We start from the raw sequence: 41579 nt of genomic DNA, 5'->3' as shown, positions 1-41579 counted from the left end.
GTCCGGCAGAAAGCGCCCGGTGATATAGCGATCCGACAGTTCGGCGGCGGAGACGAGCGCGTCGTCGCGAATCGTCACGTGATGGTGGACTTCGAGTTTGTCGCGCAGCCCGCGCAGGATATTGATGGTCTGATCGACGCTCGGCTCGGCCACGAACACGGGCTGGAAGCGGCGTTCGAGCGCCGCGTCCTTTTCGATGTACTTCTGGTATTCGGATAGCGTAGTGGCGCCAATCAGGTTCAATTCGCCGCGCGCCATCGCGGGCTTGAAGACGTTGGCGATATCGAGTCCGCCTTCATTGCCGCCCTGACCCGCGCCGACGATCATATGCACTTCGTCGATAAAGAGCACGAGATTCTCGCGCTGGGCTGAGATCTCTTCCATCACGCCCTTCACGCGTTCCTCGAATTCGCCGCGATACTTCGCGCCCGCAATCAGGCCGTTCACGTTGAGTTCGACAAGGCGCCGCCCGCGCAACGATTCGGGCACATCGCCGTTGAGCATGCGCTGCGCGAGTCCCTCGGCGATGGCGGTCTTGCCCACGCCAGGCTCGCCGATCAGCACCGGATTGTTCTTGCGGCGCCGCGCCAGCACTTCCACGACGGTTTCGATTTCGCTCGAACGCCCGATCACGGGATCGAGCTTGCCTTCACTCGCAAGCGCGGTGAGATCGCGGCTGTACTGGTCGAGTTGTGGCGTGGGGCTGGGCGCTTTCGCGGCAGGCCGCTCTTTCGGGTCGCCCTGGGCTTCCACGAGCCGCTGGAGCACCTTCTGCGGCGTCACGCCGTAACGGGCTAGCAGATGGCCCGCGAAGCTGTCCGGCACCTGTGTGAGGCCCAGCAGCAAATGCTCGGGCGCCACGTAGCTATGACCCAGTTCGCGCGAGATGAGAAACGCGCGATCGAGCGCGCCCTTCAGGCGCGGCGACACGGCCACGCGGCCCTCGTCGCCCGTCGCGATCGGATCGCGTTTCTGCGCGTTGGCGTCGATGAAGGCGCGCACGTCGGCGGGCTCGATACCCAGGCGCGTGAGCATGGCGGCGCCCGCTTCGTTGCCGGCCAGTTCGTAAAGCAGGTGTTCGGTATCCACTTCGCGGCGGCCGAATTGCAGGGCGCGTTCGGCGGCCCGTTGCAGCAATTCGCGCGCGACATCGCTGAAATGACGCTCGACAATGGCGCCGTCGCCGGCTTCCATCGTATGCGTGGGATTCTGCCCCGGCGCCGCTTCGGCCTGCTGCGCGGCGCGGAACAGCGATTCGAGCGGGCTCAGCGTGCGCTGATGCCGCGTGAGCTGGGCGTAGTGATAGTCGCAGACGTCGAGAAAGCGCCGCCTGCCGTCCTGCAACACGGCCACCCGCACGCTCGCGGGCCGCACGCCGCATATGTCGCAGTTGATCTGAGCCATTTTCCCTCCCGAAAAGCGCGGCGCCGCGCGTGCCCACGCGAGCGCTCCGAGCAAACGGGACGACGTGTGCAGCGAGTCCGGCGCAGATATGCGCAAGTGAACGCGATGAACGCAAGAACCAGGCGAAGTCCAGCCGTCATCCTAACGTCGAATGAAGCGGCGTGTCGTTAAGCTGCCTTGGTTGCTGGAGGGATAAGGCGGGTGAGAGGAAACAGTCTGATGAATCGCCCATCGAGACGTTTTTCGTCTCGATGGGTCGCCGGTGAGGCGTCAGGCTTTCAAACGTCAGCGGCAGGCGCCCCAGGCGTTTCGATCCACGCCTTGAGCAGCGTGGAAGACACCGCGAGGATCACCGGACCGATAAACAGCCCGACGATGCCAAACGCGAACATGCCGCCCAGCACGCCCGAAAGAATCAGCAGCATCGAAAGATTCACGCCGCGCCGGATCAGCACCGGCCGCACGAAGTTGTCGAGCATGACGACCATCACGGACCACACCGCGAGCAGGATCGCCGCCACGTGAGCATCGTGCATGAACAGCCAGATCGCGCCGCCGAACAGCGGCAGACCCGGGCCGATCTGTGCGAGGCAAAGCATGAGCATGAGCGCGGTGAGCACCCCCGCGCCGGGCACGCCGGCGATCGCCAGACCAATGCCGCCCAGCGCCGATTGCAGCACCGCCGTCACGACAATGCCGAGCGCAACCGCGCGGATCGCCGCTCCTGCGAGGCGCACCGCCTCCTCGCCATAGCGCGGGCCGACACGTTGCGCGAAGCGCACCACGAACGCCGCCGCTTTTTCGCCCTGCATATACAGAATGCCGGTGATGATGATGGTGACGACCATATGCAGCACGAACACGCCCACCGAAGCCGCGTGACCGATGAGCCAGTGCGCCGCGATCGACACGTAGGGTTCGAGACGCGCGAGCAGTCCGCCCGGGCCGGCATCGGAAAGCGTCTGCCATTCGCCGGCGATGCGCGCGCCCACCATCGGCAGGTCGTGAATCCACATCGGCGGAGGCGGCAGCGTATAGCTGGGCAGGCTGCGGATCAGGCCCATGATTTCGCCGCCGTGTTCCGCGAGCGTGGAAATCGCTTCGTAGAGAGGCAGGACGATTACCACCAGCAGGATCAGCAGCATGACGAGTGTGGCGATGCCGCGCCGCCCGCCGCAACGGTGCTGGACCGCGAGCATCGCGGGCCAGGTGGCGACGACGATCATGGTCGCCCAGATCAGGCCCGGAATGAATGGACGCATGACGTAGAGGGAACCGACCGTCAATGCGCAGAGGATCGCGATGATGAACAGCGCGCGAGCGATATCTGGCAGGTCTTGCGGCTTCACGGAGTCTCCTCGCGGCGGGCGCCGCAACAACGCAATGGATACGTAAAACAAGGGGCCGCGGCCCGCGCCCGAACGCTGGGAGCGCCAACCGCTGCGCGCTAGTCTATATCCAATACGTCTTGATCCGTCGCGAAATAGGCCGCCTTCTTCCATAATGGCCGTTGCTGCTGCACCTGTCTGCCTTCAACCCTGAACGAGACTTGCCATGTCCGCACCCGACTCGAAACTCCCCTGCGTGCTCCTTACCAACGATGACGGCATCGATGCGCCCGGCCTCGCCGTCCTGGAAGCGGTGGCCGCCGAACTCGCCCACGAAGTGTGGGTCGTCGCGCCAGAGCACGATCAGAGCGGCACCTCCCATTCGATCAGCCTGCACTCGCCGCTGCGCGTGAGCCGCCGTGGCGAGCGCCGTTTCGGCGTGATGGGCACGCCCGGCGACTGCGTGGTGATGGCCGTGCGCCATCTGATGGGCGATGTCACGCCGTCGCTGGTGCTCTCAGGCATCAATCGCGGCGCGAATCTCGGTGTGGAGACGATGTTCTCGGGCACGGTGGGCGCTGCCATGACGGGCCTGCTGCTCGGCTTGCCGTCGATCGCGTTGAGCCAGGCCTTCCGCGACCGCGACCACGTGCGCTGGGACACGGCCCGCGCGCTGGCGCCCGACGTGATTCGCCGTCTCGCGGCCATTTCGCATGACGCGCCGGTCTGCCTGAACGTGAATTTCCCCGATGTCGATGCAAGCGCCGCCGGGCCGCTGACCGTCACGCGCCAGGGCGTCGGTCTCGTGCAAGGCATCGATGTCGTGCCGCAGATCGATCCACGCGGCATCGACTATCACTGGCTGCGCTTTCATCGCGGGCCGCGCGAGAACGGGCCGGATTCGGAGACGGCCGTGGTGCATTCGGGCCGTGTTTCGGTCACGCCGCTGCAGTTCGACCGCACCGACGAGCGCACTTTCGCGACGTTGGAAAGCGCGCTGGGCGCAGCGCGCTGAGATTCGGGCGTGCCCCGGCTCAAACGCCTGGGCGTGCCGCCGAAGCGACGAGCGCCTCACGCAGATCGTCGGGGATGGCGATGGCCTTGTGCGTGTCGAGCGACGTCGTGACGATCGTCTGCGTCGCGCTCATGCGCACCACGCCGTCCGCGCCCGTGCAGGCCCAGGCGAGCGTCAGCGACGCCTGCCCGACGCGTTGCACGTCGAGCGACAGCGTCACGTCATCGCCCATCCTGCTGACCGCCGTGAAATCCACTTCGAGCCGAACGGTGGGCATGCCCACCCGCCGCGCACCGATGATGCCGTGATAGCCCTCGTCGGGCATCAGTTCGTCGATCCACGACTCGATCAGATCGTTGAACAGCACGAAATACTGCGGATAAAACACGATTCCGGCCGGGTCGCATTCGGAAAAATGAATCTTGTGGCGGCGGCTGAAAGTGGGCTTGCCGCCGGTTTTAGCCGTCTCGCTCATGGTGGTCAGATCACCAGACGCGAGACCTTGACGCCTTCGAGCGAGACGCCCGCCATCAGGCCGGCGTTGGTCAGCACGAAGGCTTCGACGGGGCTGGTCGCGGTCGAGGTATCGACATTGCCGTTGGCGCCCACGGTCACGACCGCGACCGTCGCATCGGCGCCGGCCGCCCAGCCCTGGCTCTTGAGGAAGTCTTCGAGCGCGCCCTGGTTCATGAACGCGAAGATGATGGCCTTGGATTGCGCACCGATCTGCAGGCCAAACGAGCCCGCCACCGTGCTGTAGTAACCGTCCGTGCGGCCGTTGATGCGCAGCGCGCCGGTGCCGTACTGGCCGCCGATCCAGAATCCCGCCGAGATCACGCTCGGGAACACCAGCACGCCGCTTGCCTTCGAGATGAGTTCCTGCGAGCCGCTCACGGTGTTGAACAGGCGCGTGAGCGTGGCGTCCACGCTGGCGTCGATCGAATTGCGCTTGGCCGCGTTCTGGGCAGCGCTGTTGCCGGACCCCAGCGGAGTCGTCGTGCAGCCGGCGAGAGCGAGACCACTCGCGGCGACCGCGACGCTGGAGCTGAGAAGAAATTGACGTCGGCGCATTGAATTGTTCCTGTAAAAGCGGTTCTTCGATGATCCCCGCGCGCGGGGCGCAACAGGATAGCGCGTGTGGTCGCCGGCCGCACCGCGCGGCCCATCGATCGCGCGGGCGGCAGCGGCGGCCACGCCCGCTTCCCTGGCCGGTTAAGACGTTATGTGGCGCCTGGAGTTCGCGGCCTTGAGGGTAATCCCGATCTGTCAGCAAACATTCCGGCGCTCGGCAACCTCCTGACGCTTTAGATCAGAATTCTCGTCGTATGCACGGTAAATTCTTACATAACATCTCCATTATTTCTCAGAATCATCCGATTTAGTCTGTCAGCGCTCATCGCTAAAGTCGAAGTGTGGCCGGCAAGCCGTACTGCGCCACCGCCCTTTCCCATCCGAATGAGCCTCTGCCATGTCCGTCGCTTCGCCTGTCCGTCCGACTCTTTCACCGCTGACGTCGTGGGTTCTGAGGGCCTGCGAACGGGCGAGCCGCTTCGGCATTTATCTGTTGCCCCTGTTCTACGTGGCCTTTTTTGCCGCGCTCTTTCTGCTGTGGCGCGAGCCGCAAGCCACCTTCTGGCCAATCGCGACGGCCAGCGCGCTGGGATGGGCGATGATGATCTGGGCGCTGGTCTTCGGCCTCGCCGGGCGACAGCACGCCCCGGCGTCCGGCCACGCCATCGGGCACGGCGCTCAGGCGGCAGCGCGTTCCGCCCCGCTGCGCTTCGCTTCGGTGCCCACGCGGGCCTGCCGCGAGACCTGTGCCATGCCGGGCGCCGATATGGGCCGCTTCTCCGCCGCCTGTTTCCACATGCACTGCACTGACGTACCCAGCATGGCGCGCAGCTGCGCCGACGCGAGCGGCCTGCACCGCTGCGGCAATCACTGACCCACTGGCGCAACGCAACGGCAGCGCACGTTCCGCGCCACCTTGTCCGACAGACAAGTCTTCCGTTCCCACGCGACATAATGAGATAACCTTCAGGGATGCAGAACGATATACGGCCCGGCGCATCGCGCCGCCCTTCCGACTGCTCTTGCCAGGCGACACGCTCACGCCCATGACGAATGCCACGCACACCCTGCGGATCGTAGTCGCCGACGATCACCCAGTCGTCCTGACGGCCATCCGCGACTACCTCGACCAGTTGCCGGGCCATCGGGTCGTAGCGACCACGGATTCCGGCGCCGGGCTGCTCGACACGCTGCGCACGATACCCTGCGATCTGCTCGTAACCGACTTTTCGATGCAGGGCGAGCTTGAGGACGAAGACGGCCTGCGCCTCATCGCCCGCGTGCGGCGTCTCTATCCCGACCTGCCCGTCGTAGTGTTCACGATGCTCACCAACGGCGGCATCCTGCACGAGCTATCCGCGCTAGGCGTGGCCGGGCTGGTCGGCAAGGACGAGCCGATTCCGACGCTCGCCCAGGTCTGCCAGCGCGCGCTCGTCGAACCGGGCACGACGCTTTCCGCGCGCATCGCCGAGCGGCTGGCGAAGGAAGGCTCGACCGCCGACGATTTTCGCCGCAGCAATCCGCTATCGCCGCGCGAACTGGAGGTCGTGCGCCTGTTTGCACTAGGCCTGAGTGTGACGGAGATCGCGAAGCGCCTGAGCCGCTCCGTCACAACCGTCGCCACGCAAAAGCGCGCCGCCATGCGCAAGCTGCACCTCGAATCGAATGCCGATCTGATCCGCTACGCGAGCGAACACGGATTCGCATAATGGAACGGCGCATCGCATCGCTCGCTTCGCCGCTCGGCGCGCTCAAGGCGCTTGAACACAACTTGCAGCGCGAGCGGCGCGTATTCGGCATGCTGCTCGTGCTGCTGTCGTTCGCGGGACTTTGCGCGGCGATTGTGGCTGCCTTCAGCATCGGTGCGGCGTCGCTTTCGAATCAGGCCACGCAGATACGCGTTGTCACGGAGCAGACCAATAAGATCCTGCTGCGGCGCTTCGCTCTGCTTTCGAACCTGCATCTGCTGCTCGCGCTACACGAGCTAGGGGCGCTAGCCAGCCCTCTCACGGCCGTACCCGGCCCGCCCCAACGCTGCACGCCCGCCTTCGACGGTCTCACCGGCGCGCCGGACCTGCGCACGTTCTGCGATCGGGTAGCGCAGATGGCCTCGGTGATCGATCCAGACGAGCCCATGATGTTCGTACTGCTCGACGGCAGCGCCGCCTGGAGCCATCAACTCAAACCCAACCCGCGCGCTTCGACCACCACTGCATCGCTGCAAGGCGGCGTCGAGCAGGCGCGCCTGCTGGTGGACGCGGTGCTGCTGCGCATGAGTACACGCGGAATCGACCCGCTCGGCGAGGGCCGTTGGCGCCAGGTCACATGGTTTCATCCGTCAGTAGGACTCGGTTTCGCGCCGTCCATCATGCTGGGCGCCGTCCCAGTGATCAAGGACGGCAAGCCCTTTGCGATCGTGCTGACCGCGATCGATCTCAGCCGTTTGCCGCGCGTGCCCAACCTCGGCGACGCCGATGCGGCAGCCCCCACCTTGTTCGACCGTGACGGTGCGATGCTCGCCGGCCCGCTGCCGGCAGCCGGCGCGCAATATGTCGATCGCGCAGTCGCCGGCCTCGCGCCAGCGCACTTTCATCTGCTGCCGCGTTTCGGCTGGGCCATGCGCGAGCAGCCACTCGAATACGATTTCGGCCACTACACGCTGACGATTTCGTGGGCCGAGCAATTCGCCCTGATCCGTATGCCGCTCACCGCCATCGCGCTGATGACGCTGGCGCTTTTTGTTCTCCTTGCCGCACTCGCGCGCTACTGGAACCGCCACGTGCTCGAACGCACCTATGCGGAAGCCACGCGCGCGCTTGAGGGCGAACTGCTCAACCATCTGCTCGTGCATGCGACGCCGGTCGGCTTGTGCATCGTGCGGCAGCGCAACTTCGAGATCATCATCGCGAACCAGATAGTGCGTAACGTGCTCGGCCTCGACGTCCAGGCAACGCGGCTGCCGGGCGCGCTATGCGCCGAGTTCGAACAGCGCATGCCCTATGCGACGCCCAGCGACGGCGAATTGCCGATCTACGATCTGCCCTTCTCGCTCACACGCGAAGATGGCGAAAGCGTGCATCTGGAAATCACCTTCGCACCGGCCACCATGCGGCGCGAGGACGTGATGTTCTGCGCTTTCGCCGATATGTCGAAGCACTATGAAGCCGAGCGCCTGCTGCGCGAAGCGAAGCGCACGAGCGACGAGGCCGCGCGCAGCAAAGTGAGTTTCTTCGCGGCGATGAGCCACGAGATCCGCACGCCGCTGGCCTCGCTCACCGGCAACATCGAACTGGTGGCGCGCGGGCCGCTCGCGCCCGAGCAGGAGGCGCGCGTGCAGGCAATGCAGATTTCCTCCTCCGAATTGCTGCAGATCGTGAGCGACGTGCTCGACTTCTCGAAGATCGACGTGGGCGCGATGACGCTTTCAGAGGAATCCGAATCGATTGCCGTGCTGCTGGTGCGCATCGCGCTAGCACATGCGCCACTCGCGGCGCGTCAGCAACTGCCGTTCTACCTCGTGATCGATCGCGCGATTCCCGCGCGCCTCTTTTTCGACTCCGTGCGCGTCGCGCAGATCGTCAATAACCTGCTGAGCAATGCGTTCAAATTTACGCACTCGGGCAAGGTCGTGCTGCGCGCGAACTGGCGCGACGACACGCTCGAAATCAGCGTGGCGGATTCCGGCGTGGGTATGCCGGAATCGCTCAAGGCGCGGCTTTTTCAGCCCTTCACGCAAGGCGACGCGCATCGGCTCACCGAAGCGCGCGGCACGGGTCTTGGGCTATCGATCTGCGGGCGTCTCGCCAAATTGATGCATGGACGTTGCGAGGTGGACAGCACGCTGGGCGTAGGCACGCGCGTGATCGTCACTCTGCCGCTGCGCGCGGACGGCGAAGCCAGCGCCGGCAGCGAGTGGACACTCCCCGACGCGCATCCGGCCATTCTGTGCCGCGCGCCCGAAAATCGCGAGTGGCTCACGAATCTGTTCGACACGAAAGTCAGTCTGCCGATCGATCTTGCTTCGCTGCACGATTCGTCGCGCGAGAGCGCGATGGACTATCTGCTGGTGACCGGCGAATACACCGCCGAAGAGGTGCAGCGCCTGTGGGGTGGCACGGCCAATGTCGTCTGGCTGTGCCAGGATGGGCCGCTCGTGCCGCGCGCACGCGCAGACGGTAGCCTCGAAGTGAGTCTATACAGCCTCGCGGGTATTCGCACCGCCACGCAGATGCTGCGTGCGCAGCCTGGCGCGCCGACGCCGGTCATCACGCCAGCCGTTATGGCCAGTAGCGCGCCGCAGCCTTCGCAAGTTAGCGAGTTCCAGCGCCTGAATGTCCTGATCGCCGAAGATAATTTGCTCAACCGCAGCCTGCTGCGCGACCAGTTGCGCACCCTCGGCGCGAACGTGATCGAAGCTAAGGATGGCGAAGAAGCCCTTGCGCGACTCGACGAAGCAAACGTCGATGTTGTGCTCACCGACCTCAACATGCCGCGTATGAACGGCCTCGAACTGTTGAAGCTCGCGCGGGCGAAGCATGCAGCGCTGCCCATCTACGCGGTGAGCGGCAATGCACTGCCCGAACAGATCGCGCAAGGCCGCCAGTCGGGCTTTACCGATTATCTGAGCAAACCGGTGCCGCTTGCGGCGCTCGCGCGCGTGCTTGCGGATATCGCCGCGCAGGTGCATCAGGTCACGCAGCCCGCGCAAGACGTCGAAGAAGGCGCCGGTGAAGATGACGACGAAGATGCCGATGTCCCGCGTTTTCCTGCGCTAACGCCCGAGATCGCGCCGCTCTTCATCGAGCAGGCCGATCACGATATCGCCGACTATGCGCGGCTCGCTCCGGAGCGCGACTTCAAGCGGCTGCGCGAGTGGGCGCACCGCGTCTCGGGTGGCCTAGCCGTGCTCGGTCCTTCGATGCTCTACGAAGCGTGCCTCGAGTTGCGCGCGACGCTGCGTGAAGCCGGCGAATGGACTGACGAGGTAGAAGAGTTGTCGACGGCAATCGTGCAGGAACTGGAGGCGCTGCGCGAGCAGGCCGCAAGCCAGTACCCCGCGTAAGCGCGATGTTTCAGCGGGGCGATGGCTGTGTTTCGTCTTCGGCCTGCTTCAGACATTCCGGGCAATTGCCGCTTTGCCGACGCACGCACCACTGACGTAACGCGCTCTCCTCGAGCGGACAGGCCACCGGATTGCGTGGCGTGGCATGCGTGCGCGCGCCGAGTTTCAGCGCAAAACTATCAGGCAGCGCCAGACCGCAAAGCGTCGCGCGGATTCCGCTGCCGCGCGAAAGCAGCGCCTGCCCCTGCGGCGTACGGTCACATGCCCGATGCTCCAGGCGTTGCCCGACGGGTTCGGCGGTACGTGCCAGCCAGCGCAGGCTCGATGAAGGGCGTAGAGGAAAGACGGACATGATCGCGCGCCGCGACGCAGGCGGCCCTTAAAGTTAATCAGTGATAGAAGTCACTAATGATCGCGCACGCCCATCCGACGAACCATCGGAATTGTTCGAAAGCCCCTGTTTTACGGCAGTCTCCCTGAGTGTCGACGATAAACCGGCGATAAATACGGGACTGCTTATGACGACTTTCAGCATGTGTAAATGCGTGCGCAAATCATTCGCATCATGGTAGACTGCGCCGCGCAAATCGCTCACTCCGAAATGAAACTACGCAAGCACATTCTGCTGACCGCATGGCTTGGCCTCGTTGCCATGTGGCTCATCGTGCTTGCGCCGCTCGCGAGTCAGTTGATCGCCGCGCATCACGCGCACGAGCCGGACGCCGCGCTTTGTTCGGCGCTCCAGCCCGCCTCCACGGCCCCGCATCTTTCGCACGACGATGCGTTCGGCGCCTGCGGCTACTGCCATCTGCTCGAACACCATGTCGCGATGCCAGCCATCCCGGCGCCCGAGCCGCTACGCGCGCTCGTGGCCGCCGTCGATCGCGTCGCGCCGCTCTCCACGCGTCATACGCCCTTCGGGGCCTTCCCCTCGGGCCGGCCGCGCGCCCCTCCCGTTCTCGCCTGATCCTGCCTGATAGCAGCCTTTAACGGCCGCACGTTTGCGTTTTTTCCGCATGATCGCCCGCGATCGCGCCCGCCTGTGTCCTCAATGGTTCGCGTGCGCGCTCGCCTGATCGAAGGCTGAATTCCAACGGTTCATCAGCCCATCGGCGTCATGTGGACGACACGCGCGCTGCACACGCGCAGACCCGCCATGCGGGTGCGTGCGGCCGCACGTTCATCGCTCTGGGGAAATCTCACCATGTCCACGCCCGCCTCGCGCGGCGCGCGCCTGCGCTCGCCCTCGCGGTTGTATCCGCACGTCCGTACCCGCCTCGCTCCGTTGTCTCTGATCGCGCCCTTGGCGGCCGCAGCGCTTGCCGCATTCGCCACGGCTTCGGCTCACGCGGCCGATGCCGCCGCCAATGCCGATAAAGCCTCCACGACACTGCCCACAGTCACGGTCAGCGCTTCGCACGGCGACGCGAAAGGTGCGCCCACGCCCGCCGTCGATCCGAATCTGCCCGCCACTGTCGAGACCGTGACGCCCGCGCAATTCAGCAACTGGAACGTCGTCAACACAGAGGACGTGCTCAAGTACCTGCCGAATCTCGCGGTGCGCAAACGCTTCGTAGGCGACCTCAATTCGATCATCGCGGTGCGCGGCACGAGCAACACGCAAAGCGCACGCGGCCTCGTGTATTCGGATGGTTTGCTGCTGTCGAATCTGCTCGGCAACAGCTATGCGTTCCCGCCGCGCTGGTCGATGGTGTTCCCCGACCAGATCCAGCAGGTGGATGTAATCTACGGGCCATACTCGGCGCTTTATCCGGGCAATTCGCTCGGCGCGACGGTGCTCATCACCACCCGCATGCCCAGTCAATTCGAAGCCAATGCCGACGTCAAAGCGTTCACGCAGCATTTCAGCCTGTATGGCGTGAACCAGAATTTCAACGGCAGCGAAATGAGCGCGTCGATTGGCGACCGCATCGGCAAGTTCTCCTGGCTGCTGGGCGTCAATCATCTGGAAAACACCAGCCAGCCGCTACAGTTCGCGACGCTCGCCCAATCGACCACGCCCGCGAAAGCCGGCGACACGCCTGTGCACGGCGCGTACTTCTACAACAACCAGACCAATGCGCGCACTGTCGTGCTGGGCGTGAACGGCGAAGGCATCGAACATACCGTGCAGGACCAGTTCAAGCTGCGCACACAATACGATTTCACGCCCACCGTGCAGGGCGGCTTCACGCTCGGCTACTGGCATCAGACCTACGACAGCCAGACATCGACCTTCCTCTACGACGACAACGGCAACCCCGTCTATAGCGGCAAGGTGAACATCGGCGGCTACGAGTACACCATTCCTGCCGCGGCGATGGCGCCCAGCCGCGGATGGAGCGAGAACTGGCTCTATGGCGTCAACTTGCGCACGCATCAGGCCACTGGCTGGAACGGCGAAGCCATTGCTTCGTACTACGATGTAAGCAATAGTGTTGCGCGTACGGCGAGTTCGGGCGGCCCGGGGAACGGCGCTGGCACGATGACGCTTGGCGACGGCACCGGCTGGAAGACGCTCGATCTCAAGACCACCTGGACGCCCGCGCGACCCGATGCGGGGCTCGGCGCGCATTGGTTGACTTTCGGCTATCACTACGACAATTACAGCGTCGATAACCGCACCTACAACACGCTGGCGTGGCGCGACGGCCCGGCAGGCAGTTTCGCCAACGCGTTCGCGGGAAAGACCGAAACGCAGGCCTTCTATGCGCAGGACGCATGGCGCTTTCTGCCGCGCTGGAAGCTCGTCTATGGTGTGCGCTATGAGGACTGGCACGCCTACGACGGCTATCAGGCGCTGGGCGCATCGACCGTGCCTTATGCGGGCGTGGGCGATCGTCATTTCTCGCCGAAGGCTTCGCTCTCCTTCGATCTCACCGACGATCTCACGCTGCGCGCCTCGGTCGCGCGCGCGTACCGCTTCCCGACCGTGGGCGAGTTGTTCCAGGGGCAGATAAACGGCTCGTCCATCGTCAACAACAATCCCAATCTGAAGGCCGAAGACGATCTGTCGAAGGAACTCACCGCCGAATGGGCGCACTGGAACGGGCTGTTCCGCTTCACGCTGTTCCAGGACGACGTGAAGAACACGATCTTCAGCCAGACCGATACCACGGTCATTCCGAACGTCACCAACTTCCAGAACATCGGCAAGGTGCGCTCGCGCGGCGTGGAAACCAGCTATCAGGGCGAGGACGTCGTGCTGCGCGGCCTCGATCTCACCGCGAGCGTGGCGTACACGCAGTCGAAGATCCTGGAGAACGCGCAGAACCCGGCCAGCGTCGGCAAGTACTTCTATCGCATTCCGCTGTGGCGCGTAAATGCGGTCGCGACTTATCGCTTCGACGCGCATAACGCGCTCACGCTCGCGGCCCGCTATTCGGGGCGTCAATACAACACGCTCACCAATACCGATACGAATCCGAACGTGTTCGGCGGCACCAGCACCTATACGGTCGCCGATGTGAAGTACACCTACCGGCCCACGAAGAAGAGCGAGATCGGTGTTGGTGTCGATAACCTGTTCGACGCGCGCTACTTCGTCTATCACCCCTATCCGGGCCGCACGTTCTATGTCGAGGCGAAGATCGGAATATGAGCGATCGCTCGCATTCTTCGCATCCATAACACTGAAATCAAAGGAGCCTCCAATGTCCGCTACGTTGCCCGCCTCCGGAACGCGCACCGCGCGCGCAGCCGGTACGGTCCATGCCGGCTATCGCACGCTATGGCGCTGGCACTTCTATGCTGGCCTGTTCGTCATGCCATTTCTGATCGTGCTGGCCATCACGGGCACGATCTATTGCTTCCAGCCGCAGATCGAACCGCTGCTTTATCCGCATCGTCTCGTGGTGACGCCTGCCGGCACGCCGCGCCTGCCCACCGATACGCTGCTCTCACGGGCGCAGGCTTCGTTGCCCGCCGACGCGAAACCCCTCCGCGCGCATATCGAATCCAATCCCGCACGCAGCGCCGAATTCGTATTCGCGCTCGCCAATGGCAGCAAGCAAAGCGTCTATCTGAATCCATATAGCGGCGAAGTGCTCGGCACGCTCGACGTCGACCGGCGATTCATGCAAGTGGATCGCATGCTCCATCGCAAACTGCTGCTTGGCAAGCCTGGCGAACTGCTGATGGAACTGGCGGCGTGCTGGACGCTCGTCATGATCGGCACGGGCGTAGCGCTGTGGTGGCCGCGCGCAACGTCTGGCGGCAGCGGATCGGCGTGGCGCGCCGCGCTCTGGCCTCGTCTGGGCGCAAAGGGAAGGCCATTCTGGAAGAGCCTGCATGGCGTGGTCGGCATCTGGCTCGCCGTGGGCGCGCTCGCGTTTGTGGTCAGCGGCCTGCCGTGGACCGGCTCGTGGGGCAAGCAGTTCAAGGCGCTGGCCACGCGCGTAAATGCAGGCGCGCCGCGCGGCGCGTGGGGCGGCGGCCTGCCGTTGAAATCCACGCTGCCGGGCGCGCCGACGCGCGCTGAGGGAGCGCCGGCCATGCAGATGGATCATGCGGAACACGCGGAACATGCGGGCCACGATATGTCGTCGATGCCCGGCATGGTGATGGACGACCTGCCCTTGCCCAACGTGCCGTGGGCTGTGGGCGCGATGAAGGTGCCGCAGTCACCCGACGCGGCCACACCCGAGCCCCCGCGCCTCACGCTCGACCAGGTCGTCGCGCGCGTGCGTGCGCTTGGCGTGGCCAGCGGTTACGACGTGGCGTTGCCCTCGACGGCGACCGGCGTCTACACGGTGTCGTATTTCCCCTCAGACCCGCAAAAAGAACGCACCGTCTATATCGACCAGTACAGCGGCAAAGTGCTGAAGGACATTCACTATGCCGATTACGGCGCGGTTTCGCAGGTCATTTCCTATGGCACATCGCTGCATATGGGCCGATATTTCGGCCTTGCGAATCAACTGATCTGCGCGGCGATTTCACTGGGCCTTGCGGCCCTTGCAGTAACGGGTTTCGTCATGTGGTGGCTGCGCCGTCCCGCCCGTACCGTGGGCGCGCCGTCGCGCGAGCGCGCGGCCCCGCCGATGCGCGCATGGAAGGCCGGCCTGGCGATTCTCGCCGTGGTTTTTCCGCTGATGGGCGCAACGATTCTCGTTGTCCTGCTGCTCGACCGGCTATTTTTCGGCAGCGCGAAAAATCTTTCGGCTTCCTGACAATCTGGGCATGCGCGACAGTAATTCGCGGACACAATTCCTCGTGAACCCGACCCCGCCTGGCGTTGCCAAAGGAATATTGAGGGGAGATTATCGTGTTCCGTTTCGTCTGCGCATTGGGGACGGCCGCCGCGCTCGCAGGCTGTGCCGTCGCTCCCTACCCCGGCTATCCGGGCTATTACGACGCGAGCTATGGCTATCCCTACGCTTACGGCTACCCATATGGCTACGGCTATTACCCCGACTATTACTACGGGCCGAGCTTCGGCTTCGCGTATTGGGGCGGTGGCGGATGCTGCTACCGTGGCTGGCATGGCGGCGGGTGGCACGGCGGCCACGGCGGCTGGCATGGCGGTGGCGGCACCTGGCAAAGCGCCGGTGGCCACGGCAGCAGCGGCGGTCACGGGCACTAGGCCCGTGCACGCTTTTCGCTACGGTTCTTCGCAGCCGTTAAACGCGCCCGTTTACTGCGATCGCGGCGCCGGTCACCGCGCGTGCGTCTGACGAAATCAGGAACGCGATCACCGAGGCAATTTCGTCGGCTTGAACCCAGCGCGTGAAATCGGCATCGGGCATATCGGCGCGATTCTGCGGCGTGTCGATGATGCTCGGCAGGATCGCATTGACCGTCACGCCTTTGTCCTTGAGTTCTTCGGCGAGCGCTTCGGTCAGGCGCGCCACGCCCGCCTTCGATGCCGAATAGGCACCCATCCCCAGTCCGGCTTTTTGCCCCGCGCCCGCACCGATGTTGACGATACGGCCCGTGCCGCGCGCGATCAGCGCCGGCAGCGCCGCTTTCGACGCGTTGAGCGCCGTCTTCACATTCAGGTCGAACATCAGATCCCAGGTGCGCGCGTCGCCATCGGCGATCGTTTCCCAGCGGAAAGCGCCCGCGATATTGACGAGCGCGTCGAGTCCGCCCAGCGCCTCGCCGGCCTTTTGCAGCGCCGCGCGCGCTGCTTCGGCATCGACCAGATCGACGCCGCCGAGGCACACCGCATCCTTGAGCGCCGCGGGCAACGCCTCGCCAACAGGCGCCGCGCCCCGGCCGATCAATGCCACCTTCGCGCCGCGCGCAACGAGAAACTGCGCCGTCGCCAAACCAAGGCTGCCGAATCCGCCGGTGATCGCCACCGTCTTGCCGTTCACTGAGTTATCCATCTTGTCTGCCTGCTTTCTGCGAGAGAGTCGTCCGGGTCTGGACGGAAAGTTCGAAAACGTTGCGGCGGCTCGTGGCCGCCGCAGGCCGCCACGTTAGCGGAGCTTGCGATTTACGGCAACTGCCCTGGCGATCACATTGATCGCATCGTTCACGCTACGCATCCGTGCGCACCGTCGCGAGGCTGCGCTTGCGCAGTTCCTCCGTGGTCTCGCCCTGGCCGTCGGCGCTCCAGCCCGGCGGCAGGATCACATGGCGCACGGCGGTCCACACGTTGGGAGCCGCCGCAATATCGCGCACGAGACTCACCCAATGCTCGAATTCGACGACGAGCGGATTGCGCGAACGCGTCGGCGTGACGAGGCCATAGCGGCACGGTTCGTCGGCGCGTTCCGCCACGTAGGTGCCGAACAGGCGGTCGAACACAACCAGCACGCCGCCGTAATTCGCATCGAGATAATCGACGTTCGACGCATGATGCACGCGATGCGCGGACGGCGTATTGAACACGTACTCGAACCAGCCGAGTTTCGGAATCCACGTGTTGTGCAGCCAGAACTGATAGAGCAGGTTGAACGAGAGGATCGCGACCACGATTTCAGGACGCACGCCGAGCCAGACGAGCGGCGCGAAGAACATCACGGGCCCGGCGATCTTGCCAGTCCAGCCGAGTCGATAAGCCGAGGAGAGCGTGAGCTGGTTAGGCGAATGATGCACCGCGTGCGTCGCCCAGAAAAAGCGCATGCGGTGCGAGGCGCGGTGATACCAGTAGTAGCAGAACTCCTGGCCGATAAAGACAAAGAACGCCAGCGTGAGGTTGTCGATCGAGAGCGTGAAAAGACGATGTTCCCAGGCGAAATGGAAGATCGGCGCGGCCAGCGAAATCGGCAGGAGCGCGAACAGTTTTCTTCCGGCCAGATCGGCAAGCGAGAGCCAGACTTCGGACCAGTCGAAGGCGGCCTCGCCCTCGCGGCGCTTCCTGAAGGTGAGCCAGGCCGCTTCGATCAGGGAGGCGAAGACGATAAAGAGCGTGACGTAATACGCGAGCTTGCCAGTGTTGAGCATGATGACGATGAACGTTAGAGGTGCGCTGAGAAAAGACGCGTCGTTCGTATGCATCGGTCGTCGCGTCGGATGAAGCGCACTTTAGAAGTGCTTCGCGCGAAACACCACGCGCAAAGTATGTCGGGATATGTCATGCGTGAAAGCAGCCAGCTGAACGCATCGGCAGCGCGCCCTTGACGCACGGGCGGCATGGGGAAATAGCCCGCTCAGATGTAACACCGCGACATGGTTTTGCACGCGACTCGCGCCGGGGTCCGCCCTATAGTTCGTTCCGCTGACACGCCGGATGCGTGTCCTGAAACGAACCGCCCCGCTCTCAAGCTCGCAAACGCAAGGACCTCTGATGAAATCGCTCCATCTCGCCGCCGCCACGCTCATCGCGCTCGCCAGCGCTCCTGCCTTTGCGGGCTGGTCCGGTCACGGCACCGCCTACACGCCGCACGGCACCTATAACGGCGCTCACGCCGGTTCCTGCGGCGGCGGCAGCTGCACGCACGCCGGCGGCGTGGCTGGCCCGTGGGGCGGCGTCGCCACCAACACGGGCACGGTCACACGCACCGCTCCCGGACAGTTCTCGAATAGCGGCACGGCAGTCGGCCCGAACGGACGTTCGGTGCAGCATTCGGGCGACACGAACTGCGCGGGCGGCACCTGCTCGCACACCGGCACGATGACGGGCGAAGACGGCCGCAGCGCTTCCAGCTCGGGCAGCGTGACCCGCACCGCACCGGGCCAGTACAGCTCGACGGGCACGGTCACGGCGGCCAACGGCAACAGCGTAAGCCACAACGCCTCGACGAATTGCGCCGGCTCCACCTGCTCGCGCTCCGGCACGGTCACGGGGGCGGATGGGGGCACCTACACCCATTCGGGCAGCGCGACGCGTGTGGCGCCGGGCGTCGTGACGACCTCGGGCGGCAGCACAGTCGTGCACGGCACGACCGTGGTCGCCGGTGGCACGACGGGTGGCACGACAGTCGTAACCGGAGGCAGCACAGTCGCAGTCGGCGCGACGGTTGCGGTCGCTGCAGTTCCCGCCCCGGCTCCCGCGCCCGTGGTAGTCACGCCGCCCCCGCCGCCGCCCGCCAACACCACGGTGTATGTCGCGCCCGCGCCGAAAGCTGTCTACGTGCCGCCCCCGCCGCCGAAGACGGTCTACGTCGCGCCGGCCCCGAAGGTCGTCTATGTCGCGCCGCCCGCGCCCAAGGTGGTGTATGTCGCGCGCCCGCTGCCGCGTGCGATCTATATCGCGCCGCGTCCGGTCTACGTTGCCCCGCGCCCCGCTGTCTGGGTACCGGGCCACTGGATGGGCGGCGTGTGGGTGCCGGCGCACTGGGCCTGATTGCCTTCGCCCCTGAAAACCCCATCGATTGATTCGTTTCCCCTACCCGGCCGACGCGCTATGTCGGCCACCCTACGGAGCACACCATGAAGAAGATGATCGTCCCCCTGATTTTGTGTATCGTTTCAGCTGCGGCTTCGGCGCAGGGCTTGCCCGCTGCACCGAATGGCGCACCAACGGGCGCGCCGACGATGTCCGCATCGCCTGCCACCAACGAGCGCATGACACGGGCCATCGCGCAACTGCAGTCCCGCTTCGCGCAGGCGAACACGACGCACGACGGCAAGCTCACGCGCGAACAGGCTCAGGCCGGCATGCCGATGGTGGCCCAGCACTTTGACGCCATCGACAGCCAGCACGCCGGTTATGTGACGCTCGCGCAGATCGAGGACTTCATGCGCGAACGGGCCGCCGCGAGCCGATGATCGCGGCATGCGACAACAACGAGGAACGGGGCGGGTCCACGCCCGCCCTGTCCGATCGATCACCGCCGGAGGCGGCCATGGAGCAGGCGAACCGCATCATCGTTCTGGACGACGAAGCCGAGCTGCGCAACATGCTGCAACGCTTCCTGAGCGGCCACGGTTTCGAGGTGCGCGCCGTCGCTGACGGCAGGCGCCTCGACCGCATGTTGCAGCGCGAGCCCTACGATCTGCTGGTGCTCGACCTCATGATGGAACCCGAGGACGGCCTGAGCGTGTGCCGCCGCCTGCGCGCCGAAGGCCACACCCTGCCCATCCTCATGCTCACCGCCAAGGGTGATGCGGCGGACAAGGTGATCGGCCTCGAAACCGGCGCCGACGATTACCTCGCCAAACCCTTCCTGCCCGACGAACTGGTCGCGCGCGTGAAAGCGCTGCTGCGCCGCCAGAAGATGGCCGCGGGCGAGCCGACCGTGACCTCCCAGCGCCTGCGTTTCGGCGATTTCGTGTTCGATGTCGGCCAGCAAACGCTCATGCGCGACGGCGTGCCGATCGACGTGCATTCTGCGCAGATGCTGTTGCTACATGCGCTCGGCTCCTCGCCCAATCGCGCCGTGAGCCGCGAAAACCTGCTCGCGCGCGCCCGCGGGCGCGACCACAATGCGCTCGATCGCAGCGTCGATGTGCAGATCCTGCGGCTGCGTCAGATCGTCGAGGACGACCCGGCCAAGCCGCGTTTCATCAAGACCGTCTGGGGCATCGGCTACATGCTGGTGGCCGGCGTGGATACCTGATGGCGTCCCCCTCGCTCCCGTCGCGGCGCGCGAGCCGAAGCTGGCTGCCGCGCTCGCTGCTTTCGCGCAATATCGCGCTGCTGGTGGCGCTGGTCGCGCTCACCCAGGTTTGCTCGCTTACCGCGCTGCTCCATTTCGTGCAGCGCCCGCGCATCGATCGCGCGTCGATCATCTTTGCGGACTACGTCAAGGTGCTGGACGGCATGCTGGTGGCGATGCCGCCCGCCGAGAGCCGCGCCGCCGCCGCGCGCCTGAACGCGCAGAACGAGGCGCCGGCGTCGAGCGTGCTCGCGCCCGCGATGAATCCGCTGCGCCTGTTCCGCACCTGGCAACGCGACGTGTTTCTGGAAGCACTGCGGCGTCACCTGCCCGCCGACATGCCGGTGCGCTGGGAGATCGCGGATAAGGACCGCGAGGACGAAGCGCGCCTGTGGATCCGCCTGCACGCGGCAGGTCAACCGGTCTGGATCGCCCTGCCCATGACGGCCGACGCCCAGGCAAGCGGCATCACCACGGCCATCGTGCTGTCGATCGGCCTAGCGCTGCTGGCGGCGCTCACGGGCTGGCTGATCCAGATGCACTTAAACCGGCCGCTGGCCGAACTCGCGCATGCGGCGCGCAACCTGAGCGCGGGCGAGACGCCCGAACCGCTGCCCACCGACGGCCCCACCGAAATCGCCCAGGTCAGCCGCGCCTTCAATCAGATGACCGAGGCGCTGCGCCAGGCCGAAGCCACGCGCGCGCTGATGCTCGCGGGCGTGTCACACGACATCCGCACGCCGCTCACCAAGCTGCGCCTGGCGATCGCCATGGCCTTGCCGCGCGGCACCAACGACGCCCTCGTGGCCTCCACCGAGAGCTATCTCGACACCATCGATACGATTCTTCAGCAGTTCATGGACTACGCCGGCAGCGGCGAGCGCGAAACGCCGCAACCCGGCGACCTCAACGCGCTGGTGGGCCAACTGGTGGCCGATTTCGCGGGGCTCGGGCACGAATTCGATTTCGACGAAGCCACGCTACCGGTGTTTGCGTTCCGGCCCGTCGCCGTGATGCGCCTTCTGATGAACCTGATGCAGAACGCCGTGGTGTACGGACGCACGGGACTCTCGATACGCACCTGGCAGGCCGACGGCTGCGCCTGCGTGGCGGTGCGCGATCGCGGCAATGGCATTCGCGCCGAAGAACTGGAGCGCCTCAAATCGCCATTCAGCCGTGGGAGCAACGCGCGCGGACATTCGGGCGGCACGGGTCTCGGACTTGCTATCGTCGACAGAATCGCGCGTCAGCATGGAGGTTCGCTAACCTTTCTCGACCGCGATGGCGGTGGCCTTGAAGCCGTCGTGAAACTCTCGCTTAACCCTTCCCTGTTTTCCAGCGCGGCCCCGCGCACGTGACATAGATCGACATACTTTGTGTGTGGCATAAGCGCGCGCCTGATCCCATACTTGCGCCTGTGCTGAAGGACGCACGCAGCCGAAAGGCGCAGCGCCCTGCCAGCCTTCATGAACCCACTTCGATATTTCGGCATCCTGATTGATGCGAGCGTATCGAAGATAGTCAGGCGATACGATATGACCACGCTCCTCAACGCTTTCATCAACAAGTCCAAACGCCTCGCAGGCGCTGTGCTGCTCGCGGGCTCGCTGTTCACTTCAGGCTGCGCTTCGGCGGCCAATACGCTGCAAGCCGCCGGTCCGCTGCCGCAAGTTCAGGCCGAGGTGATTTATGTGTCCGCGTTTGCGATCTCGCCCGACGTGGTGAAACTCGACAGCGGTATGGCGCAAAAAATCAAGGCAATGGCGAGCGGTGAATCGTCGGCGCAACAGCAGCAACAGGCCGCGCTCGCCGCGCGCGAAAAGCTCGCCGACGACATCATCGCGCAGCTTAAAAAGCAGGGCCTGCCCGCCGTGCGCGTGGACGGCCCCGTGCCTGCCGGGCGTGCCGCCATCGTCGTGGAAGGCCGCATCGACACGGTCGATGCGGGCAGCCGTCGCCGCCGCCTGCTGATCGGTCTCGGCGCGGGCAAGAGCGAAGTAGGCGCGACCATTGCCGTGTCGTATCTGCCGGCCAACGGCGCACCGCAAACGCTCGTCACTTTCGAGGCAAACGCGGACAGCGGCCATATGCCGGGCGTCGCCGAAACGGCGGGCGTGGGTGCAGCGGCCGGTCACGTGGCCATGTCGGCCGCGGCAGGCGTGGGCGTGCATGGCGCATCGGCAGCGAAGGGCGACACCATTTCCGCCGATGCGGGCAAGCTTGCGAAATCGATTGTCAAACAGCTTGCGCAAGCCGCCACGCAGAACGGCTGGGTGCCGGTCAGCAAAGCGGGTTGAGCCTGCTGCTCAGATAAACAAAACGGCGATGCATTTCAATGCATCGCCGTTTTATCTTTTACTGCGCGTTCTCGCGATAGTGCGCGAATTTCGAAGTCTGCCCGATGCCGGGATTAAAACAATTGCACGGATCGAGTTGCTCGTAGAACGTCTTCAGCGCAGGCTTTGCGTGATAGAGATGGCCAACGTTGTGCTCGGCGGGGTATTCGGCGCCGCGCGCGTCCAGCAGTTTCCACATCTCATGCTCCAGCGCGAGGCAATCGTTGCCTTTGCGTACGATGTAGTCCTGATGGAACACATGACACAGGAAATGCCCGTAATAAAGCTTGATGGCAATGGGACGCTCGACGGCTTCGGGCAGCGTTTCGAACCAGTCGCGATCATTGCGCCGTAACGCGATATCCAGCGCGACGATGTCCTCCACGGCGTCGCCATGCACAGCGCGATATCGCACGGCCGCGCCCGCAGCGGCAAAGCGATGCAGAAACGCCTTGGTGCCCTCTTCCGCCGTGCATTCGAAGAAGTCGCCGCTTGTCTGCGCGAAATAGCGCTTTAGGTAATCGCGCGTTTCGTCGGCAGTATCGGCGGACACCTTGAGCATTAAATGATGCTCGTAACGCTGGCGATAGTCTTTGAGGCGCACGGGCAGATGGCTCGGGAAAAATTGGCTCACGGCCTGCATTACCCGGTCGGTCAGATGAGCAGGCAGGAACGAAAAGCGCTCGAAAAAAGCATCGAAACGGCTCTTCAGCGCGAAGAGCCCCGGCAAACGCTGCGTACCCAGATGCTGGATCAGCAGGAACATGTCTTTGCCATAGCGCTCGGCGATATCGAAAGCGTCTCGATGCAGATATTCGCCCGCGATCGGCAGGCTCGACAGTTCGCTGAGCAAATGGCGGCGCACGTCGGTGAGTTCGGAAGTCGCGTTGGTGCCGATGTAGAACACCTTCGCGCCCTGCTCGATGGGAAACGTATCGAGCCGCACCGCAAACACCATGACTTTGCCCGCCGATCCCGATGCTTCATGCAGGCGCAGCGGATCGGCGTTGTAGCGCGCGGGCGTGGCGGCATCCACATCGCGCACGTGCTCGGCGTAGTGACGGTCCGAAGCCGCGCCTGCATCGTGACGGATATCGGTTTCCGGCAAATCCCCGCGATCGAGACGCGCGAGAATCTGTTCGGGCGTCTCTCCCAGACGAATCCCCAGATGATTGACGAGGCTGAGTTCGCCTTGCTCATTCACCTGCGCGTAGACGGTCATCTCCGTGTAGGCCGGCCCGCGCCGGACTAGCGCGCCGCCCGAGTTATTGCAGATGCCGCCCACCACCGACGCGCCGATACACGACGAGCCAATCACCGAATGTGGCTCGCGGCCAAGCGGCTTGAGCGTCTGCTCCAGTTGATCGAGCGTGGCGCCCGGCAGGCAGACCACCTGTTTGCCCTCGTCGATCACATAGACCGTGCGCATACGCGCCATGCTCACGATCACGACATCGCGGTCGTAGTCGTCGCCGTCGGGTGTCGATCTGCCCGTCAGCCCCGTATTCGAGGCCTGCGAAATCACGATTGCATTCGCGGCCACGCAGGCCTGCAACACTTTCCATTGCTCGACCAGCGAGCCGGGGCGCACGACCGCCGCCACCTTGCCCTCGCCGAAACGAAAGCCCTTGCGGTAACGGCGCGTGGCCTCGTCGCCGGTCAGCACATAGCGATGACCGACGATGGATTGCAGCGTAGCGGCGAGTGGGGGGACGGCGGACATACGAACGGCTCCAGGGGAAAGCAGATGCGAACGAGCCTAGGATAATTTGTCGCACCGTCCTGCGTCCAATACCGCGTTTGCGCCGATCAAGACGAAAAAGATATCAATCGACGCGCCCCGCCGCGTGCCGCGCCGTTTCGCGCAGGATACGCACGAAGTTCTGCACGGTCGGCGCGCGCTCACGGGGCCGATGCACGAGCGCGATGGTCGTATGCAGCGAGCCGCCTTTTAGCGCGTGATACGTGACGCCTTTGGCCTGAATCTGCCGCATCGACGACGGAATCAGCGTGACGCCGAAGCCTGCCGCGGCCATGTTGACAGTCGAGGAAATCTGCGGCGATTCCATACTGATAACGGGATTGAAGCCCGAGGCGCGGCACGCGCTGATGATCGAATCGTAGAGATCGGGGCCGATGGGGCGCGGAAAAAGAATCAGCGGATCGCCGGCGAGATCGGCTAGATCGAGGCTGCGCCGGCGCGCGAGACGATGGCGCGGCGGCAGCACGGCCAGTACGGCCTCCTCGACGAGCGGCTGGGTCTCCAGGCCCCGGCAATCGAGCGGCAGCCGCACGAAAGCCGCGTCCACGCGCGCCTCGCTTACGCGTTCGAGCAGCACCGAGCTATTGCTTTCCTCGCAGCCGATTGCGACGCCGGGATACGCGGTGCGAAAGCGCTGCAACAGCGTGGCCACGAGCGGATGAAACACAGTCGAACCCGCAAAGCCCAGATTGAGCCGCCCCGTTTCGCCGCGTCCGGCGTTCTGCGCCTCGGCCAGCGCCAGATCGACGTCCTCGACGATGCGCAGCGCGCGCTCGCGAAAAAGCCGCCCGGTTTCGGTCAGTTCGACGTGGCGCGAATGGCGCACGAACAGCCGCGTGCCGACTTCTTTTTCGAGCTTGAGGATCTGCTGGCTCAAGGGCGGTTGCGCAATGCCGAGCACGCGCGCGGCTTCGCTGAAGTGCAGATGCTCCGCGACGGCGAGAAAGTAGCGTAGCTGGCGCAGTCCCATATGATTTTCGTCTTGATGCGCTTGTGGCGGAATGCGCGCAGTGTCGCCCGGATCGGCGTGCGCGTCCACCTGGCCGAACGGCGAAGGCACCCGGCCACGAAAAAAAAGCCCTATTTAGCGCAGCGAAAGTGCGCGGCGCTCAGCCCGTCCCTATGCGCGTTTCGTCGACGAGGCGCTCGGTGGCCTTTGCGTCCCATCGGGCCGTGGATGTAGACCGTTTTCATATCGGTGCGCGGCGCGCCCGTCTTGGCGCTCAGAAGCTACCGAACAGCGACCCCAGCACGATCACCACGGCGAGCGCGAGGATCGCGCCCAGAATGCTCACCACCACGAGATCGCGATAGCTTTCGCGATGCGTCGATCCGCACACGGCCAGTAGCGTCACCACCGCGCCGTTGTGCGGCAGGCTGTCGAGCGTGCCCGACGACATCACGGCGACGCGATGCAGCAGCGCGGGATCGATATGATACTGTGCGGCCAGTTGCATATAGGTTCCGCCCAGCGCGTCGAGCGCGATCGTCAGCCCACCCGAAGCCGATCCCGTGAGGCCCGCAAGCAGATTCGTCGCCACCGCGAGCGAAACCAGCGGTCCGCCGCCGATGCCGAGCACCCAGTCGCGCACGGCCTCGAACGCCGGCAGCGCGGCGATCACGGCGCCGTAACCCACGAGACTGCCGACGCTCAACACCGGCAGCACGGCGGCGTTCGCGCCCGCATCGACGCTCTCGCGCAGCGCGCCCAGACGCCCCCGGTTGAGTGCGACCAGCACGACGATACCCAGCGCCAGCGCCACCGATACGCCCCACACGCCGGACACGGCATGCAGCGTCGTCGCGCCCCAGCGCGGCTCGGCAAGATAGCCGGCGTCGATGCGCGGAAACACCACAACGTTCATCACGAAGTTCATCGCCACCACGACCGCGAGCGGCGCAAGCGCGACCCAGGGCGGCGGTGCGGCGGCGAAGTCGGTGGCATCGGCGCCGCGGTCGATTTCGGCGGGATCGAAGGTCTGTGCGACGCTCGCGCGTTCGCGCACCAGCGGAGATTTGCCGCGCGTGTCGTCGTCGGCGCCGCCGCCCGCCGGTTCGACGAAACCTTCGCCGTTGCGGCGCGCGGCAGCCGCGGCGCGGCCGAGCCACCACAAGCCGAAGCCCGCCATCACGATGGTCGCGACGATGCCGAGTCCAGGCGCCGCGAACGGCGTGGTGCCGAAGAACTGCATCGGGATGGCGTTTTGCAGCGCGGGCGTGCCGGGCAGCGCCGACATCGTAAAGGTGGCCGTACCCAGCATGATCGTGGCGGGCATCAGGCGGCGCGGGATATCGGCGGAACGGAACAGCGCCTGCGCCATAGGCGCGAGCACGAAGAACGCCACAAAAAGGCTCACGCCGCCGTAGGTGACGAGCGCCCCGCCCAGCACCACGGCGGCCAGCGCGTGACGCGTGCCGAGCCGGTCGATCATGAACTGCGCGACGGCGTCCACCGAACCGCTGTCCTCCATCAGCTTGCCGAACAGCGAGCCCAGTAGAAACAGCGGGAAGAACTGCGCGAGAAAGCGGCCCGAGGCGGGCATGAAGGTCTGGGTCCAGTGCGCGAGCGTGGGCTGGCCGGAGATCAGCGCGGCCAGCATCGCGCACAGCGGCGCGAGCAGCAGCACACTCCAACCCCGGTACGCGAGCCAGATGAGCAGCGCGAGGCTCGCCAGCATGCCCGTCAGGCCGAGCGCCAGGACGCTGCCCGTCATCGGCTCACCTCGCTGCACGGCGGTGCGATCGTCACGATCTGGGTGGCGCGGGACGTCCTGTGGCGTGATGCAGGCATGGCGGCTCCGAGGGTCGTAGACCAGCCGCGAGGTTACAGGAAAACCCGAATACGGCTCCCGCAAGTGCCATGGATACGCGGTTGTCGCGTTTGATAGACTGGGTTTCCGTTCTACCTTCTGCGCTCTGGCGTCGAAATCTCCGCTGCCGTGTCGAACTCTCTCCCGCGTCTCCTGACCGAAATCCGCGCCTGCCAGGCGTGCGCGGATGTACTACCGCTTGGGCCGCGTCCGGTGCTTCAGGCCAGCGCGAGTTCGCGCCTCCTGATCGTCGGCCAGGCGCCGGGCGCGAAGGTTCATGCTTCCGGCGTCGCGTGGGATGACGCCAGCGGCAAGCGGCTGCGGACGTGGCTCGGCATCGACACCGAGGTGTTTTACGACGACAAACGCGTCGCCCTCGTGCCGATGGGCTTCTGCTACCCCGGCCGTGGCGGCGGTGGCGACAACCCGCCGCGCCCCGAATGCGCGGCGCTCTGGCACGCGCGTCTGCTCGCACTATTGCCCGACGTGCGCCTGACGTTGCTGGTCGGCCAATATGCGCAGCGCTATATGCTGGGCGGGCGACGCAAGGCCACGCTCACCGACACCGTCGCGGCATGGCGAGAGTACGGGCCGGGCATCGTGCCGCTGCCGCATCCCTCGCCACGCAATCAGGGCTGGTTCAAACATCATCCGTGGTTCGAACATGAGGTGCTGCCGGCGCTGCGCGAACGCGTCGCCGCGTCGCTGGCGGTCATTCATCCAAAGGAGACTTCGACGATGAGCGAAGCGAAGATTTCGATCCAGCGCGTCTACGAGCCGCTGCCCGAAGGCGGTCAAACGGGTTTTCTGGTCGACCGGCTCTGGCCGCGCGGCATGAGCAAGGAACGGCTCGCGGGCGTGACGTGGGCCAAGGACGTTGCACCCAGCACGGCGCTGCGCCAGTGGTTCCACGCCACCGACTACGACCCGGCGCAGTGGGACGAATTCCGGCGGCGCTATCTGGCCGAGCTGGACGCGAATCATGACGCGTGGACGCCGCTCGTCGACGCCAGCCGGGCCGGACCGATCGTGCTGCTGTACGGCTCGCACGATACAGAACAGAATCACGCGCTCGTCTTGCGCGATTACCTGATGAAAAAGCGGGCTCGAAAACCGCGCTGAAAATGCGGCACGGCAAGTCGCCGCGCCGCATTACATCCGCATCAGAACAGGTAAAGCCCCGCGACGAACACCACACCCGAAAACAGCAGCGTGGTCACGCAATAACCCATGATGTCGCGCACGCCCAGGCCCGCGATCGCGAGCGCGGGCAGCGCCCAGAACGGTTGCGCCATATTGGTCCACGCCTCGCCGTAGGCAATCGCCATCGCCGATTTGCCGAGATCCGCGCCCAGCGCCTGCGCCGCCGGCATCACGAACGGCCCTTGCACGACCCAGTGGCCGCCGCCCGAAGGCACCGCGAAGTTGATCACCGCCGAACTCAGGAACGCCAGCAGCGGAAAGGTGTGCACGTTGGCGATATCGACGAACCATTTCGTGATGACGCCCGCCAGACCCGAGTGATCCATCAGCGCCTGGATGCCCGCATAGAACGGGAACTGGATCATGATGCCCGACGCGCCCCTGGCCGCCCCCGCGACGGCGCGCGCATAGGCCATCGGCGTCTTGTGCAGCACGAGTCCGGCCGCGAGGAACACCAGATTCACGGTGTCGATGTCGAGCGCAAAGCCCTTGGTATGAAAGCGGACGCCGAGAAACACCGCGCACAGCGCCGCGACCAGCAGCGAGAGCGCACGGCTTTCCTCGATGCGTTCGGCGAAAGTGGCATCGGGGCCGAGCTTGCGCTCGACCGTGGGCGGATCTTCGAGCAGCGCGGGATCGACCGAAACGACGTCCTCCGGTTTGGGCATCATCAGGCGCACCAGGATCGGCAGCAGCACGATCAGCGCGATTGTGATGAACGCGTTATAGCCCGTGAAAATGGTCTGCGAAACCGGAATCAGGCCGATGGTCTTTTCCATCGGATTGCCCTTGGTGGCCGCCACCAGCGGCACCGAACCCGACAGCCCGCCGTGCCACGTCAGAAAGCCCATATAGGCCGCCGCGACCAGCAAACGGTAGTCGGTGCCGCGCACGCGGCGCGCGACTTCGCGCGAAAACATCGCGCCCAGCACGAGGCCGAAACCCCAGTTGATCGCACAGGCCACCGCGCCTACGAAGGCCACCAGCATCACGCCCTGACCCGGCGTGCGCGCACAGCTTGCGAGCGCAACCAGCAGGCGTTTGACCGGCGCGGAGCTGGCCAGCGCGTGACCCGTCACGAGGATCAGGACCATCTGCATCGCGAAGGCGAGCAGATTCCAGAACCCCGAGCCCCACATCATGATGAGCGCTTCGGGCGGCTGCGGCGTGAGCGCAAACGCCAGCACGAAGGTCACGACGGTCAAGAGAATGGCGAAGATGAGCGGGTCCGGCAAAAACCGGTGCACCACGCCCGTGAAGAATCCCGCAATGCGTTGAATCACTTGTCTGCTCCTGGTCTTTCTGTCTTTCTGATCTTTCTGGTTCGATTCCCGACTTAGGCACCCATGGCGGGCGCATTCAAGCCGAGCCGCGATTCTTGCACAATGCTTCTTTTCGCGTGTGACACGGCCTCGCTCGCCAGCCGCCTTTCATATCCCGGAATTATTCGTGCTTTTCCCTCATCGACCGAAATGAGCCGTAACATGCGCAGCCGCGTCGAAAAAAACTTATCTGCTACCTTACGGTTGATATCGCAATAAAAATCACCAAGGCAGTTCGATCACGGAGGAAGCGATGCGCAAGCAGTTCGTCGGTGCGTTGTTCGCCGGTCTGGCCGCGATGCTCGCGGCGCCAGCCCCAGCGCTCGCACAGAGCCAGGCGTTCACCAGCACAACCGTCAATCTCTACGCCGGGCCGGCCGGAGACTATCCCGTCGTCGCTCAGGTGCCGGGTGGCGTCTCGATCGCCGTGATGGGCTGCGTGTCCGGCTATAGCTGGTGCGATGTGAGCCTGCCCGGCCTGCGCGGCTGGGTCTATGGCGGCTATATCTCGTATCCGTATCAGGGCGCGCGCGTGCCGCTGATGAACTATGGGGCCACCATCGGCCTGCCGATACTCACGTTCTCGCTAGGCGCCTACTGGGGCAATTATTATCGCGACCGCCCCTGGTACGGCAACCAGAGCCGCTGGAACCGCCATCCGGGTCCGCGACCCGGACCGCCGCCGGGGATTCGCCCGCCTTCGCACGGCACGCGGCCGCCCGGTGGCCATCACGGCAACCGGCCGCCAGGCAACGGACATCAGAATCGGCCGCCGAATAACGGTGCGCGCCCGCCTGGCAACGGCGGCGCACGGCCACCGGGACAAGGCGGAGCGAGACCGCCTGGGCATGGAGGAAATAACGGAGCACGGCCACCCGGTCAAGGCGGCAGGCCGCCTGGCGGTGGAGGTGGAGGCGGCAATCGCCCGCCGGGCGGAGGCGGAGGTGGTGGGGGCGGACGCCCCGGCAACTGAAGTATCGCGGCGATAGCGCGTGACGACGCAATTCCACGTCACGCGCGCCTACCAGTGCCACGCGAAATCACATTCGCATTGCTAACTAATTTCGATAGAAAAATGCCGCATCAAAATGCGGCATTTCGACTAACTCGCCAGATCAGCGCAGATCAGCGCGCGTGATGGCAGACGCGCACCGCGTGATGATTGTGATGCTCGACGTGGCAGACTTCGTGATGGTTCGGCGCAGCAACGGAGGCCAGCGGCGCAGCCAGAGCGGCGCAAAGCATCAGGGCGGACAGACGGGCGAACGGCTTGACAACGGCTTTCATGGACAGACTCTCGGACAATAAAGCAGTGGATTAAAACGAGAGCCGGCACTTTATCGCAGAGCGGGCAATCAAAAGTTACGCGTTTGTAACGAGCGTAGCGCCGGATGTCTGGCGCTTGACAGAAAAACGATGGCAGATGCCCGCGCGGCCACGCAAACCCTTGTCAGATCGCGCCCTGCCCCGGCCTGCCATACGCATCATCGTGTGTAAGCCGCCGCAATAATTCCTGGCCGCGGGTCGTAAGGCGCGGCGCACGGCCGCTTTTGTCGTCGTCCATTTCGACGAGCTGGTAGCGCGCAAGCGCCATAAAATCGGCATCGAATGTCTGGAGCGGCGCGTTGGCGTCGCGAATCAGCAGCAGTGCCGCCAGTTCGTGATGACTGAGCATCGTTTTCTCCTGTTCAGATCTCACCGTACCGACCAGCATAGCGGGCAAAACGTACAGTTTCGCTACAGTCGTGTTTCACCGCGTTACCACATTGTTATTGCGCCAGAAGGAATAATGCGTTGCATGAAAAAATGCGTAACGCGGCACGTTTTTTTCGTGTCGGTGAGATGTCGGGGATGTGTCGCAAGCGGGTGATTGTTGCGCGCAACGATAAATATCGGAATCCTGATTAATTGCAGGGGGCGCACCCGCTGGCGCCCTATGTCCTGACAATCCTAATGCATGTGCATGCCGCCGTTGATCGCGATATCGGCGCCGGTAATGAAGCCCGCGTCGTCCGAGCAGAGAAACGCGACGAGCGCCGCCACTTCCTCGGGTTTGCCCAGACGCCCAACGGGAATCTGCGGCAGGATGCGCTGCTGCATGACATCGGCAGGCACGGCCTCGACCATCTGGGTGGCCAGATAGCCGGGCGAAACCGTATTCACCGTCACGCCCTTTTTCGCTACTTCAAGCGCCAGCGCCTTCGTAAAGCCGTGCAGCCCGGCCTTTGCCGCCGAATAGTTGGCCTGCCCATAAGCGCCGCGCGACCCGTTGACCGAGCCGATGTTCACGACGCGACCAAAGCCGCGCTCGATCATGCCCGCCACGAATGGCTTGGTCACGTTGAAGATCGAGTCGAGATTGGTGCGCATCACACTGTCCCAATCGGCCTTCGACATTTTGACGAAACTGCGGTCGCAGGTAATGCCCGCGTTGTTCACGAGCACGTCGACGTGGCCGAGATCGGCCAGCACGCGCGCGGCGACATCCTGGCAAGCATCGAAATCGGCCACGTCCATGGAATACGCCTGAAAACGCCGCCCCGCTGCACGTTCCGTGTCGAGCCACGTTGCCATGCGATCGTTGCCCTTCGAGCAGGACAACACGACGGTCATGCCCGAGTCGGCGAGGCGTCGGCTGATCGCCGCGCCCAGCCCGCCCATGCCGCCCGTGATAAAGGCAATCCGTTCAGCGTCCATGTTGCTCTCCATGCGCGTGGGCTTGCGTGCTGGCAGCACCGGTGGCGGTTGACATTGCGCGTTCGAAGGCGGCCAGCCATTCGCGCATCGGCTGCGCAGCGCCTGCCGGAATGGCTGCCGCAGTCGCGCCCGGCTGCAGGCCTGCCAGCGTGTTCTGCCATTGCTGCATCGCATCGCGCGCGACATTGGCCCAGGCGCCCGAGACTTGCACAGTCGCGGCGGCGTTCTCCTGCCAAAGCGCCGCCGTTGCAATCAGATAATCGCGCCAGACGGTCTGGCTCGCTGCGCCCACATCGCTCCAGCCCTGCGCGCCGCGCAGCGATGCGAGCGTGGCCTCCAGCGCGGCACGGTCGCGCGCCGTGCGGCGTTGCAGCAGATTCGCCGCCTGATCGCGCCATTGCTGCTGCTGGACGAGCCATTGCAGCACCGCCGAGGTGCTGCTGCGAAACGCATCAAAAGAAGGATTGAAGGTATTGGACATGATGGATTTTCCCTTGACAGTACCTTGCCCAGCGCGCCAACGGCGGTATTTCCACGCATCTGCACGAGGGCTGCGTGGTCGCGGCGTCAGGCAAAAAAAGCGGAATATCGGAGCTGACTTCTGATGGCGCAGCGCGCCAATTGCAGCGCAGCAAATCAAGACAGATTGCGTGAACCTTTCGGACTCCGGCGCAATTCATGATCGCGAAGCCAAGTCACATCATAGGCACGATGTGCGACCCGTGCGCGAAGATCGCACCATCGTGTTTGATCGAAATCTAATATCGAGATATTAGATTGCTACAAAATGCCTATTAAGTAGGTCAGTGCGCCTTTATTCAGATTCGACGGCGCACTGTTGAAACCCCGTCAGGCAGCTTTGGACGCTTCTTCGCGCACGATCATGACAGGCCGATCGGCGATGCGCAGGAACGACTCCGCGACGCTGCCGATCAACAGCCGTTTGACGCCCGATAAGCCACGCGTGCCCAGCACCACGAGATCGACGGCATCCTCCCCCGCGATGCGATGGATGACGGCGGCGATTTCCTCGCCATTCGCATCGGCGGCCCGCGTCGTACCCATAATGCCGGCCTGCGCGAACACGCTCTTCGCTTCTTCCAGCGCGGCCGTCGCGACATCGGCTTCGGCGGACTGGCGCGTCTGCTCTTCCGCGAAACCCGTGCTGATATCGACGAGACGCCCCAGATGCTGGACCACGCAAAGCGCTTGCACCGTACCGCCCGTCGCCCGGGCGACCTTCACGGCTTCGTCGAGCGCGCGGCGCCCGCCCCGGCTACCGTCGATCGCCACCAGAATCTGCTTGTACATGCTGACCTCCCGGGCATCGCCCATGATCGAAATGTCCGCGTTTCACTCGCGTTTGCGTAATCGCCCTTGCATAGATAATGGCAAATTCGCGCGGCTGGCTGCGGCCTGTTGTCGCCAGTCAGTCTTCACCGCATCGTCAGCACCGCCGCGCCTGTCAGGCGGCCCGCGCGCAGATCGGCGAGCGCATCGTTGGCGCGCGCGAGCGGATACGCCGTGGTCTCGATTTCGAGCGTATGGCGCGCCGCGATCGCCATGAAAGTCGTGCCGTCGTCGCGCGTGAGATTCGCGACCGAGACAATGCGGCGCTCCTCCCAGAGCCACGCATAGGGAAAGGAGGGAATGTCGCTCATGTGGATACCGCCGCAGACGACCGTGCCGCCCTTCGTCAGCGCGCGCAGCGCCGCCGGCACGAGCGCGCCGACCGGCGCGAACAGCAATGCGGCGTCGAGCGGCTCGGGCGGCGCTTCGTCGCTGCCGCCTGCCCAGGCAACGCCGAGCCGCCGCGCGAAGCGCTGGGCGGCCTCGTCGCCGGGACGCGTGAATGCGTAGACGGTGCGCCCCTGATGCCGCGCGACCTGCGCGACGATATGCGCCGCTGCGCCGAAACCATAGAGACCGATGCGGGGTGCATCTCCCGCGAGCACGAGCGAGCGATAGCCGATCAGCCCCGCGCACAGCAGCGGCGCAGCCTGAACGTCGCTGTACTGACGCGGCAGATGGAAGCAATAACGGGCGTCGGCGACCACACGCTCGGCATAACCGCCGTCGAGCGTGTAACCCGTGAACGCAGGGCTATCGCAGAGATTTTCGCGACCCGCGAGACAAAAGCGGCAATGCCCGCAAGTGTGGCCGAGCCACGGCACCCCCACGCGGTCCCCTGGCGCAAAGCCCGTCACGCCCGCGCCGAGCGCGGCCACGGTGCCGACCACTTCGTGGCCCGGAATCACCGGGCGCTTTGAATCTTTCAGGTCGCCGTCGACCACATGCAGGTCGGTGCGGCACACGCCGCAGGCGTGCACATCGATCAGCAGCTCACCGGCTTTGGCGACCGGATCGGGCCGCTCGGTTTCGCGTAGTTGTGGACTCGTTCCGTCGAACAGCATCGCTCGCATCGTCGGCCTCCTCGCGTGGCGCCTGCGCAACCCAGCGCGTTTTTTATGTTACGCGGTCGGCTCGTGGCGCGCAGCGGATTGGGCAACGATGCGGGTTACGAAGTGAACGAAAAAGCAGGCGAAGTGGCGCGCGAAAAAGCGCTCAACGCGGCATCGAACGTCCAAACACGCGCGCAAATGCAGTGACGAACTGATCGAGTCGCGCCGAATCGAGGCAATCGATGCCCGCCGCGCCCACCCGGCCGTTGCCGCCAGGGAATGCGCGGCAAAGCTCGTCGGCGCCGCGGGGGCGCTCGAGCGGTGCACGCACGCTGACGGCGTAATTGCCATCGGCGTTGACGCTGAGCACCGCATGCGCGTGGCCCGGTTCCTCGATCGCCAGCGCGTTCGCGAACACGCCGCGCACGCGACGCGCCCAGGGCTCGTCGGGCAGCACGCAGACGCTGCCGTATTGCAGCGCGATCAGTGGCGTGATCTGCTGGGCGCGCACCAGGTCGTCATCACGGCAGGACGCGAGGCGCTCCAGCAACGGCTCGCTGGCGATGAACTCGAACGGATCGGCGTACGGCTTGATTGTTTCGTACAGCGCGGTGGGCGCGATAAACAGGTCCTCGACGCTATCGCCATAGGCGTTGTAGTTGATCGACTCGCCCAGCTCGCACAGCTGCTCGATCTGCTCCTCCGACAAGTCCGCCTTTTGCGCGAGTTCGCGCGCGGTCCGGGGCAGGTTATCGCCAAACGCCGCCGCGATGGCCCAGTTGCGGTGTTTGCCTTGCAGATGGCGGTCGACTAGCACGCTCGTGCAGACCTGCGCCGTGGTGTCGATGTGCGCCATGAGGTTGACGTTCATCGGCAGATCGCCGGCGTGGTGATGATCGAAGTATTCGACGTGGACGTCCCGGTCGAGCAGCGCGCAGACCGCCGCGCGATTGGTGTCAAAGGAAATGTCGAGCACCGTGAGCGAGTCGCCGGGCTGTGCCTGCACACGCTTGACAAGCGCGATGTCGCGCTTTGCGCCCGTGATCAATGTGGCCTCGCGCGGGCGCGCCAGGCGAAGCTGGTGGAGCGCGCAGATGCCGTCCGCGTCGCCATTGAATACGTCGAAATGCGCCATGTCCTCTGGATTCCGTTGCGTTGAGCCCAACAGTATCGCGCACCGTGGCCCATTCCCACAAAGGGCAGATTAGAATGCCGCGTTTTCAGACTGCAAAAAACAATGCAAAACGGGCAGCGGATAATGAAATCCACTGCCCGTTCGGTGTGTCAGACGGTTGGCTAGTCTGCCGGCGCGCTCAGGTGCGCGCGAGCGGCCAGCGCAACGAGAAAGAGACCGGGAAACGCGGCGCGCGGCGACCGGCGGGCGCACGCCACGGCTGCATGCGCGCATTCATGGCCGCGCACATCGCCACGCCTTCGTCGCCATAGAGCCGTTCCATGGCCTGTTGCACGAGTCCCGCGTCGAACCACACCTTGAAGCGGCGATGGCAGGTGCGGAAGTCGGGATAGCGCTCGGGCAGTTTGGCCCAGACCGAACCGGTTGAGAGCACCCACAGGATGGCTTCGAACACGGCGCGCGGGCAATGAGCCGGGCGGCCACGGCGCGGGCCGTTGGAGCGGATTTCGTGAAAGAGCGGCTCGACGCTGCGCCACTGCGCGTCGCTCAGCTCGCGGGAAGGACGAGACTGCATCTGATATTCCAAGTGAGGTTGTCTGACACACACCGACTAAATTAGCCTCACGCCACTGAGAAAAATATCGGACTATGCCTAAAACACTCTCAAAAACCGCCGCGACGCCGCCCGCGCTAAACTGCCGCATCTCCGATACGACGGGGTTTTTCCGATGGCACGCTCATCCGTTTCGTCCACTTCGTCCGCTAAAGCATCTGCCAAAACCGGCCGCATCCGGGTCGGCATCGGCGGCTGGATCTACGCGCCGTGGCGCGGCACCTTCTACCCGGAGGGCCTCGCCCAGCGCCTCGAACTTGAGTACGCGAGCCACCACCTGGGCACGCTGGAAATCAACAGCACCTATTACGGCGCGCAAAAGCCCACGAGTTTCCAGCGCTGGCACGATGAAACGCCCGAGGATTTCGTCTTTTCGCTGAAGGGGCCGCGCTTCGCGATGAACCGGCGCGTGCTGGCGGAAGCCGGCGCATCGATCGAACGCTTTCTCACCGGCGGCCTGCTGAATCTGGGCGACAAACTCGGCCCGATCAACTGGCAATTGATGCCCGGCAAGCAGTTCGATCCCGAGGACTACGCACGATTCCTCGATCTGCTGCCGGACGAAGTCGATGGCCACAAGCTGCGTCACGCGCTGGAAGTCCGTCACGAAAGCTTTTGCGCGCCGGAATTCGTGGCGTTGGCGCGCAAGCGCGGGGCTGCGATCGTGGTGTCCGGCGATTCGGATTACCCACAGATCGCAGACGCATCCGCACCGTTCGTGTACGCCCGCATCATGGGCACGGCGGCCAACCGCAAGGCCGGTTACGGCCCCGCCGAACTCGACCGCTGGGTCGAGCGCGCACTCACGTGGGCACAAGGCGGCACGCCCGACGATCTCGCCACCTTCGGCAAACCGCTCGCGGCCAAAGCGGGCCGCGACGTCTTCCTCTACGTGATTAGCGGCCACAAGGCGCATAACCCGGCGGCCGCGATGGCGCTCATCGAACGCCTGAGCAAACGCGGCGCGCACTAACACCGCTCAACGCGGCGTTTCGCTGCGCCAGAGATAACCGACCACTGCGCGCGTCGCGCGCACCTCCAGCGCAGCGGCATCGGTTTCGCCGCGCGCGCCCGCCGCGTCCACCATGCCGCGCACGATCGCGAACACGTCGAATGCCGCCGTCGAAGGATCATCCAGGCGCGGCGCATCGGGCAGTGCGAACGCGCGCGTGAGCGTCGCGTGGATGCGATCGCCGATACGCGCATCGCGCTCGCCAAGCGGCAGCCGTTCCTCCTCGAAATCAAGCAGACGCGCTAGCACGGGCCGCTGCATCTGATGCGCGACCGACGCGCGAATCAGGCCCAGCAACGCCGCCTCGCAGCTCGCGGCCGCCCCGGCCTCCTCCAGCGCTGCGAGCAGTGGCGCACTCTCGCGCTCGATCAGCGCGGCGGTGAGCGCATCGCGGTTCGGAAAGTATTGATACAGCGAACCGACACTCACGCCGGCGCGCTCGGCGATCGCGTTGGTCGTGTAGCGCGTGAAGCCGCCCTGCTCCAGAATGCGAGCCGCGGCTTCGAGAATAGCGTCGACGGTGACGGCCGAGCGGCGCTGCACCGGCTGCTTGCGCGCGTCGAGCGGGGCTGGGCGGCGACGGCCGCGAGGCGTGGGCGTCATGATCGGAATGCGAGTATCGAATGTGAGCAAACGCTCGTATTCTAACCACACCTTCAACCGGTCAGGAAAAATGCCGTGAATACTTCTACAAAGCCCCTTCTTACCGTCTTTATGCTCGTGAAGAGCCTGCCTGCGTGGCTCGATCTTCCGCCCGACGCGCGGCAAAACGCCTTGCAAAAGCATGTGCTGCCCTTGCTCGAGCGCCATCGCGAGCAGGTCAGTCTGCGTTTATTCGATGTGGAGTTTTACGCCGCACGCGTCACCGATGTGTGGATGTGGGAAGCAACCAGTCATCAGGCCTACGAAAGATTGATCGAAGCGCTGCGCGACACACCGTTCTGGGATCGCTATTTTCAGATCGTCGAGATTTTGCCCGGCGTGCAAGCGAATCACATCGGCGACAACGCAGCCCTAGCCGCATAAAACGAAAAGCACAAAAAAAGCGCACGAATTCCGTGCGCTTTGAGCCGAAGCCGTTTTAAAAGCCGCTTAAATCTGCCGACGCATTTCCGCCGCCGGCAGCTTCATCATCTGCCGATACTTCGTGACCGTGCGGCGCGCGACGCGTACGCCCTGCTTTTCCAGTTCCTGCGTGAGCACAACGTCGGAAAGCGGATCGCGCGGATTTTCGGCGTCGATCATCTCCTTGATGAGCGCACGCACCGCCGCTGCCGAGCACGTGCCGCCCGTGCGCGTTTCCAGCTCACGCGGGAAAAAGCGCTTGAATTCGAAGATGCCGCGCGGCGTGGCCATGTACTTGTTGCCTGTCGCGCGCGATACCGTCGATTCGTGCAAGCCGAGTTCATCGGCGACATCGCGCAACAACATCGGGCGCAGCGCGATTTCGCCGTACTGGAAGAACGCCTTCTGACGCGCGACGATGCATTCGCCCACGCGCAGAATCGTTTCGCAGCGCTTGTGCGCGTTGCGGATCAGCCAGCGCGCTTCCTGAAGCTGTTGCGCGAGCGGCGAGCGGCTGGTTTGATCAGAGCGCGCGAACATTTCGGCATAGAGCTTGTGGATGCGCGCGCGCGGCTCGATGGCCGGATTCACGCTCACCACCCACTTGCCGCGCACCTGGCGCACGATCACATCGGGAATCACATAGCCGCCGTCGGCGCGGCCATAGTGATTGCCCGGCTTCGGATCGAGACGGCGCACCAGCGCCGTGGCTGCCTGCAGCGAGGCCGCATCGCAGCCGAGCTGGCGTTGCAGTTCGCCATTTTCGCGGCGCGCGAGGCGCTCCAGATGCTGCGTGACGATCTGCAGCGCGAGATCGCGATGCGGCGTGTCGGCGTCCATCGCTTCGAGCTGCAGCGCCAGGCATTCTGACAGCGAACGCGCACCAATGCCCGGACGATCGAGCATCTGCACGACGCGCAACGCCACACGCAAACGATCCTCGTCGAGGATATCGGCGACGCCTTCGAGTTCGACCAGATCGGCCAGTTCCTGACGCAGATAGCCGTCATCATCGAGCGCTTCGATCACGATCTGGGCCGCAGCGCGGTCGAGTTCGGCGAGCGGCGAAAGACGCAGCGCTTCGTGCAACTGATCGCGCAGGGAAATGGGCACGCGCACCCAGTCGGAGGCTTCGGAATCGCCGTCCTCCGAGCCGCGATAGGTCGAAGAACGCATCGACCCGGGCGAGGGCATATCGGCCGTATAGCCGCCGCCGTCATCCTGATAGCCCGAGCTTTCGTCGCTGTAATTGCCTTCGCTGTAGTTGCCCTGTTCGTCGCCGTAGCTCGACGTTTCCTGCGCCACGCCGCCGTCCATGGCATTTTCCATGCTGCTGCCCGGCATGTCGGCAAGTCCCGTGGGCGCGTCGTTAGAGGCCGCGCCGATGCCAGCCGCACCTTCGGCGGCCTCGGCCGCTTCGCCGGTTTCGGAAGCAGGTGCGACATATTCAAGAAACGGATTGGTGTCGAGCGCTTCGCGCAGTTCCTGCTGGAATTCGAGCGACGAGAGCTGCAACAGGCGCACGGCCTGCTGCAGGCGCGGCGTCAACGCCAGATGCTGGCGTGCTTGTAACGCGATGGAAGGCATGGCAGTCCCGTTGTTTGAGAATGTGAGTGAATGCGCCCTTCCATGCAACACCCATGCCAGTTCTTACAAGCGCTTGTTTTGTAACGGGATCGTGGCTTGCGACAGCGCGAATCGCTCCGCTCGCTCAAATAATCGACAGACGTTTTTACAATCGCCCGGAAAAATTGCGTGCCCGATGATCGGCACGGCGCGCGTCTCGCGACCGAATGATTTTCCAGGGTGACGAGCGTTTGATCCCCTTGCCGCCGGGCTTCTGCAGCGGGAGCCAGGGGCGCGGCACGGACCTTGCGGTATCGGATCACGATCATCAACTTCACACAGGAGAACTCTTATGAAGCGCACCCTGATGCTCAAGACCGCCGCTGGCGTGGCCTGCATGACCTTCGCGCTGATGGCTGGCGCACAGACGAACACGGCGTCGACGTCCACGGGCAGTTCCGAAAGCGTGGGCCAACACGTTGACGACGCAACCATCACGACCAAGGTGAAGGCCGAACTGCTCAGCGCGAAGAACGTGAAGTCCGAGCACATCCACGTCAAGACGCGCAAGGGCATCGTGTCCCTGACCGGCACGGTGCCGAGCGCCGAGGACCGCGATAACGCCAAGCAGGTGGTGGAAGGCGTGTCGGGCGTGGACTCGGTGAAGAATCACCTGAAGGTGGTGGCTGCCCAGTAATTGCAGGCACTCGCTGTCTAGCTCGCACTTCTCGCAGAAGAAACGCGCGGCCCGAAAGCCGCGCGTTTCTTTTTGCGCGCTTCGGAAAGGTCAGCGCTGCGACTGGCGCAACTGCTCCAGCCGCGCGTCGCCCTGACGCGCGAGCATCCAGCCCGGATACTCCGCGGGCAAACCGCTCACATCGTCGAGAATCGCCAGTTCCTCGCTCGAAAGCTTGACCTTGGTGGCGGCGATATTGTCGTCGAGCTGATCGACGCGTTTGGCGCCGACGATCACCGTCGTCACTGCGCGCTGATGCAGCAGCCACGCCAGCGCGATCTGCGCCACCGACACGCCCTTTTTCTCCGCGATCGGCCGCATGGCGTCGACGCAATCCCAGGCGCGCTCGCGCTCCACCGGCGGAAAATCGAAAGTCGTGCGGCGGCTGCCCGCCTCGCCCTGCTGGTCGCGGCCATACTTGCCGCTCAGCAAGCCGCCCGCGAGCGGACTCCACACCATCAGGCCCAGCCCTTCGCTCGCCAGCATCGGCACGATCTCGCGCTCCAGATCGCGGCCCGCGATGGTGTAGTAAGCCTGCAGCGACTCGAAGCGCGCGAGGCCATGATGATGCGCGATGCCGAGCGCCTTGACGATCTGCCACGCGGCCCAGTTCGACACGCCCACGTAGCGCACGTGGCCGTGCTGAACGAGCGTATCGAACGCGCGCACGGTTTCCTCGATCGGCGTGGCCGGGTCGAACCCGTGGATCTGGTAGAGGTCGATATGGTCGAGTTGCAGACGCTTGAGGCTCGCCTTCACGCCCTCCATGATGTGATAACGCGTGGCGCCGCGCTGGTTCGGCGACGGCCCCATTTCGCCGAGCACCTTGGTCGCCACCACGACCTGATCGCGCGCGATCTTGAGGTTCTTGAGCGCCTGGCCGGTGATCTGCTCTGAGATGCCCTGGCTGTAGACGTCAGCGGTGTCGATGAAATTGATCCCGCTGTGGAGCGCCTCGTGGATGACTCTGATGCACTCGGCGTGATCCGGATTACCCCAGGCGCCGAACGACATAGCGCCGAGGCAATATGCGGACACTGTCATGCCG

At 64.6% G+C, this 41579-nt stretch carries 40 protein-coding genes and 1 pseudogene; 19 read left to right on the top strand and 22 right to left on the bottom strand.

Annotation, left to right across the window (positions count from 1 at the left end; translation table 11 throughout):
* Nucleotides 1-1404: ATP-dependent Clp protease ATP-binding subunit (locus tag VG320_RS13245; RefSeq protein WP_327200558.1), on the bottom strand; the 1404-nt coding region annotated here is incomplete at its 3' end.
* 278 nt (nucleotides 1405-1682) lie between these two features.
* Nucleotides 1683-2753, bottom strand: a complete 1071-nt coding sequence (gene ydiK, locus VG320_RS13240) for an AI-2E family transporter YdiK (protein ID WP_327200557.1) — start codon at nucleotides 2751-2753, stop codon at nucleotides 1683-1685.
* A 205-nt stretch (nucleotides 2754-2958) separates the two neighbouring features.
* On the opposite strand from ydiK, the gene surE reads away from it, so the two are divergent.
* On the top strand, nucleotides 2959-3747 hold the full coding sequence (gene surE / locus VG320_RS13235) for a 5'/3'-nucleotidase SurE (RefSeq protein ID WP_327200556.1): 789 nt from the start codon (nucleotides 2959-2961) through the stop codon (nucleotides 3745-3747).
* 19 nt (nucleotides 3748-3766) lie between these two features.
* Here the strand turns inward: surE and VG320_RS13230 are convergent, their stop codons facing one another.
* Nucleotides 3767-4222, bottom strand: coding sequence for a thioesterase family protein (locus VG320_RS13230; protein ID WP_327200555.1), 456 nt, complete (start codon nucleotides 4220-4222; stop codon nucleotides 3767-3769).
* 5 nt (nucleotides 4223-4227) lie between these two features.
* On the bottom strand, nucleotides 4228-4818 hold the full coding sequence (locus VG320_RS13225; protein WP_327200554.1) for a BPSL1445 family SYLF domain-containing lipoprotein: 591 nt from the start codon (nucleotides 4816-4818) through the stop codon (nucleotides 4228-4230).
* A gap of 397 nt (nucleotides 4819-5215) precedes the next feature.
* Here VG320_RS13225 and VG320_RS13220 point away from each other — a divergent pair, with 397 nt between their 5' ends.
* The 3 genes from VG320_RS13220 (at nucleotide 5216) to VG320_RS13210 (ending at nucleotide 9880) form a co-directional block, all read left to right on the top strand.
* Nucleotides 5216-5692, top strand: a complete 477-nt coding sequence (locus tag VG320_RS13220; protein ID WP_327200553.1) for a hypothetical protein — start codon at nucleotides 5216-5218, stop codon at nucleotides 5690-5692.
* A 172-nt stretch (nucleotides 5693-5864) separates the two neighbouring features.
* Nucleotides 5865-6527, top strand: a complete 663-nt coding sequence (locus VG320_RS13215; protein WP_327200552.1) for a response regulator transcription factor — start codon at nucleotides 5865-5867, stop codon at nucleotides 6525-6527.
* Complete coding sequence (locus tag VG320_RS13210; protein ID WP_327200551.1) at nucleotides 6527-9880, top strand: hybrid sensor histidine kinase/response regulator; 3354 nt, start codon at nucleotides 6527-6529, stop codon at nucleotides 9878-9880. The genes VG320_RS13215 and VG320_RS13210 overlap by 1 nt, the downstream gene beginning before the upstream one ends.
* Nucleotides 9881-9890: 10 nt before the next feature.
* On the opposite strand, the gene VG320_RS13205 is transcribed toward VG320_RS13210, so the two are convergent.
* The gene (locus VG320_RS13205; protein ID WP_327200550.1) at nucleotides 9891-10232 is read right to left on the bottom strand and encodes a hypothetical protein; all 342 of its coding nucleotides are present in this window, start codon (nucleotides 10230-10232) and stop codon (nucleotides 9891-9893) included.
* Nucleotides 10233-10481: 249 nt separating this feature from the next.
* On the opposite strand from VG320_RS13205, the gene VG320_RS13200 reads away from it, so the two are divergent.
* The 4 genes from VG320_RS13200 to VG320_RS13185 all read left to right on the top strand — a co-directional run bounded on the left by VG320_RS13200 (nucleotide 10482) and on the right by VG320_RS13185 (nucleotide 15464).
* The gene (locus VG320_RS13200) at nucleotides 10482-10847 is read left to right on the top strand and encodes a DUF2946 domain-containing protein (protein ID WP_327200549.1); all 366 of its coding nucleotides are present in this window, start codon (nucleotides 10482-10484) and stop codon (nucleotides 10845-10847) included.
* Between the two features lie 237 nt (nucleotides 10848-11084).
* Nucleotides 11085-13481: a TonB-dependent receptor gene (locus VG320_RS13195; RefSeq protein WP_327200548.1), complete on the top strand. Its 2397-nt coding sequence runs from the start codon at nucleotides 11085-11087 to the stop codon at nucleotides 13479-13481.
* Between the two features lie 52 nt (nucleotides 13482-13533).
* Nucleotides 13534-15051, top strand: coding sequence for a PepSY domain-containing protein (locus VG320_RS13190; RefSeq protein ID WP_327200547.1), 1518 nt, complete (start codon nucleotides 13534-13536; stop codon nucleotides 15049-15051).
* A gap of 95 nt (nucleotides 15052-15146) precedes the next feature.
* Entirely contained in the window at nucleotides 15147-15464 is a 318-nt protein-coding gene (locus VG320_RS13185; RefSeq protein ID WP_327200546.1) for a hypothetical protein, read from the top strand.
* Between the two features lie 37 nt (nucleotides 15465-15501).
* On the opposite strand, the gene VG320_RS13180 is transcribed toward VG320_RS13185, so the two are convergent.
* Nucleotides 15502-16212: an SDR family NAD(P)-dependent oxidoreductase gene (locus tag VG320_RS13180; RefSeq protein ID WP_327200545.1), complete on the bottom strand. Its 711-nt coding sequence runs from the start codon at nucleotides 16210-16212 to the stop codon at nucleotides 15502-15504.
* A gap of 154 nt (nucleotides 16213-16366) precedes the next feature.
* Complete coding sequence (locus VG320_RS13175; RefSeq protein WP_327200560.1) at nucleotides 16367-17275, bottom strand: sterol desaturase family protein; 909 nt, start codon at nucleotides 17273-17275, stop codon at nucleotides 16367-16369.
* Between the two features lie 343 nt (nucleotides 17276-17618).
* On the opposite strand from VG320_RS13175, the gene VG320_RS13170 reads away from it, so the two are divergent.
* The 5 genes from VG320_RS13170 (at nucleotide 17619) to VG320_RS13150 (ending at nucleotide 22169) form a co-directional block, all read left to right on the top strand.
* Entirely contained in the window at nucleotides 17619-18617 is a 999-nt protein-coding gene (locus tag VG320_RS13170; RefSeq protein WP_327200544.1) for a hypothetical protein, read from the top strand.
* A gap of 86 nt (nucleotides 18618-18703) precedes the next feature.
* A complete protein-coding gene (locus VG320_RS13165) occupies nucleotides 18704-19042 on the top strand; it encodes an EF-hand domain-containing protein (protein ID WP_327200543.1) in 339 nt (112 codons plus the stop codon).
* 77 nt (nucleotides 19043-19119) lie between these two features.
* On the top strand, nucleotides 19120-19833 hold the full coding sequence (locus VG320_RS13160; protein WP_327200542.1) for a response regulator: 714 nt from the start codon (nucleotides 19120-19122) through the stop codon (nucleotides 19831-19833).
* Nucleotides 19833-21230, top strand: coding sequence for an ATP-binding protein (locus tag VG320_RS13155; protein ID WP_327200541.1), 1398 nt, complete (start codon nucleotides 19833-19835; stop codon nucleotides 21228-21230). The genes VG320_RS13160 and VG320_RS13155 overlap by 1 nt, the downstream gene beginning before the upstream one ends.
* A gap of 177 nt (nucleotides 21231-21407) precedes the next feature.
* Nucleotides 21408-22169 carry a DUF4410 domain-containing protein gene (locus VG320_RS13150; protein WP_327200540.1) on the top strand — a complete coding sequence of 254 codons (762 nt, stop codon included), beginning with the start codon at nucleotides 21408-21410 and terminating at the stop codon, nucleotides 22167-22169.
* Nucleotides 22170-22227: 58 nt separating this feature from the next.
* Here the strand turns inward: VG320_RS13150 and dld are convergent, their stop codons facing one another.
* The 3 genes from dld to VG320_RS13135 form a co-directional block, all read right to left on the bottom strand.
* Complete coding sequence (dld, locus tag VG320_RS13145) at nucleotides 22228-23931, bottom strand: D-lactate dehydrogenase (protein ID WP_327200539.1); 1704 nt, start codon at nucleotides 23929-23931, stop codon at nucleotides 22228-22230.
* Between the two features lie 103 nt (nucleotides 23932-24034).
* The gene (locus VG320_RS13140; RefSeq protein WP_327200538.1) at nucleotides 24035-24940 is read right to left on the bottom strand and encodes a LysR family transcriptional regulator; all 906 of its coding nucleotides are present in this window, start codon (nucleotides 24938-24940) and stop codon (nucleotides 24035-24037) included.
* A 253-nt stretch (nucleotides 24941-25193) separates the two neighbouring features.
* On the bottom strand, nucleotides 25194-26684 hold the full coding sequence (locus tag VG320_RS13135) for a GntP family permease (RefSeq protein WP_327200536.1): 1491 nt from the start codon (nucleotides 26682-26684) through the stop codon (nucleotides 25194-25196).
* Between the two features lie 213 nt (nucleotides 26685-26897).
* Here VG320_RS13135 and VG320_RS13130 point away from each other — a divergent pair.
* Together VG320_RS13130 and VG320_RS13125 are read left to right on the top strand one after the other, a co-directional pair.
* A pseudogene (locus VG320_RS13130) lies at nucleotides 26898-27491 on the top strand (uracil-DNA glycosylase family protein); the annotation flags it as partial.
* Nucleotides 27492-27518: 27 nt separating this feature from the next.
* Nucleotides 27519-27902, top strand: coding sequence for a DUF488 domain-containing protein (locus VG320_RS13125; protein ID WP_327200559.1), 384 nt, complete (start codon nucleotides 27519-27521; stop codon nucleotides 27900-27902).
* A 41-nt stretch (nucleotides 27903-27943) separates the two neighbouring features.
* Here the strand turns inward: VG320_RS13125 and VG320_RS13120 are convergent, their stop codons facing one another.
* Nucleotides 27944-29266, bottom strand: a complete 1323-nt coding sequence (locus VG320_RS13120; RefSeq protein ID WP_327200535.1) for a TIGR00366 family protein — start codon at nucleotides 29264-29266, stop codon at nucleotides 27944-27946.
* A 292-nt stretch (nucleotides 29267-29558) separates the two neighbouring features.
* Here VG320_RS13120 and VG320_RS13115 point away from each other — a divergent pair, with 292 nt between their 5' ends.
* Nucleotides 29559-30278 carry an SH3 domain-containing protein gene (locus VG320_RS13115; RefSeq protein WP_327200534.1) on the top strand — a complete coding sequence of 240 codons (720 nt, stop codon included), beginning with the start codon at nucleotides 29559-29561 and terminating at the stop codon, nucleotides 30276-30278.
* A gap of 152 nt (nucleotides 30279-30430) precedes the next feature.
* On the opposite strand, the gene VG320_RS13110 is transcribed toward VG320_RS13115, so the two are convergent.
* From VG320_RS13110 to VG320_RS13075, 8 genes are all read right to left on the bottom strand, one after another.
* On the bottom strand, nucleotides 30431-30592 hold the full coding sequence (locus tag VG320_RS13110) for a hypothetical protein (protein ID WP_327200533.1): 162 nt from the start codon (nucleotides 30590-30592) through the stop codon (nucleotides 30431-30433).
* Between the two features lie 163 nt (nucleotides 30593-30755).
* Nucleotides 30756-30980 (bottom strand): hypothetical protein, encoded by a 225-nt coding sequence (locus tag VG320_RS13105; RefSeq protein WP_327200532.1) that lies wholly within the window; start codon nucleotides 30978-30980, stop codon nucleotides 30756-30758.
* Between the two features lie 275 nt (nucleotides 30981-31255).
* The gene (phbB, locus tag VG320_RS13100) at nucleotides 31256-32002 is read right to left on the bottom strand and encodes an acetoacetyl-CoA reductase (RefSeq protein WP_327200531.1); all 747 of its coding nucleotides are present in this window, start codon (nucleotides 32000-32002) and stop codon (nucleotides 31256-31258) included.
* On the bottom strand, nucleotides 31992-32483 hold the full coding sequence (locus tag VG320_RS13095) for a hypothetical protein (protein WP_327200530.1): 492 nt from the start codon (nucleotides 32481-32483) through the stop codon (nucleotides 31992-31994). Before VG320_RS13095 ends, phbB begins: the two co-directional genes overlap by 11 nt.
* Before the next feature lie 368 nt (nucleotides 32484-32851).
* A complete protein-coding gene (locus tag VG320_RS13090; RefSeq protein ID WP_327200529.1) occupies nucleotides 32852-33313 on the bottom strand; it encodes a universal stress protein in 462 nt (153 codons plus the stop codon).
* A gap of 125 nt (nucleotides 33314-33438) precedes the next feature.
* Entirely contained in the window at nucleotides 33439-34425 is a 987-nt protein-coding gene (locus tag VG320_RS13085) for a zinc-dependent alcohol dehydrogenase family protein (protein ID WP_327200528.1), read from the bottom strand.
* Nucleotides 34426-34567: 142 nt separating this feature from the next.
* The gene (locus tag VG320_RS13080; RefSeq protein WP_327200527.1) at nucleotides 34568-35539 is read right to left on the bottom strand and encodes an acetyltransferase; all 972 of its coding nucleotides are present in this window, start codon (nucleotides 35537-35539) and stop codon (nucleotides 34568-34570) included.
* Between the two features lie 178 nt (nucleotides 35540-35717).
* Nucleotides 35718-36113 (bottom strand): transposase, encoded by a 396-nt coding sequence (locus VG320_RS13075; protein ID WP_327200526.1) that lies wholly within the window; start codon nucleotides 36111-36113, stop codon nucleotides 35718-35720.
* Nucleotides 36114-36267: 154 nt separating this feature from the next.
* Here VG320_RS13075 and VG320_RS13070 point away from each other — a divergent pair, with 154 nt between their 5' ends.
* Complete coding sequence (locus VG320_RS13070; RefSeq protein ID WP_327200525.1) at nucleotides 36268-37125, top strand: DUF72 domain-containing protein; 858 nt, start codon at nucleotides 36268-36270, stop codon at nucleotides 37123-37125.
* A gap of 6 nt (nucleotides 37126-37131) precedes the next feature.
* Here the strand turns inward: VG320_RS13070 and VG320_RS13065 are convergent, their stop codons facing one another.
* Nucleotides 37132-37767, bottom strand: a complete 636-nt coding sequence (locus tag VG320_RS13065; protein WP_327200524.1) for a TetR/AcrR family transcriptional regulator — start codon at nucleotides 37765-37767, stop codon at nucleotides 37132-37134.
* 75 nt (nucleotides 37768-37842) lie between these two features.
* Here VG320_RS13065 and VG320_RS13060 point away from each other — a divergent pair, with 75 nt between their 5' ends.
* Nucleotides 37843-38190, top strand: a complete 348-nt coding sequence (locus VG320_RS13060) for a darcynin family protein (RefSeq protein ID WP_327200523.1) — start codon at nucleotides 37843-37845, stop codon at nucleotides 38188-38190.
* A 66-nt stretch (nucleotides 38191-38256) separates the two neighbouring features.
* On the opposite strand, the gene VG320_RS13055 is transcribed toward VG320_RS13060, so the two are convergent.
* Nucleotides 38257-39816 (bottom strand): RNA polymerase factor sigma-54, encoded by a 1560-nt coding sequence (locus VG320_RS13055; protein ID WP_327200522.1) that lies wholly within the window; start codon nucleotides 39814-39816, stop codon nucleotides 38257-38259.
* Nucleotides 39817-40147: 331 nt separating this feature from the next.
* On the opposite strand from VG320_RS13055, the gene VG320_RS13050 reads away from it, so the two are divergent.
* Entirely contained in the window at nucleotides 40148-40492 is a 345-nt protein-coding gene (locus VG320_RS13050; protein ID WP_327200521.1) for a BON domain-containing protein, read from the top strand.
* Nucleotides 40493-40582: 90 nt separating this feature from the next.
* Here VG320_RS13050 and VG320_RS13045 read toward each other — a convergent pair.
* On the bottom strand, nucleotides 40583-41579 hold a 997-nt coding region (locus VG320_RS13045; RefSeq protein WP_327200520.1), incomplete at its 5' end, for an aldo/keto reductase.

It is taken from the genome of Paraburkholderia sp., from assembly GCF_035948235.1.
Taxonomy (GTDB): domain Bacteria; phylum Pseudomonadota; class Gammaproteobacteria; order Burkholderiales; family Burkholderiaceae; genus Paraburkholderia.
Note: the sequence above shows the minus strand (reverse complement) of the source record. Positions and strands in the feature narration are given on the sequence as shown.

What these genes read in the sequence shown, in the direction of transcription:
- VG320_RS13175 (WP_327200560.1), bottom strand. Translation starts at nt 17,275, where the DNA reads ATGCTCAACACTGGCAAGCTCGCGTATTACGTCACGCTCTTTATCGTC.
- VG320_RS13115 (WP_327200534.1), top strand. Translation starts at nt 29,559, where the DNA reads ATGCGCAAGCAGTTCGTCGGTGCGTTGTTCGCCGGTCTGGCCGCGATG.
- VG320_RS13105 (WP_327200532.1), bottom strand. Translation starts at nt 30,980, where the DNA reads ATGCTCAGTCATCACGAACTGGCGGCACTGCTGCTGATTCGCGACGCC.
- VG320_RS13150 (WP_327200540.1), top strand. Translation starts at nt 21,408, where the DNA reads ATGACCACGCTCCTCAACGCTTTCATCAACAAGTCCAAACGCCTCGCA.
- VG320_RS13065 (WP_327200524.1), bottom strand. Translation starts at nt 37,767, where the DNA reads ATGACGCCCACGCCTCGCGGCCGTCGCCGCCCAGCCCCGCTCGACGCG.
- VG320_RS13085 (WP_327200528.1), bottom strand. Translation starts at nt 34,425, where the DNA reads ATGCGAGCGATGCTGTTCGACGGAACGAGTCCACAACTACGCGAAACC.
- VG320_RS13190 (WP_327200547.1), top strand. Translation starts at nt 13,534, where the DNA reads ATGTCCGCTACGTTGCCCGCCTCCGGAACGCGCACCGCGCGCGCAGCC.
- VG320_RS13095 (WP_327200530.1), bottom strand. Translation starts at nt 32,483, where the DNA reads ATGTCCAATACCTTCAATCCTTCTTTTGATGCGTTTCGCAGCAGCACC.
- VG320_RS13225 (WP_327200554.1), bottom strand. Translation starts at nt 4,818, where the DNA reads ATGCGCCGACGTCAATTTCTTCTCAGCTCCAGCGTCGCGGTCGCCGCG.
- VG320_RS13215 (WP_327200552.1), top strand. Translation starts at nt 5,865, where the DNA reads ATGACGAATGCCACGCACACCCTGCGGATCGTAGTCGCCGACGATCAC.
- VG320_RS13180 (WP_327200545.1), bottom strand. Translation starts at nt 16,212, where the DNA reads ATGGATAACTCAGTGAACGGCAAGACGGTGGCGATCACCGGCGGATTC.
- VG320_RS13055 (WP_327200522.1), bottom strand. Translation starts at nt 39,816, where the DNA reads ATGCCTTCCATCGCGTTACAAGCACGCCAGCATCTGGCGTTGACGCCG.
- VG320_RS13170 (WP_327200544.1), top strand. Translation starts at nt 17,619, where the DNA reads ATGAAATCGCTCCATCTCGCCGCCGCCACGCTCATCGCGCTCGCCAGC.
- VG320_RS13200 (WP_327200549.1), top strand. Translation starts at nt 10,482, where the DNA reads ATGAAACTACGCAAGCACATTCTGCTGACCGCATGGCTTGGCCTCGTT.
- VG320_RS13125 (WP_327200559.1), top strand. Translation starts at nt 27,519, where the DNA reads ATGAGCGAAGCGAAGATTTCGATCCAGCGCGTCTACGAGCCGCTGCCC.
- VG320_RS13210 (WP_327200551.1), top strand. Translation starts at nt 6,527, where the DNA reads ATGGAACGGCGCATCGCATCGCTCGCTTCGCCGCTCGGCGCGCTCAAG.
- VG320_RS13070 (WP_327200525.1), top strand. Translation starts at nt 36,268, where the DNA reads ATGGCACGCTCATCCGTTTCGTCCACTTCGTCCGCTAAAGCATCTGCC.
- VG320_RS13220 (WP_327200553.1), top strand. Translation starts at nt 5,216, where the DNA reads ATGTCCGTCGCTTCGCCTGTCCGTCCGACTCTTTCACCGCTGACGTCG.
- VG320_RS13110 (WP_327200533.1), bottom strand. Translation starts at nt 30,592, where the DNA reads ATGAAAGCCGTTGTCAAGCCGTTCGCCCGTCTGTCCGCCCTGATGCTT.
- VG320_RS13135 (WP_327200536.1), bottom strand. Translation starts at nt 26,684, where the DNA reads ATGACGGGCAGCGTCCTGGCGCTCGGCCTGACGGGCATGCTGGCGAGC.
- VG320_RS13230 (WP_327200555.1), bottom strand. Translation starts at nt 4,222, where the DNA reads ATGAGCGAGACGGCTAAAACCGGCGGCAAGCCCACTTTCAGCCGCCGC.
- VG320_RS13090 (WP_327200529.1), bottom strand. Translation starts at nt 33,313, where the DNA reads ATGTACAAGCAGATTCTGGTGGCGATCGACGGTAGCCGGGGCGGGCGC.
- VG320_RS13140 (WP_327200538.1), bottom strand. Translation starts at nt 24,940, where the DNA reads ATGGGACTGCGCCAGCTACGCTACTTTCTCGCCGTCGCGGAGCATCTG.
- VG320_RS13195 (WP_327200548.1), top strand. Translation starts at nt 11,085, where the DNA reads ATGTCCACGCCCGCCTCGCGCGGCGCGCGCCTGCGCTCGCCCTCGCGG.
- phbB (WP_327200531.1), bottom strand. Translation starts at nt 32,002, where the DNA reads ATGGACGCTGAACGGATTGCCTTTATCACGGGCGGCATGGGCGGGCTG.
- VG320_RS13160 (WP_327200542.1), top strand. Translation starts at nt 19,120, where the DNA reads ATGGAGCAGGCGAACCGCATCATCGTTCTGGACGACGAAGCCGAGCTG.
- VG320_RS13205 (WP_327200550.1), bottom strand. Translation starts at nt 10,232, where the DNA reads ATGTCCGTCTTTCCTCTACGCCCTTCATCGAGCCTGCGCTGGCTGGCA.
- surE (WP_327200556.1), top strand. Translation starts at nt 2,959, where the DNA reads ATGTCCGCACCCGACTCGAAACTCCCCTGCGTGCTCCTTACCAACGAT.
- VG320_RS13075 (WP_327200526.1), bottom strand. Translation starts at nt 36,113, where the DNA reads ATGCAGTCTCGTCCTTCCCGCGAGCTGAGCGACGCGCAGTGGCGCAGC.
- VG320_RS13080 (WP_327200527.1), bottom strand. Translation starts at nt 35,539, where the DNA reads ATGGCGCATTTCGACGTATTCAATGGCGACGCGGACGGCATCTGCGCG.
- VG320_RS13050 (WP_327200521.1), top strand. Translation starts at nt 40,148, where the DNA reads ATGAAGCGCACCCTGATGCTCAAGACCGCCGCTGGCGTGGCCTGCATG.
- VG320_RS13165 (WP_327200543.1), top strand. Translation starts at nt 18,704, where the DNA reads ATGAAGAAGATGATCGTCCCCCTGATTTTGTGTATCGTTTCAGCTGCG.
- dld (WP_327200539.1), bottom strand. Translation starts at nt 23,931, where the DNA reads ATGTCCGCCGTCCCCCCACTCGCCGCTACGCTGCAATCCATCGTCGGT.
- VG320_RS13155 (WP_327200541.1), top strand. Translation starts at nt 19,833, where the DNA reads ATGGCGTCCCCCTCGCTCCCGTCGCGGCGCGCGAGCCGAAGCTGGCTG.